Source organism: Micromonospora reichwaldensis (assembly GCF_031845925.1).
Classification (GTDB): Bacteria; Actinomycetota; Actinomycetes; order Mycobacteriales; family Micromonosporaceae; genus Micromonospora; species Micromonospora reichwaldensis.
Genome location: NZ_JAVRFL010000006.1, coordinates 115,344 through 172,737 on the forward strand (window position 1 = coordinate 115,344; position 57,394 = coordinate 172,737).

At 74.5% G+C, this 57,394-nt stretch carries 51 protein-coding genes and 2 pseudogenes (1 of these 53 running past the window's edge); 17 read left to right on the top strand and 36 right to left on the bottom strand.

Translation table 11 applies throughout. The annotated features are described in order from the left end of the window. Window positions 1-93 carry the 3' portion of a TetR family transcriptional regulator gene (locus tag RM555_RS07030; RefSeq protein WP_311410951.1) on the top strand. 510 nt of this gene lie to the left of the window's left edge, so 93 of the gene's 603 nt are visible here — the last part of the coding sequence; its start codon lies beyond the left edge, outside the window; the stop codon is at window positions 91-93. A gap of 77 nt (window positions 94-170) precedes the next feature. Here RM555_RS07030 and RM555_RS07035 read toward each other — a convergent pair whose 3' ends face one another. After that, window positions 171-1,250, bottom strand: a complete 1,080-nt coding sequence (locus RM555_RS07035) for an amidohydrolase family protein (protein WP_151455320.1) — start codon at window positions 1,248-1,250, stop codon at window positions 171-173. A 324-nt stretch (window positions 1,251-1,574) separates the two neighbouring features. Here RM555_RS07035 and RM555_RS07040 point away from each other — a divergent pair, with 324 nt between their 5' ends. After that, a complete protein-coding gene (locus RM555_RS07040) occupies window positions 1,575-5,123 on the top strand; it encodes a S8 family serine peptidase (protein WP_311410952.1) in 3,549 nt (1,182 codons plus the stop codon). Between the two features lie 66 nt (window positions 5,124-5,189). Here RM555_RS07040 and RM555_RS07045 read toward each other — a convergent pair whose 3' ends face one another. The 8 genes and pseudogenes from RM555_RS07045 to ftsY all read right to left on the bottom strand — a co-directional run bounded on the left by RM555_RS07045 (window position 5,190) and on the right by ftsY (window position 14,268). After that, complete coding sequence (locus tag RM555_RS07045; protein ID WP_311410953.1) at window positions 5,190-5,768, bottom strand: Uma2 family endonuclease; 579 nt, start codon at window positions 5,766-5,768, stop codon at window positions 5,190-5,192. A gap of 67 nt (window positions 5,769-5,835) precedes the next feature. After that, window positions 5,836-7,395 (bottom strand): signal recognition particle protein, encoded by a 1,560-nt coding sequence (gene ffh / locus RM555_RS07050; protein ID WP_311410954.1) that lies wholly within the window; start codon window positions 7,393-7,395, stop codon window positions 5,836-5,838. 323 nt (window positions 7,396-7,718) lie between these two features. Beyond that, window positions 7,719-9,221 (bottom strand): annotated as a pseudogene (locus RM555_RS30960) ([protein-PII] uridylyltransferase); the annotation flags it as partial. A gap of 186 nt (window positions 9,222-9,407) precedes the next feature. Then, window positions 9,408-10,184, bottom strand: a pseudogene (locus tag RM555_RS30965) ([protein-PII] uridylyltransferase); the annotation flags it as partial. Between the two features lie 16 nt (window positions 10,185-10,200). Then, window positions 10,201-10,539, bottom strand: a complete 339-nt coding sequence (locus RM555_RS07060; RefSeq protein WP_176733926.1) for a P-II family nitrogen regulator — start codon at window positions 10,537-10,539, stop codon at window positions 10,201-10,203. Between the two features lie 25 nt (window positions 10,540-10,564). After that, window positions 10,565-12,016, bottom strand: coding sequence for an ammonium transporter (locus tag RM555_RS07065; protein WP_311410955.1), 1,452 nt, complete (start codon window positions 12,014-12,016; stop codon window positions 10,565-10,567). Window positions 12,017-12,209: 193 nt separating this feature from the next. Next, a complete protein-coding gene (locus RM555_RS07070; protein WP_192581443.1) occupies window positions 12,210-13,073 on the bottom strand; it encodes an aminoglycoside phosphotransferase family protein in 864 nt (287 codons plus the stop codon). A 7-nt stretch (window positions 13,074-13,080) separates the two neighbouring features. Then, entirely contained in the window at window positions 13,081-14,268 is a 1,188-nt protein-coding gene (gene ftsY / locus RM555_RS07075) for a signal recognition particle-docking protein FtsY (protein WP_311410956.1), read from the bottom strand. A gap of 150 nt (window positions 14,269-14,418) precedes the next feature. On the opposite strand from ftsY, the gene RM555_RS07080 reads away from it, so the two are divergent. Next, window positions 14,419-16,131 (top strand): alkaline phosphatase D family protein, encoded by a 1,713-nt coding sequence (locus RM555_RS07080; RefSeq protein ID WP_311410957.1) that lies wholly within the window; start codon window positions 14,419-14,421, stop codon window positions 16,129-16,131. A 124-nt stretch (window positions 16,132-16,255) separates the two neighbouring features. Further along, window positions 16,256-16,777, top strand: a complete 522-nt coding sequence (locus RM555_RS07085) for a DinB family protein (RefSeq protein ID WP_311410958.1) — start codon at window positions 16,256-16,258, stop codon at window positions 16,775-16,777. A 27-nt stretch (window positions 16,778-16,804) separates the two neighbouring features. On the opposite strand, the gene RM555_RS07090 is transcribed toward RM555_RS07085, so the two are convergent. The 3 genes from RM555_RS07090 to RM555_RS07100 all read right to left on the bottom strand — a co-directional run bounded on the left by RM555_RS07090 (window position 16,805) and on the right by RM555_RS07100 (window position 21,550). Further along, the gene (locus RM555_RS07090) at window positions 16,805-17,425 is read right to left on the bottom strand and encodes an HAD-IA family hydrolase (RefSeq protein WP_311410959.1); all 621 of its coding nucleotides are present in this window, start codon (window positions 17,423-17,425) and stop codon (window positions 16,805-16,807) included. Next, on the bottom strand, window positions 17,425-21,036 hold the full coding sequence (gene smc / locus RM555_RS07095; RefSeq protein ID WP_311410960.1) for a chromosome segregation protein SMC: 3,612 nt from the start codon (window positions 21,034-21,036) through the stop codon (window positions 17,425-17,427). Before smc ends, RM555_RS07090 begins: the two co-directional genes overlap by 1 nt. A 319-nt stretch (window positions 21,037-21,355) precedes the next feature. Further along, entirely contained in the window at window positions 21,356-21,550 is a 195-nt protein-coding gene (locus RM555_RS07100; protein ID WP_091621030.1) for a hypothetical protein, read from the bottom strand. 375 nt (window positions 21,551-21,925) lie between these two features. On the opposite strand from RM555_RS07100, the gene RM555_RS07105 reads away from it, so the two are divergent. Together RM555_RS07105 and RM555_RS07110 are read left to right on the top strand one after the other, a co-directional pair. Then, on the top strand, window positions 21,926-23,137 hold the full coding sequence (locus RM555_RS07105; protein ID WP_311410961.1) for a CAP domain-containing protein: 1,212 nt from the start codon (window positions 21,926-21,928) through the stop codon (window positions 23,135-23,137). A 105-nt stretch (window positions 23,138-23,242) separates the two neighbouring features. Further along, window positions 23,243-24,085, top strand: a complete 843-nt coding sequence (locus RM555_RS07110; protein ID WP_311410962.1) for an endo alpha-1,4 polygalactosaminidase — start codon at window positions 23,243-23,245, stop codon at window positions 24,083-24,085. Window positions 24,086-24,147: 62 nt separating this feature from the next. Here RM555_RS07110 and mutM read toward each other — a convergent pair whose 3' ends face one another. From mutM to RM555_RS07165, 11 genes are all read right to left on the bottom strand, one after another. Then, on the bottom strand, window positions 24,148-25,005 hold the full coding sequence (gene mutM / locus RM555_RS07115) for a bifunctional DNA-formamidopyrimidine glycosylase/DNA-(apurinic or apyrimidinic site) lyase (RefSeq protein ID WP_311410963.1): 858 nt from the start codon (window positions 25,003-25,005) through the stop codon (window positions 24,148-24,150). Continuing rightward, window positions 24,998-25,792 (bottom strand): ribonuclease III, encoded by a 795-nt coding sequence (gene rnc / locus RM555_RS07120; RefSeq protein ID WP_311410964.1) that lies wholly within the window; start codon window positions 25,790-25,792, stop codon window positions 24,998-25,000. Before rnc ends, mutM begins: the two co-directional genes overlap by 8 nt. Further along, window positions 25,789-26,784 carry a phosphate acyltransferase PlsX gene (locus RM555_RS07125; RefSeq protein WP_311410965.1) on the bottom strand — a complete coding sequence of 332 codons (996 nt, stop codon included), beginning with the start codon at window positions 26,782-26,784 and terminating at the stop codon, window positions 25,789-25,791. Before RM555_RS07125 ends, rnc begins: the two co-directional genes overlap by 4 nt. 114 nt (window positions 26,785-26,898) lie before the next feature. Next, window positions 26,899-27,072, bottom strand: a complete 174-nt coding sequence (rpmF, locus tag RM555_RS07130; protein ID WP_018786309.1) for a 50S ribosomal protein L32 — start codon at window positions 27,070-27,072, stop codon at window positions 26,899-26,901. Between the two features lie 5 nt (window positions 27,073-27,077). Further along, on the bottom strand, window positions 27,078-27,641 hold the full coding sequence (locus RM555_RS07135; RefSeq protein WP_311410966.1) for a YceD family protein: 564 nt from the start codon (window positions 27,639-27,641) through the stop codon (window positions 27,078-27,080). A gap of 109 nt (window positions 27,642-27,750) precedes the next feature. Beyond that, entirely contained in the window at window positions 27,751-28,248 is a 498-nt protein-coding gene (locus RM555_RS07140) for an SPFH domain-containing protein (protein WP_132232640.1), read from the bottom strand. Between the two features lie 185 nt (window positions 28,249-28,433). After that, a complete protein-coding gene (coaD, locus tag RM555_RS07145; RefSeq protein WP_132232638.1) occupies window positions 28,434-28,922 on the bottom strand; it encodes a pantetheine-phosphate adenylyltransferase in 489 nt (162 codons plus the stop codon). Next, a complete protein-coding gene (gene rsmD / locus RM555_RS07150) occupies window positions 28,919-29,482 on the bottom strand; it encodes a 16S rRNA (guanine(966)-N(2))-methyltransferase RsmD (protein ID WP_311410967.1) in 564 nt (187 codons plus the stop codon). The genes coaD and rsmD overlap by 4 nt, the downstream gene beginning before the upstream one ends. A 148-nt stretch (window positions 29,483-29,630) precedes the next feature. Then, a complete protein-coding gene (locus RM555_RS07155) occupies window positions 29,631-30,572 on the bottom strand; it encodes a serine hydrolase domain-containing protein (protein ID WP_311410968.1) in 942 nt (313 codons plus the stop codon). Window positions 30,573-30,587: 15 nt separating this feature from the next. Next, window positions 30,588-32,789: an ATP-dependent DNA helicase RecG gene (gene recG, locus RM555_RS07160; RefSeq protein WP_311410969.1), complete on the bottom strand. Its 2,202-nt coding sequence runs from the start codon at window positions 32,787-32,789 to the stop codon at window positions 30,588-30,590. Continuing rightward, window positions 32,786-34,402 carry a DAK2 domain-containing protein gene (locus RM555_RS07165; protein WP_311410970.1) on the bottom strand — a complete coding sequence of 539 codons (1,617 nt, stop codon included), beginning with the start codon at window positions 34,400-34,402 and terminating at the stop codon, window positions 32,786-32,788. Before RM555_RS07165 ends, recG begins: the two co-directional genes overlap by 4 nt. A gap of 293 nt (window positions 34,403-34,695) precedes the next feature. On the opposite strand from RM555_RS07165, the gene rpmB reads away from it, so the two are divergent. Further along, window positions 34,696-34,887: a 50S ribosomal protein L28 gene (gene rpmB, locus RM555_RS07170; protein ID WP_011905179.1), complete on the top strand. Its 192-nt coding sequence runs from the start codon at window positions 34,696-34,698 to the stop codon at window positions 34,885-34,887. Window positions 34,888-35,083: 196 nt separating this feature from the next. On the opposite strand, the gene RM555_RS07175 is transcribed toward rpmB, so the two are convergent. Continuing rightward, window positions 35,084-35,551 carry a GNAT family N-acetyltransferase gene (locus RM555_RS07175; RefSeq protein WP_311410971.1) on the bottom strand — a complete coding sequence of 156 codons (468 nt, stop codon included), beginning with the start codon at window positions 35,549-35,551 and terminating at the stop codon, window positions 35,084-35,086. A gap of 29 nt (window positions 35,552-35,580) precedes the next feature. After that, on the bottom strand, window positions 35,581-36,519 hold the full coding sequence (locus tag RM555_RS07180; protein ID WP_311410972.1) for a thiamine-phosphate kinase: 939 nt from the start codon (window positions 36,517-36,519) through the stop codon (window positions 35,581-35,583). Window positions 36,520-36,644: 125 nt separating this feature from the next. Between RM555_RS07180 and RM555_RS07185 the strand changes: the two genes are divergently transcribed. Next, entirely contained in the window at window positions 36,645-36,878 is a 234-nt protein-coding gene (locus RM555_RS07185) for an Lrp/AsnC ligand binding domain-containing protein (protein ID WP_089001579.1), read from the top strand. Next, window positions 36,879-37,523, top strand: coding sequence for a DUF3515 family protein (locus RM555_RS07190; RefSeq protein ID WP_311410973.1), 645 nt, complete (start codon window positions 36,879-36,881; stop codon window positions 37,521-37,523). A 140-nt stretch (window positions 37,524-37,663) separates the two neighbouring features. Here RM555_RS07190 and RM555_RS07195 read toward each other — a convergent pair whose 3' ends face one another. Beyond that, entirely contained in the window at window positions 37,664-38,770 is a 1,107-nt protein-coding gene (locus RM555_RS07195) for a D-alanine--D-alanine ligase family protein (protein WP_311410974.1), read from the bottom strand. Window positions 38,771-38,965: 195 nt separating this feature from the next. Between RM555_RS07195 and RM555_RS07200 the strand changes: the two genes are divergently transcribed. After that, a complete protein-coding gene (locus RM555_RS07200; protein ID WP_311410975.1) occupies window positions 38,966-40,249 on the top strand; it encodes an ATP-binding protein in 1,284 nt (427 codons plus the stop codon). Window positions 40,250-40,363: 114 nt separating this feature from the next. Here RM555_RS07200 and RM555_RS07205 read toward each other — a convergent pair whose 3' ends face one another. Next, a complete protein-coding gene (locus RM555_RS07205; protein ID WP_311410976.1) occupies window positions 40,364-40,582 on the bottom strand; it encodes a hypothetical protein in 219 nt (72 codons plus the stop codon). 279 nt (window positions 40,583-40,861) lie between these two features. Here RM555_RS07205 and RM555_RS07210 point away from each other — a divergent pair, with 279 nt between their 5' ends. Beyond that, window positions 40,862-41,707 carry a helix-turn-helix domain-containing protein gene (locus RM555_RS07210; protein ID WP_151455423.1) on the top strand — a complete coding sequence of 282 codons (846 nt, stop codon included), beginning with the start codon at window positions 40,862-40,864 and terminating at the stop codon, window positions 41,705-41,707. A gap of 4 nt (window positions 41,708-41,711) precedes the next feature. After that, entirely contained in the window at window positions 41,712-41,912 is a 201-nt protein-coding gene (locus RM555_RS07215; protein ID WP_121396135.1) for a DUF397 domain-containing protein, read from the top strand. A 186-nt stretch (window positions 41,913-42,098) separates the two neighbouring features. Here RM555_RS07215 and RM555_RS07220 read toward each other — a convergent pair whose 3' ends face one another. The 5 genes from RM555_RS07220 to RM555_RS07240 all read right to left on the bottom strand — a co-directional run bounded on the left by RM555_RS07220 (window position 42,099) and on the right by RM555_RS07240 (window position 47,069). Further along, on the bottom strand, window positions 42,099-43,151 hold the full coding sequence (locus tag RM555_RS07220) for an ROK family protein (RefSeq protein WP_311410977.1): 1,053 nt from the start codon (window positions 43,149-43,151) through the stop codon (window positions 42,099-42,101). 247 nt (window positions 43,152-43,398) lie between these two features. After that, window positions 43,399-44,190 (bottom strand): putative protein N(5)-glutamine methyltransferase, encoded by a 792-nt coding sequence (locus tag RM555_RS07225; protein WP_311410978.1) that lies wholly within the window; start codon window positions 44,188-44,190, stop codon window positions 43,399-43,401. A gap of 28 nt (window positions 44,191-44,218) precedes the next feature. Then, window positions 44,219-45,340, bottom strand: a complete 1,122-nt coding sequence (locus RM555_RS07230) for a cystathionine gamma-lyase (protein WP_311410979.1) — start codon at window positions 45,338-45,340, stop codon at window positions 44,219-44,221. Continuing rightward, window positions 45,337-46,335 carry an NAD(P)H-dependent glycerol-3-phosphate dehydrogenase gene (locus tag RM555_RS07235; RefSeq protein ID WP_151456690.1) on the bottom strand — a complete coding sequence of 333 codons (999 nt, stop codon included), beginning with the start codon at window positions 46,333-46,335 and terminating at the stop codon, window positions 45,337-45,339. Before RM555_RS07235 ends, RM555_RS07230 begins: the two co-directional genes overlap by 4 nt. After that, window positions 46,332-47,069 carry a lysophospholipid acyltransferase family protein gene (locus RM555_RS07240; protein ID WP_132232610.1) on the bottom strand — a complete coding sequence of 246 codons (738 nt, stop codon included), beginning with the start codon at window positions 47,067-47,069 and terminating at the stop codon, window positions 46,332-46,334. The genes RM555_RS07235 and RM555_RS07240 overlap by 4 nt, the downstream gene beginning before the upstream one ends. A gap of 127 nt (window positions 47,070-47,196) precedes the next feature. On the opposite strand from RM555_RS07240, the gene cofC reads away from it, so the two are divergent. The 4 genes from cofC to RM555_RS07260 are packed head-to-tail and all read left to right on the top strand — an operon-like array spanning window position 47,197 to window position 51,485. After that, the gene (cofC, locus tag RM555_RS07245) at window positions 47,197-47,832 is read left to right on the top strand and encodes a 2-phospho-L-lactate guanylyltransferase (RefSeq protein ID WP_311410980.1); all 636 of its coding nucleotides are present in this window, start codon (window positions 47,197-47,199) and stop codon (window positions 47,830-47,832) included. A 21-nt stretch (window positions 47,833-47,853) separates the two neighbouring features. Then, on the top strand, window positions 47,854-48,051 hold the full coding sequence (locus tag RM555_RS07250) for a cold-shock protein (protein ID WP_192581542.1): 198 nt from the start codon (window positions 47,854-47,856) through the stop codon (window positions 48,049-48,051). 53 nt (window positions 48,052-48,104) lie between these two features. Beyond that, entirely contained in the window at window positions 48,105-50,477 is a 2,373-nt protein-coding gene (locus RM555_RS07255) for an RNA degradosome polyphosphate kinase (RefSeq protein WP_311410981.1), read from the top strand. 24 nt (window positions 50,478-50,501) lie between these two features. Continuing rightward, window positions 50,502-51,485: an NUDIX hydrolase gene (locus RM555_RS07260; RefSeq protein ID WP_396888711.1), complete on the top strand. Its 984-nt coding sequence runs from the start codon at window positions 50,502-50,504 to the stop codon at window positions 51,483-51,485. 76 nt (window positions 51,486-51,561) lie between these two features. On the opposite strand, the gene RM555_RS07265 is transcribed toward RM555_RS07260, so the two are convergent. The 4 genes from RM555_RS07265 to leuC form a co-directional block, all read right to left on the bottom strand. After that, window positions 51,562-53,565 carry an endonuclease/exonuclease/phosphatase family protein gene (locus RM555_RS07265; protein ID WP_311410982.1) on the bottom strand — a complete coding sequence of 668 codons (2,004 nt, stop codon included), beginning with the start codon at window positions 53,563-53,565 and terminating at the stop codon, window positions 51,562-51,564. A gap of 130 nt (window positions 53,566-53,695) precedes the next feature. After that, window positions 53,696-54,397: an HU family DNA-binding protein gene (locus RM555_RS07270; RefSeq protein WP_311410983.1), complete on the bottom strand. Its 702-nt coding sequence runs from the start codon at window positions 54,395-54,397 to the stop codon at window positions 53,696-53,698. Between the two features lie 172 nt (window positions 54,398-54,569). After that, complete coding sequence (gene leuD, locus RM555_RS07275) at window positions 54,570-55,157, bottom strand: 3-isopropylmalate dehydratase small subunit (protein WP_311410984.1); 588 nt, start codon at window positions 55,155-55,157, stop codon at window positions 54,570-54,572. A gap of 12 nt (window positions 55,158-55,169) precedes the next feature. Next, entirely contained in the window at window positions 55,170-56,618 is a 1,449-nt protein-coding gene (gene leuC / locus RM555_RS07280) for a 3-isopropylmalate dehydratase large subunit (RefSeq protein WP_311410985.1), read from the bottom strand. A 49-nt stretch (window positions 56,619-56,667) separates the two neighbouring features. On the opposite strand from leuC, the gene RM555_RS07285 reads away from it, so the two are divergent. Then, entirely contained in the window at window positions 56,668-57,354 is a 687-nt protein-coding gene (locus tag RM555_RS07285) for an IclR family transcriptional regulator (RefSeq protein WP_013284529.1), read from the top strand. The last annotated feature ends 40 nt before the right edge of the window (window positions 57,355-57,394 follow it).

Sequence of the window (57,394 nt, forward strand, 5' to 3'; positions counted from 1 at the left end):
CCCGGCGCCCCCGTCGCGCAGACCGCCGCCGCCCTCGCCGACCTCGCGGTGTACCTGCTCCTGCACGCGGTCACCCAGGCCCACACGGGCTGACCGGGCGCGCACCGCCGGCCGGGAGCGCCACCGGTCCGACCGGGCGCCTCCCCCGCCGACCGCCCGGGCGCGGCGGGTCAGCGGACGACGCGACCGCGCAGCACGATGCGGGCCGGGGTGCGTACGGCGCGCAGGTCGGCGCGCGGGTCCTCGGCGTAGACGACGAGGTCGGCCAGGCCGCCCTCGACCAGTCCCGGGAAGCCGAGCCACTCGCGGGCCCGCCAGGACGCGGCGGCGAGCACGTCGGTGGTGGACATGCCGGCCTGCTCGTGCAGCAGCAGCATCTCCTCCGCGGCGAGGCCATGGTCGATGCCGCCGCCCGCGTCCGTACCCACGTAGATCGGGACCCCGGCCTCGTGCGCCGAGCGGACGACCTCGGGGAAGCGGTCGCGCAGCGCGAGCATGTGCTCGGCGTAGCCGGGGAACTTCTCCCGGGCCTGCTCGGCGATCCCGCCGAAGGTCCGAATGTTGATCATCGTGGGAATGAGCGCGGTGCCCCGGCGGGCCATCTCGTCGATCAGGTCCAGGCTCAGGCCCGTGCCGTGCTCCACCGAGTCCACCCCGGCGCGCACCATGATCTCGACGGCCGACTCGGAGAAGGTGTGCACGGCGGCGCGTACCCCGGCGGCGTGCGCGGCCCGGACGGCGGCCGCCATGGTGTCGGCGTCCCAGGCCGGGGCCAGGTCGCCGACGCCCCGGTCGATCCAGTCGCCGACGAGCTTCACCCAGCCGTTGCCGGCGCGCGCCTGCGCGGCCACCGTCGCCGCCACCTCCGCCGCGCCGACCTCGACGCCGATGTCGCGCAGGTAGCGCTTCGGCGGCGCGACGTGCCGGCCGGCGCGGGCCAGCCGCGGCAGGTCGGGCTCGTCGTCGAGTTCGGGGTACGGGTACGGCGACCCGGCGTCGCGGATGGCGAGGACCCCGGCGTCCCGGTCGACGCGAGCCAGCTCGCGGGCCTGGTCGAGCGAGGTGATCGGGGCGCCGCCGCGGGCGATGCCGATGTGGCAGTGCGCGTCGATCAGACCGGGCAGCACGAACCCGCCGTCGGCGATCGTCTCCGCGCCGGCAACCGGGGTGAAGGTGACCCGGTCGCCGACCAGCCACAGGTCACGGACCTCGTCGTCGGGCAGCACCACGCCGCGTACGTGCCAGGCCATGCGTCCTCCGTCTGCGCGCGATGGGGGCGGTCCGGCCGCCATTCTTCCCGGTCGACCCGGGCCGGGGACGCCCGGGTGCAGCGGATGCGCCGGTCCGCCGGTCGCGCCCGGCCCCGCTCGGCGCGGTGTCCGCAGGCTCCGCTGCGTAGCCCTCCCACCACCGAGCGGCACGAACAGTTGATTGACAGATTTCTTTATTTACGCATGTCTTGATGAAGAGATCCTTCGTCACCAGGATGCTCCCAGGCGCCCGGACACCGGGCGTCCACCGTGTCGCCTCACCCCATAAGGAGCGTCGGGACAGTGTCACCACGACGATGGCGAATGGCCGCGGTCGGCCTGGCGGTCGGCCTCACCCTGCCGATCGGCGCCGCGGCGCCGGCCGCCGCCGCACCGGATTCCGCCGACGCGAAGGTCAGGGCGGTGGCCGCGAAGGTCGACAGGAAGGTCACCACCCGGCTCGCCCGCGAGAGCAGGGCCAGCTACTGGGTCTTCCTGGACAGCAAGGCCGACCTGTCCGGCGCGGCCAGCCTGCGCGGCAAGACGGAGAAGGCCGCCCACGTGCACCGCGCCAAGACCGCCCACGCCGAGCGCAGCCAGGCCGGGCTACGCGCCATGCTGACCCGCGAGGGCGCGGAGTTCACCCCGTTCTGGCTGGTCAACGCGATCAGGGTGACCGGCGACGCCGAGCTGCTCGGTGACCTCGCCGTGCGCACCGACGTCGCCGAGATCCTCGCCGACGACCCGGTCGAGATCCCGAAGCCGCTGCCCGGCGAGACCGTCCCCACCACCGACGCCACCGAGTGGAACATCGACCGGATCAACGCGCCGCGGGTCTGGAACGAGCTGAACGTACGCGGCGAGGGCATCGTGGTCGCCAACATCGACAGCGGCGTCGACGTCACCCACCCCGCCGTGGCGGCCAGCTACCGGGGGCGCAACGGTGACGGCACCCTCGACCACAACTACAACTGGTTCGACCCGGCCGACGTCTGCCCCACCGACGCCCCGTGCGACAACAACAACCACGGCACGCACACCATGGGCACGATGGTCGGCTCGGACGGCGCCAACGTGATCGGCGTGGCCCCGGGCGCCCGGTGGATCGCCGCCAAGGGCTGCGAGACCAGCGGCTGCTCGCGGGCGTCGCTGCTCGCCTCCGGCCAGTGGGTCGTCGCCCCCACCGACCTCGACGGCGCCAACCCGCGCCCCGACCTCGCCCCGGACGTCGTGAACAACTCCTGGGGCTCCAGCGCGTACGACCCGTGGTACACCGAGATCGTCTCGTCGTGGGTGGCCGCCGGCATCTTCCCGGCCTTCTCAAACGGCAACAGCGGCCCGAGCTGCAACACCTCGGGCAGCCCCGGGTCGTACACGATCAGCTACAGCTCCGGCGCGTTCGACGTGAACAACGCGATCGCCAGCTTCTCCAGCCGGGGCACCGGCGAGAACGGCGACATCAAGCCGAACATCGCCGCGCCGGGCGCCAACGTCCGCTCCTCGGTGCCGGGCGGCTACTCGGCACTCAGCGGCACGTCGATGGCCTCCCCGCACACCGCGGCGACCGTGGCCCTGATGTGGTCGGCCTCGCCGGCCCTGCAGGGTGACGTCGCCGAGACCAAACGTATCCTCGACGACACCGCGATCGACGTCGACGCGCTCACCTGCGGCGGCACCGTCGACGACAACAACGTCTTCGGCGAGGGCCGGCTCGACGCGTACGCGGCGGTCGACGCCACCCCCCGGGGCGCCCTCGGCGCACTGGGCGGCCGGGTCAGCTCCGGCGGCAGCCCGCTGGCCGGGGCGGACGTGACGGTCACCGGCCCGATGACCCGCGTCACCAGCACCGGCGCCGACGGCTCCTACGCGCTCGACCGGCTGATGGTGGGCAGCTACACGGTCTCGGTGAGCAAGTTCGGCTACACCACGGCAACGACCTCGGTGACGATCACCGAGAACCAGACGGCGGACGCGGACGTCGCCCTCGAGGCGGCCCCCTCGGCCACGCTCAGCGGCACGGTGCGCACCTCGAACGGCACGGCCGGCGGCGCCACCGTCGCCGTTCTCGGCACCCCGCTGACCGCCACCGCCGACGCCGACGGGCGCTACTCCGTGACCGTGCCGCACGGCACGTACGACGTCCGCTTCGCGCACACGTACCGCTGCTCGGACGAGGTGACCAGCCCGGCGCAGGTCGGCGCGGACACCGTCCTGGACGTCACCCTGCCCGACCGGGTCGACTCCTTCGGGTACGCCTGCGGCCCGGCCGGCGGCTCGTTCGTCGCCGGCACCCAGCTGCTGGAGACGTTGACCGGTGACAACAAGTCCGTCCCCGTCACGCTGCCCTTCCGGGTCCCGCTCTACGGCAACTCCTACCGGCAGGCGTGGGTGAGCACCAACGGCGTGCTCGGCTTCGGCACCTCGTCTACCAGCCGTCTCAACACCGCCCTGCCGAACACCACCAACCCCGACCTGGCGCTCTTCCCGTTCTGGGACGACCTCTACGTGGAGGAGGATTCGGGGGTCTACACCGCCGTCACGGGTGCCGCGCCGCGCCGCACGTTCCTGGTGGAGTGGCGCAACGTGTCGATCTTCGCCGACCGCTCGATGCGGCTGACCTTCAGCGCCGCCATCGGTGAGGACGGCTCGATCACCTACCGGTACGCCGACATCGACGGCGACGGCGCGGAGACCGGCACCGGCGCGACGATCGGCCTGGAGAACGTCGACGGCACCGTCGGCTTCGAGTACTCGTACAACGCCCCGGCGGTCGCCGACGGCACGGCGATCACGTTCCGCACCACCCGCAGCGGGGTGCTCTCCGGCGTGGTCACCGACGCCAACGACGGGCGCCCGGTCGCCGGGGCCACCGTGACCGCCCGGGTGGGCGACGCGACGGCCACCCAGACCACGGAGGCCGACGGCACGTACCTGATCCAGTCCCCCGCCGGCACGGTCGGGTTCACCATCGACAAGCAGCACTACGAGGCGGCGTCGGGCTCGGTGGCCGTGCAGGCCGGCGCGGCCGAGGTCCGTTCGGCGGCGCTGCGTACCGCACGCGTCGGCACCCCGACGAGCGAACTGACGGTCGTCTCGGGGGCCGAGCAGACCCGGAGCCGACAGGTCACCCTGAGCAACACGGGGGTGCTCGGCACCGACGTCACGGTCACCGAGCTGAACTCCGACGGCACGCCGCAGGACGTCAGCTGGCTCGACCTGTCGGGTGCCACTGTCACCCTGGGCAGCGGCGGCCGGCACACCGTCGGCGTGGCGACCAGCACCGCCGGCCTGGCCCCCGGCAGCTTCCACCAGGCCAGGCTGCGGATCTCCTCGGCCAGCGGGCGCCAGCCCGTCCTGGACGTCCCGGTCACCCTGGTGGTGCCGCGTACCACCCTGGCGGTCGACGCCGGCGCGACGTCGGCCCGGGCCGACGTCGAGGGCCAGACCTGGTCGCCGGACCGGGCCTGGAGCGCCGGCGGCGCCGGCTACCTCGGCACGTCCAGCCGCCGGACGACCAGCACCCCGATCACCGGCACCAACGATCCGGCCCGCTTCACCAGCCAGCGGGAAGGGATGTACGAGTACCGCGTCGACGGTCTCGCGGACGGCCACTACACGGTGGAGCTGGACTTCGCCGAGGTGAAGCGGCAGTCCCCGGACCGGCGGGTCTTCGACGTGCTGATCGAGGGCCAGGAGGTGCTGCCGTCGCTGGACGTGGCCGGTGAGGTGGGCAGCTACGCCGCGCTGAGCCGGACGTACACGGTGCGGGTGGTCGACGGCCAGCTCAACGTGCGGTTCGTGACGCACAAGGGCTACAGCGTGCCGATCGTGAACGCGCTGCGCGTCACCGACCGGCCGGACCTGCTGTCCTGACGGTCGTACGAGAAACGGGGCCCGGCCGGTGACGGCCGGGCCCCGCCCGTGTGGACCGCGGGGCGCTCAGCCCTCGTCGCGCGCCAGCAGCCCGGCCCGCCGCGTCGTCAGCGCGGGCAGGTCGACGGAGACCTTCCAGGGCCGCTCGGTGACGAAGAGGTCCTCGGTGTGGGTCAGCACCTCGTACTCGCCGGTGGGGCCGAGCGTGTACTCCGTCAGGGTCATCCGCTCGTGCAGCGGGTCGACCACCCAGTACGTCCGCACCCCGGCGTGCGCGTAGACCTTCGCCTTGTCGTAGAGGTCACGGAACGTCGAGGTCGGCGAGAGTACCTCGACGGCCAGCAGCGCGTCCTCGACGGGGACGGGCGAGCGGTCGGCGTGCTCGCGGCGGATGGCGACCACGTCGGGGCGCGGCTCGTTGCGGCGATCGATGCGCATCGACAGGTCGATACTCACCAGGTATTCGGTGGGGCAGTTGACCCGGAGCGCGAGCAGCAGCTCGACGCAGAGGTCCTGGTGCACGGCGGTGGGGGACGGCACGATCAACCTTCCGTTGACCAACTCGTACGGAAGGTCCTTCGGCAGGTCACCGAGGTCGTCGACCGTCCACTCCGACCGCTCGGGCAGGATGGGTGCCACGGTCATGACTCCTCCTTCCAGGGGCGACATCACCCTAGGCAAGGATCATGTCACCCGCGGTCAGCGACACACCTCAGCGGGGCCGGCCGTCGCCGCCCTTGCCGAGCTTGTTGAAGTCGATCTTCGGCAGCTTGAAGCCCGGCGGGAGGCCCTGGCCGCCGGCCAGGTCGTTCGGGTCCATGCCCGGCGGGAGCTGCGGCATCCCGCCCGGGAAGCCGCCCGGCATCCCGGCGCCCGCCCCGGCGCGCGGCCGGTTGCCGCCCTTGGTGCCCTTGCGCTTGTTCTTCGGCGACTTGGTCGCCTTGCGCCGGCCGCCGCCCGGCAGGCCCATCATGCCGCCCATCTGCTTCATCATCTTCTGCGCGTCGGCGAAGCGGTTGAGCAGCTGGTTGACGTCCATCACCGTGACGCCGGAGCCGTTGGCGATGCGGGCCCGGCGCGAGCCGTTGATGATCTTCGGGTTGGTGCGCTCGGCGGGGGTCATCGACCGGATGATCGCGGTGACCCGGTCGAAGTGCTTGTCGTCGACCTCGGCGAGCTGGTCCTTCATCTGCCCCATGCCCGGCATCATGGCCAGCACGTTGGCGATGGGGCCCATCCGCCGGACCGCGATGAGCTGGTCGAGGAAGTCCTCCAGGGTGAACTGCTCGCCGCCCATCAGCTTGGCGGTCATCTTCTCCTTCTGATCGGTGTCGAAGGCCTGCTCGGCCTGCTCGATCAGAGTGAGGACGTCGCCCATGCCGAGGATCCGGCTGGCCATCCGGTCGGGGTGGAAGACGTCGAAGTCCTCCAGCTTCTCGCCGGTGGAGGCGAAGAGGATCGGCTGCCCGGTGACCTCCCGGACCGACAGCGCGGCGCCACCGCGGGCGTCGCCGTCGAGCTTGGAGAGGACCACGCCGGTGATGCCCACGCCGTCGCGGAACGCCTCGGCGGTGCGCACCGCGTCCTGGCCGACCATGGCGTCGATGACGAAGATGACCTCGTCCGGCTCGACCGCGTCGCGGATGTCGGCGGCCTGCTGCATCATCTCGGCGTCGATGCCGAGCCGGCCGGCGGTGTCGACGATGACGATGTCCCGGGCGGCCCGCTTCGCGTGCTCGATCGAGGCGCGCGCCACCTGCACCGGGTCGCCGGTGCCGTTGCCGGGCTCGGGGGCGTACACCTCGACGCCGGCACGGCCACCGAGCACCTGGAGCTGCCCGACGGCGTTGGGGCGCTGGAGGTCGGCGGCGACCAGCAGCGGCTGGTGGCCCTGGGCCTTGAGCCAGCGGGCCAGCTTGCCGGCGAGGGTGGTCTTACCGGAGCCCTGGAGGCCGGCGAGCATGATCACCGTCGGCGGCTGCTTGGCGAACTGGAGCCGCCGCCCCTCGCCACCGAGGACGTTGATCAGCTCCTCGTTGACGATCTTGATGATCTGCTGCGCCGGGTTGAGCGCCTGGGAGACCTCGGAGCCGCGCGCCCGCTCCTTGACGTTGGCGATGAAGCCCTTGACCACCGGCAGCGCGACGTCCGCCTCCAGCAGCGCGAGGCGGATCTCGCGCGCGGTGGCGTCGATGTCGGCGTCGGTGAGCCGACCCTTGCCGCGGAGCTTGGTGAAGATCCCGGACAGGCGGTCACTCAAGGTGTCAAACACGCGAACATCCCGTTTGTCAGTGTTCCGGCGGGCACATCGGCGACCGGGCGAGGTGTCCGGCCACCGCTAGGGTAGCCGGCCGGGCCGCACGGCCGCTCCGGGCCGGGCGCAGCTAACCCGGCCGTACGACGTAGCAGGCCACCCACTCCCGCCACCACACCCACTCCCGCCACCGCCCGGGCCGCCCCGGCCACCCGGCACTTCCACCCGGGCCGTCCGGGCGGGACGATCAAGATCGCGGGGCCGGGAGGAGAAAGGAGTCGGGCGCCCGACGTTAACAGGGGGCCCTTCCTCTACCTCAGGCGTTAACAGGGGGCCCTTCCTTACACGGCGGCCAGCACCGCGGCCTCCAGACGGGCCCGGGTGGCGTCGTCCGGCCAGCCGCCGACGAGGTAGAAGGCGTCCACCACGTCGCCGCCGAGGGTGGAGATGCGGGCCGCGCGCACCTGGGCACCGGCGTCGTCGAGGGCGCAGGTGACCCGGTAGAGCAGGCCCGCCGCGTCGGCGGCGCGCAGCTCCAGCAGCACGGCGTCGGTGGCCGCCTCGCGGTGCCAGACCACCCGGGGCGCGGCCGGACCGGACCGCGCCGCCAGGGCCCGGCCGCGCAGCCGCTGGGTGACCGAGACGTCGCCGTTCACCGCGCGGCGCAGGTCGGCGCCGAGGGCGATCGGGTCGGGCGCGAGGCCGTACCGGGGCTGCACGCGGCACTCGACCAGGGCCCGGCCGTCGACGGTGGAGGCGTCGGCGGAGAGCACCTCCAGCCGGTGCAGCGCCAGGCAGCCGGCCACCGTCGCGAGCAGGCCGCGCCGGTCCGCCGCGGCCACCGCCACCCGGTCGGCCGTCAGGTGTACGACCGGCAGGGGCCCCGCCAGCAGGGCCGGGTCGGGGGCGGGCGGGGCGGGCAGCGCGCCCGTGTCCAGCGCGGTCCGTACCCGGGTGACCAACTCGGCGACCAGTCGCCCCTTCCAGTCCGACCAGGCGGCCGGGCCGGTGGCGGCGGCGTCGGCCCGCACCAGGGCGTGCAGCAGGTCCAGCGTGGTCGGGTCGCCGACCCGCTCGGCCACCCCGGCGATGGTGACCGGGTCGGCCAGGTCCCGCCGGGTGGCCACGTCGGGCAGGAGCAGGTGCAGCCGGACCAGCGTGCCGATCAGCGCCACCTCCGGCGCGGGCAGGCCGATCCGGGCGGCCACCGCCTCCGCCAGCGGCACCCCGACCGTGCTGTGGTCGCCGGGAAGCCCCTTGCCGACGTCGTGCAGGAGGGCGCCGAGCAGCAGCAGGTCGGGGCGGTCCACCTCGCGGGTGTGCCGGCTGGCCTCGTACGCGGTCTGCACGAGGTGCCGGTCGAGGGTGAACCGGTGCACCGGGTTGTGCTGCGGGAGGCTGCGCAGCCGGGTCCACTCGGGCAGCCAGCCCTCGATCAGCCCGTACCGGTCGCAGGTCTCCCAGGCCGGCACCAGGCCGGCACCGGCGCCGAGCAGGGTGATCAGCGCGGCCCGGGCCTCGGCCGGCCACGGCGCCGGCAGCGGCGGGCAGTACACGGCCAGCCACTCGCAGGTGGCCCGGGCGATCGGCAGCCGGGTGACGGCCGCGGCGGCGGCGACCCGCAGCGACAGGCTCGGGTCGGGGCGTGCCCCGATCGCGGTGCGGGCCAGCACCAGCTCCCCGTCGTGCTCGACGACGTCCCGGGCGACCGGTCGGCGCAGCGGGCGCCCGTCGGCGCCCCGACGGCGGCCGGAGCGGAGCCGGTCGGCGGCGCGGAAGGCGTCGTCGAGGGCGTGGCTGACGGTCCGGGCGTCCCCGGCGACCCGGCGCAGCAGCGCGTCGCCGTCGCCGATCCACTCGGCGGCGCCGGCCCGCGGCGCGCCGCCGGACGCGCCGGGTGGGAGCAGGCGCGGGGCGCCGGGTGGAAGCGGGCCCGGGGTGTGCGGCGAAGGCGGGCCCGGGGCGTGCGGCGAAGGCGGGCCCGGGGCGTGCGGCGAAGGCGGGCCCGGGGTGTCGGACCCGCCAGCCGGTGGCTGCCGGAGCCCGAGCAGCGCGGCGACGCCGTCGCGTTCCTGGGCGACCAGCCGGTCGACCCGGCGGCCGGCCTGCCGGTGCAGCGCGTCGCGGGTGTCGAGCAGCCGCAGGTGCGCGGCGCGGACGGCGGGGCGCAGCGCGTCGGTGATCCCGGCGGCGGCGATCGCCCGCAGGATGCCCACGTCGCGCAGCCCGCCGGCCGCCTCCTTCAGGTCGCCCTCCAGCAGGAACGCCAGCTCGCCGTGGGCGGCCCAGCGGGCGGCGGTGATCTCGCGGAGCGCCGGGAGCTGGCGTACGGCGGTGCGCCGCCAGTGGTCGGCGGCGGTGCGGACGAGGGTGTCCGCGAGCGCGGTGTCCCCGGCGAGCAGCCGCGCGTCGAGCAGCCCGAGGGCCACCTTCACGTCGTCCTGGGCGACGGAGAGCGCCTCGGGGACGGTCCGGACGGAGTGGTCCAGCCGCAGCCCGGCGTCCCACACGGGATACCAGAGCGAGGCGGCCAGTTCTTCCACGCCGGGCACCCCGGCGTGCAGCAGGACGAGGTCGAGGTCCCCGTGCGGCGCGCACTGCCGGCGGCCCAGCCCGCCGACGGCGACCAGCGCCACCCCGGGCCGCTGCGGCAGCAGTCCGCGCAGCCACCGGTCGTACGCGTCGGCCCGCGTGGCCCGCGCCGTCGCCCCGATGCCGCCGTCGACGCCGACGACCTCGTCGACCAGGAGTGCGGCGGCACCGTCGCCGGTGTGTCCCGACGCGTTCTTCCTGGTCGACGAGGTCATGTCGGTGGGTGGCCGGTCAGAGCGCGTCGAGGCCGCGCTCGCCGGTGCGGACCCGGACGACCTCCTCGACGGCGGTCACCCAGACCTTCCCGTCGCCGATCTTGCCGGTCCGGGCGGCGCCGACGACGGCGTCCACGATCTTGTCGACGTCGATCTCGTCGGTGAGCACCTCCACCCGGATCTTGGGCAGGAACTCGACCGTGTACTCGGCACCCCGGTAGACCTCGGTGTGCCCCTTCTGCCGCCCGTAGCCCTGGACCTCACTGACGGTCAGGCCGGCCACGCCGAGGGCGTGCAGGGCCTCCTTCACCGCGTCCAGCTGGTACGGCTTGATGACCGCGGTCACCAGCTTCATGTCCAACCCCTCCATCCCAGGAACGTTAACGGGCGACCTTCTCGGCGGCGGACCCGGCGGCCGGCTCGACCGGCTCGGCAGCCGCAGCCGGCTCGGCAGGCGCGGTGGGCGCGGCCGCCGGCTCCGTCGCCGGCCTGGCGGCGGTCAGCCCGGCCATCGCGAACGCGCTGCCCCCGCCGCTGCCGGCGGCCGGCGACAGGTCGTAGCCGCTCTCGGCGTGCTCGGCGATGTCGATGCCGCCGACCTCGTCCTCGGCCCGCAGGCGGAAGCCGATCGTCTTCTCGATGCCGAAGGCGAGCACCCAGGCCACCGCGAAGGACCAGACGGTGACGATCAGGCCGGCCAGGGCCTGCCGGCCGAGCTGGGTCACCCCGCCGCCGTAGAAGAGCCCGTCGGAGGCACCGATCACGTCGCTGATCGCGCCGTTGACCGAGTTGGTGGCGAAGAGGCCGAGCCAGAGCGAGCCGATCCAGCCGCCGACGAAGTGCACGCCGACCACGTCGAGCGAGTCGTCGTAGCCGAGCTTGTACTTGAGGCTGATCGCCAGCGCGCAGACCGCCCCGGCGACGAGGCCGAGCAGCACCGCCGCCCAGGGGGCGATGAAGCCGCAGGCCGGGGTGATGGCGACCAGGCCGGCGATGGCGCCGGACGAGGCGCCGACCAGGGTCGGCTTCCTGTCCTTGATCCATTCGACGACGATCCAGCCGAGCACGGCGGCGGCCGTGGCGAGCTGGGTGTTGATGAAGGCCAGGCCGGCGACCGAGTCGACGGTGAGCTCGGAACCGGCGTTGAAGCCGAACCAGCCGAACCAGAGCAGCCCGGCGCCGAGCGCGACGAGCGGGATGTTGTGCGGCTTCATGCCCTCCCGGGGCCAGCCGAGCCGCTTGCCCAGCACCAGCACCAGGGCCAGGGCCGCCGCGCCGGCGTTGATGTGCACGGCGGTGCCGCCGGCGAAGTCGAGCGCGTGCAGGTCGCCGCCGATGATGCCGCCGCCCCACACCCAGTGCGCGACCGGGAAGTAGACGAGCGTCGCCCAGCCGAACGCGAAGAGCAGCCAGCCGGCGAACTTCGCCCGGTCGGAGATCGCGCCGCTGATCAGCGCGACGGTGATCACGGCGAACATCATCTGGAAGGCCATGAACACGTAGAGCGGGACGCCGATGCCGCTCGGGTTCTCCGCCGTCGCGCCCCAGAGGTCGGTCTCGGCGAGGAAGGTCTTGGTGCCGAGGTAGGCGCCCGGGTCGCCCCAGAGCCCGTTGACATCGCTGCCGAACGCGATGCTGAAACCGTAGAACCACCACAAGACAGAGATGAGCCCGATCGCGGAGAAGCTCATCATCATCATGTTCAGTACACCCTTGGACCGGTTGAGGCCGCCGTAGAACAGCGCCAGTCCGGGCGTCATGAGCAGCACGAGCGCCGTCGACACCAGCAACCACACGGTGTTGCCGGAATCGAGCGTGGGTGCCTCAGGCACGCTGGCCTCCTAAAGGTGAAGTTCCCTCCTTCCCGGCTTCCGGGGCAGCGTCGCCCGTACGCCGGATGGGCGGAAGCCTGCTCGCTCCCTGTTTCCCCCAGCGTCACCCGTCGGTTTCCGAACGGTGACGGGTTGTTTCGGACGTGTGAAGAGAAGCTCACCGCCGGCCGGCGCGGCCGACAGCACGGACCGCTCAGCGCAGCGCGTACTCCAGGGCGTTGCGCTCGTAGTCGAGCAGCCGCAGGTCCCGCATCGGCCGGCGCAGGTGCCCCTTGTGCACGATCCGGACGAAGGCCGGCTCACCGGCGGCGGCCATCCGGCGGATACCCTCCACGTGGTCCACGATCCGCTTGCGGATGGTCCGGATGAGCCGGTGCCGGTCCCGGGGGATGAGCCCGTACGCGTCGGCGAAGAGGCGCAGCCGGCGCGGCCGGTCGGGGTGCTTCCAGCCGAGCGTGATCGAGTCCCGGTCGGAGAAGATCGGCACCCAGGTCCAGGCCGCGTACGCCACGTCGTAGATCCGGGCGCCGGGCGAGGCGAGGTCGAAGTCGATCAGCCCCAGGGTGCCGTCGGGCCGCCAGATCACGTTGTGCGGGGCGGCGTCGTGGTGGCAGATCACCTCGGTGTCCGGCGGCGGCGGTCCGAACGAGCGCCACACCGCACCCGGCGGCGGGACGAAGCCGTACTGGGCGTCGTGGAACATCCGGAGCATGGTGGCGACGGTCACCAGCGCCTCGTCGGTGACCCAGTGCGGGGCCAGCGGGTACTCCCCGCACTCCCCCTCCAGGTACGACAGGACCTCCCGGTTGCGCTCGTCCATGCCGAGCGCGCGGGGGGCGCCGGTGAACCCGACGTACTCCAGGTGGCGCAGCAGGGCGTGCACCGAGGGCGTCCACGGCCCGGCGTTGCGCCGGACCGTGTCGCCGACCCGGACGACGGTGCTGACGTTCCCGCCGTGCAGCGGGATCTCCTGCGAAGTCACGTACGGTCTCCCGAGGCCCGTCGACGGGTGGCTGGGGTCGCGCCACCCGGCGTAGGCGCGATCGTCGGTCGTCACTGCGAGGTTACGCGTCCCGGGCGAGCGGCTCGGTACCGAGCAGCGCGTCGACGAACTGGGCGGGGTCGAACGGGGCCAGGTCGTCCTTGCCCTCGCCGAGCCCGACCAGCTTGACCGGGATGCCCAGCTTGCGCTGCACGGCGATCACGATGCCGCCCTTGGCGGTGCCGTCGAGCTTGCTGAGCACGACACCGGTCACGTTGACCACCTCGGTGAAGACCCGGGCCTGCTCCAGCCCGTTCTGCCCGGTGGTGGCGTCGAGGATCAGCAGTGTCTCGTCGATCGGGCCGTGCTTCTCCACCACCCGCTTGACCTTGCCCAGCTCGTCCATCAGGCCGATCTTGTTCTGGAGACGCCCAGCGGTGTCGATGAGCACGGTGTCCACGCCGGTGTCGATGCCCCGCTTGACGGCGTCGAAGGCCACGCTGGCCGGGTCGGCCGCCTCCGGGCCCCGCACGGTCTCCGCGCCGACCCGACCGCCCCAGGTCTCCAGCTGGTCCGCGGCGGCGGCCCGGAAGGTGTCGGCGGCGCCGAGCAGCACGCTGCGGCCGTCGGCGACGAGCACCCGGGCGATCTTGCCGCAGGTGGTGGTCTTGCCCGCGCCGTTGACGCCGACCACCAGCACGACCGCCGGCACACCCTCCTTGGGCGCGGTCCGCAGGGACCGGTCCAGGGTCGGGTCGAGCGCGTTGACCAGCTCGGCGGCGAGCAGGGCGCGCAGCTCGCTGCCGGAGCGGGTGCCGAGGACCCGGGTCCGCTCGCGCAGCCGGTCGACGATGTCGCGGGTGGCGTCGACGCCGACGTCGGCGGTGATCAGGCTGTCCTCGATCTCCTCCCACGTGTCCTCGTCGAGGTGGTCGCGGCTGAGCAGGCCGAGCAGGCTCTTGCCGAAGACGTTCTGCGAGCGGGACAGCCGGGAGCGCAGCCGGACCAGCCGGCCGGCGGTCGGCTCGGGGACCTCCAGCACCGGTGCCGGGGCCTCCACCACCGGCGGCTCCACCAGGATCCCGGTGGACAGCTCGGCCTCCGGTGCCTGGACCGGCGGGCCAGCCAGGTCCTCCTCGGCCCGGGTGTCGACCTCCGTCTTCGGCAGCGGCGGCTCCGGTCGCCGGCGCAGCCGCGGCACGACCAGCCCGATGCCGCCAAGGATCAGCACGCCGAGCAGGGCGAGCGCGATGAGGAGGTATTCGGTCATGCCGGAATCCTGTCAGATGCCGGCGGAGCTGTCCCAGCCACCGCTCCCGACCGCGTCCAGGGAGGCCGGCGGTAGGCTCGATCACAGCCAGCAGTGGTGCGACCGCCGGCCGGGTAGTAAAGATGAAGTCCGCTCATCTGGAGGTCGACCATGCCCGCGGCACACCTGCTCATCGGCCCGTTGCTCCGCAGGGTGGTCGGCACGTCGGCCACCGTCTGGGTGGAGACCAGCGCGCCCGCGGTGGTCACCGTCCGCACCGCCGACGGCGCCGGGGGCACCGCCCCCACCTTCTCGGCGTACGACCATCACTACGCCCTCGTCGTCGTGGAGGGGCTCACCCCCGACAGCGCCACCACCTACGAGGTGCTGATCGACGACGAGGTCGCCTGGCCGGTGCCGAAGAGCAACTTCCCGCCCAGCGTGATCCGCACCCGGGCGGCCGACGACCTCGAACAGCCGGTCCGGCTGGTCTTCGGTTCCTGCCGGGAGACCACCCAGCACGCCACCACCCGGCGGCTGCCCCCGGACGCCCTCGACGCGTACGCCCGGCGGCTGATGGCCGACCCGGCCGCGACCGACGTGCCCGACCTGCTGGTGCTCCTCGGCGACCAGGTCTACGCGGACGTGACCTCCCCCACGGTCCGGCGGCTGCTCAAGCGGCGCCGCCGCCGGCCCAAGGGCGCGCCGGGCGACCAGGTGGTCAGCTTCGACGAGTACACGAAGCTCTACCTGGAGTCCTGGCGGGACCCGGAGATCCGCTGGCTGTTCTCCACCGTGCCGAGCGTGATGATCTTCGACGACCACGAGGTCATCGACGACTGGAACACCTCGGCCTCCTGGCGCTCCGACATGCGCGAGCAGCCGTGGTGGGCGGAGCGGATCACCAGCGGCCTCGCCTCGTACTGGGTCTACCAGCACCTGGGCAACCTCTCCCCCGACGAGATCGCCGCCGACCCGGTCTACGCCAAGGTCGTCGCGGCGGAGGACGCCACCGGCGTGCTGCGCGAGTTCGGGCAGCGGGTCGACACCGAGGCCGACCTCGCCCACGACACCGAGCGGTGGCGCGCCGTGCAGTACCAGTGGAGCTACGCGCTGGACCTGGGCCGGACCCGGCTGGTCATGCTCGACAACCGGTGCAGCCGGGTGCTGGAGCCGGGCCAGCGGGCGATGCTGCCCCCGGGCGAGTGGTCGTGGTTCCTCGACCGCGCCCACGGCGTCTACGACCACCTCGTCGTCGGCGCCTCCCTGCCGTGGCTGCTGCCGCCCGGCATCCACCACGTGGAGGCGTGGAACGAGAAGCTGGCCGACTCGCGGCGGCCCTGGGTCGCCCGGCTGGCCGAGAAGCTGCGCCGGGGGCTGGACCTGGAGCACTGGGCCGCGTTCCGCCGTTCCTTCGACGCGCTCGGCGCGCTCTTCGCCCGCCTCGGCAGCGGCACCCCCGGCGATCCCGGCGAGCGCGTCGGGGCCGGCCCGGCGTACGCGCCACCGGCGTCGATCAGCGTGCTCTCCGGCGACGTGCACCACTCGTACGTGGCGCGGGCGCGGTTCGACGACCGCAGCGTGGTCACGCCGGTGCACCAGCTCACCTGCTCGCCCATCCACAACCAGGTCCCGGCCGGGATGCGCCCGCTGATGAAGCTGGGCTGGTCGTCCGGGCCGTCCGGGGCCACCCGGGCGCTGGCCCGCACCGCCGGCGTACGCCGCCCACCGTTCCGCTGGAAGCGGCTGGCCGGGCCGTACTTCGGCAACGCGGTCGCCACGCTGGTGCACGCCGGCCGGACGGCCGAGGTGACGATCGAGGGCACCACCAGCGACGGCCACCTGCGCGAGGTCATGCGGCAGCGCCTGACCCCCGGCGGGTGAGCCTCCCGCCGCGCCCCGGCCTGCCCGCCCGCGCCGGGCGGGCAGCCACCCACGCGCCGCCGGTGGCCACGCGCCCCGATAAACCGCTCGCCGGTTGTCGGAGGTGCCAGCCAGGATGACCGGCATGACCTGGCGAGCACCGGAGATCACCCGGACCCCCGAGCCCTACGTCGGCGACGAGCGCACCATGCTGGAGGGCTGGCTGGACTACCACCGGCAGACCCTGCTGCTCAAGTGCGCCGGGCTGACCGCCGAACAACTGAAGACGCCCAGCGTCGAGCCCTCCGGGCTCACCCTGCTCGGCCTGGTCCGGCACCTGGCCGAGGTCGAGGCCTGGTGGTTCCGGGAGAACCTCGCCGGCCAGCAGGTCGACTACCCCTACTTCACGCCCGACAACCCGGACGCCGACCACGACGTCAGCACCGCCGACGCCGAGGCCGACCTCGCCACCTTCCACCGGGAGGTGGCGCTGGCCCGAGCCGCCGCCGCCGGCCGGTCGCTCGACGAGACCTTCACCGAGGTCGGCCCGAAGCGCCGGACGTTCAACCTGCGCTGGATCTACGTGCACATGATCGAGGAGTACGCCCGGCACAACGGCCACGCCGACCTGATCCGCGAACGCATCGACGGCGTCACGGGCGAGTAGCCCTCGCCGGGGCGGGCCGGAAACCGGTCAGTACGCCAGGGCGGCCCGCGCGTACCGCAGGTCGGCCGGGCCGCTCCAGCGCAGCGCCGACAGGCCGGCGACCCGGGCGCCCCGGATCGCCCAGTCCTCGTCGTCGAGGAAGAGCACCCGGGCCGCCGGGGTCTCCAGGGCCTCGCAGGCCGCCTGGAAGTACTCCTTCGCCGGCTTGTTCACCCCGACCCTGGACGAGTTGACCACCACGTCGAACTCGTCCGTCAGGTCGAGCGCGGCGAGGTCGGCGTCGAGCAGGTCCGTGGCGTTCGTGCCGAGGCCGACGCGGATGCCGCCGGCCCGCGCCTCGCGGACGAAGCCGAGCACCTCGGGGTCCACCTCGCCCCGGTAACGCTGCCACTGCTCCACGGCGGCCCGGGCCCGCTCGGGGCCACCCACGGAGTCGGCCAGCGCGTCGGCCACGCTGCTCATCCAGTCGGCGTGGCTGACCCGCCCGGTCAGCACCGGCTGGAGCCGCCCCCACTGCATGGCGATCTCGGTGAGTACGCCGCCGGACAGGCCGTACTCCCGCTCCACCCCGGCGGCCACCGCCGGGTCCCACCGGCGCAGGACGCCGTCGAAGTCCACCAGGAGCGCCGTCGCCCGTTCCCGACCCACTACTCGTTCTCCTCGCCGCGGCCACGCCGCTCGTCCCCGTCGGCCCGGTTGAGCCGTTGGCTGATCACCTGGGTCACCCCGTTACGCATGGTCACGCCGTACAGGGCGTCGGCGACCTCCATCGTCCGCTTCTGGTGCGTGATGACGATGAGCTGGCTCTTCTCCCGCAACTGGGCCAGCAGCGTGATCAGCCGTCCCAGGTTGACGTCGTCGAGCGCCGCCTCCACCTCGTCCATGATGTAGAACGGGCTGGGCCGGGCCCGGAAGATGGCCACCAGCATCGCCACCGCCGTCAGCGAACGCTCGCCACCGGAGAGCAGCGACAGCCGCTTGATCTTCTTGCCCGGCGGGCGGGCCTCGACCTCGATGCCCGTGGTGAGCAGGTCGTCGGGGTCGGTGAGCACGAGCCGCCCCTCGCCGCCGGGGAAGAGCACGGTGAAGACCTGCTGGAACTCCCGGGCCGTGTCGGCGAACGCGCTGGCGAAGACCTCCAGGATCCGGTCGTCGACGTCCTTGACCACGGTGAGCAGGTCGCGGCGGGTGGCCTTGAGGTCCTCCAACTGCTCGGAGAGGAACTTGTAGCGCTCCTCCAGCGCGGCGAACTCCTCCAGCGCCAGCGGGTTCACCTTGCCGAGCAGGGCCAGCTCCCGCTCCGCCTTGGCGGCCCGCTTCTCCTGCACGGGCCGCTCGTAGCGGACCGGCTCGGGCACCGGCAGGCCGTCGCGTTCGGCCGCCGCCACGTCGGCCTGGGTGGGCGGGACGGGCTGGGTCGGGCCGTACTCGGCGACGAGGGTCTCCACGTCAAGGCCGAAGTCCTCGGCGGCCTTCGCCTCCAGCTGCTCGATGCGCAGCCGCTGCTCGGCACGGGCCACCTCGTCCCGGTGCACCTGGCTGGTCAGCCGCTCCAGCTCCGCGCCGAGCCGCTTGGCCGCGCCGCGTACCTCCTGGAGTTCGGCCTCGCGGGCGGCGCGTTCGCGCGCCACGGCGTCGCGGTGCTCCTCGGCCGCGGCGATCGAGGTGGCCAGCCGGGTGAGTGCCTCCCGGGCCCCGCCCGCCACGGCCCGGGCGATCCCCGCGCCCCGGGTGCGCGCCGCCCGCCGCGCCGCCGCGCGTTCCCGCGCGGCCCGCTCGGCGGTGGCCTGCCGGCGCAGGGAGTCCGCGCGGCCGGCGATCGAGGAGACCCGCTCCTCGGCGGTACGCACCGCGAGCCGGACCTCCATCTCGTTCTGCCGCGCCTGCGGCACCATCGCGGCGAGCTGGTCGCGGTCCTCCGTGGAGGGTTCCGCGTCGACGGGGGTCTCCTCGGCCAGCCGCAGCCGCTCCTCCAGCTCGGCCAGGGTGAGCAGGTCCCGCTCCCGGGCGGCCTCCGCGCGGGCCCGGGACTCGCCGAGCCGGTCGGTCTCCGCCTTCGCCGAGCGGGCCGCCGCGCCCAGCTCGGCCAGCCGGCGGGCGGCGGCGTTGCGGTGGCTCTCCGCCTCCCGCTTGGCGGCAGCGGCGTGTTGCACCGTCTCCTTGGCGGCGGCCACCTCGGCGCGGGCGTCGACGAGCTGTTCGCGCAGCTCCGCGCCGGTCTGCTCGGCGGCGAGCCGGTTCGAGCGGGCCTCCTCGACGGCGGCCTGCACCTCGATGAAGCTGGGCGCCTTGGCCGACCCGCCGGCCGCCGCGTACGCCCCGACCACGTCGCCGTCGGGGGTGACCGCGCGCAGCTCCGGGTTGCCGGCGACCACCTCGGCTGCGGCGGCGAGGTCGTCGACCAGCACCACGTCGCGCAGCGCCCGGTGCACCGCCGGGCGGAGCTGCGGGGAGCACTCCACCAGGTCGGGCGCCCAGCGGGCGCCGTCGGGCAGCTTCGGCCGCAGCGCGTCGGCGGGCCCGTCCATGCCCGGCCCGGCGGGGCTGCCGACCAGCAGGCCGGCGCGACCGGCGTCGGAGATCTTCAGCAGCCGCATGGCCTCGACCGCCTCGTCGACGCCGCTGACCGCGACCGCGTCGGCGAGCCCGCCGAGCGCGGCGGCGAGCGCGGCCTCCTGCCCGGGCGCGATCGTGAGCAGCCCGGCCAGGCTGCCCAGCAGGCCCGGGACCTCGTCGGCGCGGGCCAGCAGCGCGCCCGCGCCGTCCTTGCGGCGCAGGCCGAGGGCGAGCGCCTCCTCCCGGGCCTTCCAGGTGGCGGCGTCCTTCTCCGCCGCCCGCTCCGCGTCGGTCAGCGACCGCACGGTGGCCTGCGCCCGCTCCTGGGCGGCGACCGCCTCGGCGTGCCGGGCGTCGAGGTCCGCGTTGTCCCGGTCGGCCTCGGTGGACTGCTCGGCGACCGCGTCGAGTTCGGCCTGGGCCTGGTCGGCCCGGGCCAGCGCGTCGGCGTGCGCGGTGGCGAGCCGCTCGATCTCCTCGCCGGCGCTGGTGGTCCGGGCGCGGGCGGAGTTGACCTGACCGGTCAGCCGGGCCAGGCCCTCCCGCCGGTCGGCGATCGCCTTGGCCGCGGCGACCAGCTCGCGTTCGGCGGCGGCGAGCTGCCGCTCCAGCTCCTGGCGGTGCTCGACGGCCTCGGCCAGCCGGATCTGGTCGTCGGTGAGCGCGCCGCGCAGCTCCTCCTCCTGCTCGCGGATCCGCTCGGCCTCAGCCTCCAACTGCTCGGGGTCGCGACCGGGGCGCTCGTCGTCGGGGGTGGCGCTGAGGTGCCGCAGCCGTTCCCGGGCGAGCTGCTCGATGGAGCGGAACCGCTCGGAGAGGGCGGAGAGCTTGTACCAGGTGTCCTGGGCGGCGGCCAGCAGCGGCGCGTCCTCGGCGAGGGCCGCCTCCAGCTCGGCCAGCCGCGCCTGCACCTCGCTGTGTTCGGCTTCGACCTGCTCGCGCCGCTCGCGCACCGCGGTCTCGTCGGCGATCTCCCGGTCCAGGGTGGCACGCAGGGTGGCCAGGTCGTCGGCGAGCAGCCGCAGCCGGGCGTCACGCAGGTTGGCCTGGATCGCGGCGGCACGGCGGGCCACCTCCGCCTGCCGGCCCAGCGGCTTGAGCTGGCGGCGCAGCTCGGCGGTGAGGTCGGTGAGCCGGTTGAGGTTCGTCTGCATCGCGTCGAGCTTCCGCAGCGCCTTCTCCTTGCGCTTGCGGTGCTTGAGGACGCCGGCCGCCTCCTCGACGAACGACCGCCGGTCCTCCGGCTTGGCGTGCAGCATCCCGTCGAGTCGCCCCTGGCCGACGATGATGTGCATCTCCCGGCCGATGCCGGAGTCCGACAGCAGCTCCTGGATGTCGAGCAGCCGGCAGGTGTCGCCGTTGATCTCGTACTCGCTCTCACCGGAGCGGAACATCCGGCGGGTGATCGACACCTCGGTGTACTCGATCGGCAGCGCCCCGTCGGTGTTGTCGATCGTGAGGGTCACCTCGGCCCGGCCCAGCGGGGCCCGGCCGGCGGTGCCGGCGAAGATGACGTCCTCCATCTTGCCGCCGCGCAGCGCCTTGGCGCCCTGCTCGCCGAGCACCCAGGCGATGGCGTCGACGACGTTGGACTTGCCGGAGCCGTTGGGGCCGACCACGCAGGTGATCCCCGGCTCCAGCTTGAGCGTCGTCGCGGAGGCGAAGGACTTGAAGCCCTTCACCGTCAGGCTCTTGAGATGCACCTTCTCGATCCTCGTCCGGTGGCCGCCGTACCGTCGCCGGCTGCGCGGACCTGGGTGAACCCGCAGACTAACCCGGGAGCGGGAACCGCCGGGCACGCGACCCGCCTGGCGACCGCCGGGCGCCCGTCCCAGGGGGCCCGGGCCGGCCCGCCCGGGTGCGGCCCATCCGTCGGCCGGAGTCGTACGGGAATCGTCGCGGCGGGCCGCACAAGATCACGAATTGGTGCGGCGAAAAAGGATGCGGACAGAGCTGCGCGCCGGCACAGAAGTGTCGGCGCGCTCTTTTTGCGTGATGCGATTCAGTTTTGCGATCTGGAGATCAGGTCAGCGCGGGCTCGGCCAGACGGAGCAGATCGTCCGCCTCCGCCGCAGCCGCCGCGAGCCGATCGTTCTCGGCACGCAGCCGCGTGATCTCGAACTCCAGAGCCCGAACCGTGGTACGCAGTCGGGTGACCTCGTCGAGCAAACGCCGATCGGGCGCCGCACCTACGTGGCCGTACAGGGCCTTAGCCATGTTGACTCCTTGATATGCGCTGCCGGAAGGGCCGGCCAACGCGCGCCCAAATGTGTACGCGGCTGTCACCCCAGACGATTCTGGGCATGACCGGGCGCGACTGGCGACACCTACATATTGAGCCGACACCCCCTCTTTCGTCAAGTTCTCGCAGGCCGTAGATCATTTCCACGTCGACCTGTCCACTTGCCGGGGGGGCTGCCACAAGGCGCGGACACACTCTGTCCGGACACCTTGACTCTACGCCTCGGATCCCGGGAAGTCCCCACCCTGCCGACCGCCTTCCCCTTAACTCTTCCTTAGCCACGTTGCCGCTGTTCACGCCCGCCACGTAGCGTCACCCCGGCTCGCAACCGACCCCTTGGAGGCAGAGGCGTGTACGGCTGGACCGACCCGAACCACCCGGACGGCGCCGCACGGCACCGCGAGCAGCCGCTGGGCGAGGAGCCGCCGACCTGGCTCACCGACCGTCCGGAGCCGAGGTCCGCCTACCTCTTCGGGGACGACCCGGAGCAGCCCGCCGACGAGTGGCACCGCGACCAGCCGACCGCCCGCTGGCAGCCCGAGCCCGCCGCGCCGGCCGGGACCTGGCAGCCGCAGGCCACCGACGCGACCGCGACCTGGCGGCCCGAGCCCACCGACCGCTGGCAGGCCGAGCCGGACGCCCGCTGGGCCGCCGGGGCGGGCAGCCCGACGGACGGGGCGTACCCGGCGGAGCGCCCCTTCCCCGCGGACCGGACCGCCGGCGCCTGGCCGGCCGACGACCCGACCGCCCCCGTCGACCTCGCCGCGCTCCGGGCCGCCCCGGCCGCAACGGCGCCGGCCACCGCCGAGGGTCGCCACCGCCCCCGCCGCCGGTTCCCCCGCCCGCTGCTGATCGGCGGTGCCGCCGCGGCCGCCACGCTGGTGGTGAGCCTCGGCGTGGGCGCGGTCGCGCTGACCGGCGACGACCCGGCGACCGACCCCGCCGCCGTCGACGACACGATCGCCGCCGCTCCGGTACTGCCGGGCGGCGAGTCGACACCCGGCGACACGCTGGCCCCGCCCACCCCGAGCACCGCGCCGACCACCGCCAAGCCCACCCCGTCGGCCACGAAGAGCACCAGGCCGACGCCGGCGCGTACCACCGCGCCCTCGCGGCGCAGCGCCGAACGGAGCACGGCGCCGGCCGGCGGCGGCACGAAGGCCCCGGTCAGCAGCGGGGGCGGCAGCCAGGCCAGCCAGGTGGTCGCCCTGGTCAACGCCGAGCGCGCCAAGGCCGGCTGCGGCGCGGTGGGCGTCGACGACAAGCTGACGACCGCCGCCCAGCGGCACAGCCAGGACCAGGCCGACCACCGCGACATGTCGCACACGGGCAGCGACGGCAGCAACGTCGGGACCCGGCTGGACCGGGTCGGCTACTCCTGGCGCACCTACGGCGAGAACGTCGCCTGGAACCAGAAGACGCCGGCCGCCGTCATGGACGCCTGGATGAACAGCCCCGGCCACCGGGCCAACATCCTGAACTGCGCCTTCACCGAGATCGGCGTCGGCGTCGCCAACAGCAACGGGCCGTACTGGACGCAGGTCTTCGCCGCGCCGCGCTGAACGCGAGTCGTGGCCGGGGCCGTACTCGTTTGACCGGGTGAGGTACGCCGACCCGGCGTACCCGCTCCGGGCGGTGTGCCGCCGCCCGCGACCCGGGAGCTGCCGATGCGGATCCGGCCGCGTACGCGCGCCGTCGGGCGGGGCCCGCGCCGGGCCCTGCCGGCCTGCGTCGCGCTCGTCCTGCTGAGCGTGCTCGCCGCCTGCCGGCCGGACCTGGCCGCGCCCGGTGCCCCGACCGCCTGGCCAGCGGCGTCGGCGGGCCGGTGGCAGTGGCAGTGGCAGCTCAGCGGCGTGCTGGACCTCACCGTCGACGCCGACGTCTTCCTGCTCGACCCGGTCGCCACGACCGCCGCGCAGACCGCCGAGCTGCGCTCCCGGGACCGCCGGCTGGTCTGCCAGGTGCACGTCGGTTCCGTCCTGCCGACCGACCCGGACGCGGACCGCCTCCCGGCCGCCGTACGGGGTGCCGCGTCCCGGCGGCCGCAGGGCCGCTGGCTCGACGTACGGCAGTGGGACGCCCTGCGGCCGGTGCTGGCCGACCGGTTCCGGCTCTGCCGGGGCAAGGGCTTCGGGGCGGTCGCCCTGGCCGACGCCGACGGGTACGCGCACCGGTCCGGCTTCCCGCTCGACTTCGACGACCAACTGCGATTCAACCGCCGGCTGGCCGAGCTGGCCCGCTCGCTGAGCCTCTCCCCCGGCCTGATCAACGACCTGGGGCAGGTGGCCGCCCTGGCCCCGGACTTCGACTTCGCCGTCAACGAGGAGTGCGTGCGGCTGGACCAGTGCGCCCGGCTGCTGCCGTTCGTCGAGGCGGGCAAGCCGGTGTTCCACGTGGAGTACGCCGGCTCGACGACGGACTTCTGCGTCACCACGCTGGGCTACGGCCTCTCCTCGATCCGCAAGGAACGCCGGCTCGACGCGTGGCGGCTCCCCTGCGCGGCGCCCTGAACACGGACACCTTCCCGCGGGCCGGGCGGACGCGCCGCCCGTGCCCCGGAACCCGCGCGGGGTCAGCCCCGCAGGGCCGCCCGGGGGCGGGGCTGGCAGCGCGGGCAGCTGTACGACGAACGGTTCATGAACGCCTCGCGGCGCACCGGTGCGCCGCACCGGTGGCACGGCAGCCCCTCCAGGCCGTAGACGTTCAGGGCCCGGTCGAAGTAGCCGCTCTCCCCGTTCACGTTGACGTAGAGGGCGTCGAAGCTGGTGCCGCCGGACTTGATCGCCTCGCCGAGGACGTCCCGGACGTGGCCCAGCAGCCGCAGCGCGGCCGGACCGGTCAGCGCGTCGGTGGGGCGGGCGCCGTGCAGCCTCGCCCGCCACAGCGCCTCGTCGGCGTAGATGTTGCCCACGCCGGAGATCAGCGTCTGGTCCAGCAGCGCCCGCTTGACCTCCGTACGCCGCCGGCGCAACGCGGCGGCGAACGCCGCGTCGGAGAACTGCGGGTCCATCGGGTCCCGCGCGATGTGCGCGATCTCCGCCGGCAACTCGGCGCCCCCCGCGGAGACCGACAGGCCGCCGAACGTGCGCTGGTCGACGAAGCGCAGCTCGGGACCGTCGTCGGAGAACCGGAACCGGACCCGCAGGTGCGTCTCGTCGGGGGCGTCGGCCGGCTGCACCAGCAGCTGACCCGACATGCCCAGGTGCCCGATCACGGCGTCGCCGCTGTCCAGCGGCAGCCACAGGTACTTGCCGCGGCGGCGCACGTCCAGCACCGTCCGGTCGGCCAGCACGTCGGCGAAGTGCCCGCCGCCGGGGGTGTGCCGGCGTACCGCGCGGGGGTGGCGCACCTCGACGGAGGAGATCCGCCGGCCGGTGACCCACCGGGCCAGCCCCTGCCGGACGGTCTCGACCTCCGGCAGCTCAGGCACGGCCCAGGCCCGCCTCGGCGGTCTGCACCGTCCCGTCCCCGGGCGCCGGGCCCTCCGGCCCGACCGGCTCCCGCTCCGCCTGCTCGGTGAGCGTCCGCCAGGCCGCCTCGGCGGCCCGCTGCTCGGCCTCCTTCTTGCTGCGCCCGTCGGCCCCGCCGTAGCGGTTGCCGGCGACGACCACCCAGGCGGTGAAGGTCTTGAGGTGGTCCGGGCCGGTGCCCTCGATGCGGTACTCGGGGACGCCGAGCCCGAGCGCCGCCGTCAGCTCCTGGAGGCTGGTCTTCCAGTCCAGGGCCGCACCCCGGCCGGCCGACTCGGCCATCAGCGGGTCGAAGAGCCGGTGGATGACGATGGCAGCGGTGTCCAGCCCGTACTGGAGGTAGATCGCGCCGAGCAGCGCCTCCAGGGTGTCGGCGAGGATGCTCGCCTTGTCCCGGCCACCGGTGGTCTCCTCCCCCTTGCCGAGCAGCAGGTAGGCGCCGAGCCCGTCCGGGCCGAGGCCCCGCGCCACGTCGGCGAGGGCCCGCATGTTGACGACGCTGGCCCGCAACTTGGCCAGCTGCCCCTCGGGCAGGTCGGGATGGTTGTGGAACAGCGCGGTGGTGATCACCACGCCGAGCACCGAGTCGCCCAGGAACTCCAACCGCTCGTTCGTGGGCAGGCCGCCGTTCTCGTACGCGTACGAGCGGTGGGTCAGCGCGCGCTGGAGCAGCTCCGGATCCAGGCTGACGCCGAACGCGGCTTCCAGGTGACCGACGGACGCCCGCCGCCGCTTGTCGTTGCTCATGATGTGGGTACCTCGGTGTCGGTGGAGCGGTCGGTGCGTTCCGCGCGGTCGCCCGCCTCGGCGCCGTCGAGCAGCGCGCGGACGTGGTCGGTGGCGCGCCGTCGCCAGAGATGGGCGGCCAGCGCGATGCCCGCGGCGACGTCCTCGGCGCGGGCGGCGCCGTGGCAGACGACGACCGTCCCGGCGACCCCGAGCAGGGCCGCCGCGCGCGGGGCGCCGCCGCCGGACGGGGGCCCGCCGGCCATCGCGTACGCGCCCTCGATCGCCTTGAGCAGCACGTTACCGGTGAACCCGTCGGTGACCACCACATCGGCGCGCGTGCCGAGGGAGACGTCGTACCCCTCGACGAGGCCGACGTAGCGCCCGTCGCAGGGCAGCGACGCGGCGGCGAGGACGGGATCGGCGAGCCGGCGGGCGCGGTCGCCCTTGCCCGCCTCGGTGCCCACCGACAACAGCCCCACCCGGGGCGCGACGACGGCGTGCGCCACCGCCGCGTAGGCGGCGCCGAGCACGGCGTGGCGGGCCAGGGTGGCCGGGCGCGGCTCCAGCGAGCCGCCGACGTCCAGCAGGACCACCGGGCCGGCGACGGCCGGCAGGGTGGCGATCAGCGCCGGACGGCGCACGTCCGGCCAGCGGCCGAGGCCGAGCGCGACGGCGGTGACGGTGGCGCCGGTGGACCCGGCGGAGACGAGCGCGTCGGCGACGCCGTCGCGGACGGCGTGCACCGCCGCGCGGACGGTGCTGTCGGCACGGGCGGCCACGGGATGGTCGGCCATGCCGACGACGGCGCGGACCGGCCGCACGGTGACCCGGGCACGCTGCGCCGGGTCGAGGGCACGGATCACCTCGCCGGCGGCCTCGGCCGGGCCGACGAGCAACAGATGCAGGTCCGGGTCGGCGCGCACGGCCCGCAGAGCGCCGTCAACCACGACGGCGGGAGCGTCGTCCCCGCCGAGGAGGTCAACGGCGATCCGCGCGGTGCCCGGCTCCATCGGAACGCCGGCCGGAACAGGCCGGCCGGCGTCGGAGGGAGCCGGGGCACCGGACGATTGCCAGGGTGCGCGCGCCGCCCGACCAGGGGTCGGGGGCGTCACTCGGCGTCCAGGTCAGACCTCGAGGACCTGGCGGCCGTTGTAGGTGCCGCAGACGGAGCAGGCGGCGTGGGGCAGCTTCGCCGACTTGCACTGGGGGCAGGCCACGGTCGCGACCACGGTCGCCTTCCAGTTCGCCCGGCGGGCGCGGGTGTTGCTGCGCGACATCTTGCGCTTGGGGACGGCCACGGTTCCTACTCCTCTTTACGGTTCAGTTGCGACAGGCCCGCCCAACGCGGGTCGATCTGCTCGTGACTGTGGTCGGCCGGCAGATCGTCCAAGTGCACCCCGCATTCGGGGCACAGGCCTGGGCAGTCCTCCCGGCAGAGCGGGTTGGTCGGCAGCGTGAGCACCACCGCGTCCCGCAGCGCCGGCTCCAGGTCGATCAGATCGCCCTGCATCCGGCCCACCTCGTCCTCGTCGGTCGTGGTGTCCGTGGTGCTGTTCTCGTACGCGTACAGCTCCTGGATCCGCACAACCAGCGAGTCGTCGATCTCGCGAAGGCAGCGACCGCACTCGCCCCGGACGCGACCGCTGACGGTCCCGGAGACGAGCACGCCCTCGGACACCGACTCCAACCTCAGGTCGAGGTCGAGGTCCGCGCCCTCCGGCACGGCGATCATCTCGCCGCCGAGGTCCGCCGGTGCCGGCACCACCCGCTTTTCCGTACGCAACGCACCAGGCCGGCGCGGCAGCTCCCTCGTGTCGAGGACCAGCGGCGACCTGGGGTTGAGTGTCGAAGGCGTGTGTTTGGGCATAGTCAGACTCCGGCCGGTGAGAGGCCGACAAAAAAGGTTACCTGGGCGACCGCCGGACCGTCGAACCGGGGGCGGCGCCCGCCCCATCTGCCGGCTGGTGAGGTGCCGCTCAGAAGGGTAGCGGGCGGTCCGCCTCCTCCCCACCGAAGGTGCCGATCTCGCGCAGCGCGTGCATCTTGTCCCGCCCGCGCTCTATCGAGGCCAGCGCCCGGGTGAGGAACTGCTCGAAGTTGGCCAGCGCGGTGTCGACGTAGTCGTCGACCTCCTCGCGCAGGCGCTGCGCCTCGGCGCGGGCCTCCGCGATGATCCGCGCGCCCTCGTGCTCGGCGGAGACCGTGATCTCGTTCACCGAAACCAGCCGGGCGTGTTCCGCCTCACCCTCGCTGATGATCCGGTCGGCCTCGCGCTTGCCGGCCTCCATGATCTTGTCCCGCTCGTCCAGCAGCGCGGCGGCCCGACGCAGGTCGGCGGGGAGTTCGGCGCGCAGCTCATCGAGGATCGCGATGAACTCACCCCGGTCGACCATGCAGTTGTTGCGCGACATCGGGACGGAGCGCGCCTGCTCCACCATGGCGATCAGTTCGTCGATGCGATCGAGCGGGTCCACCGGTACCTCACTCCTGTCGTTCGTCGGGCCGACCTACATGATGCGGGCTACGGCCGGTTTCCCGCTGCACACATCATGTCGCGCCCCGACCACAGCGCACCGCTCACCCCGGCCCGGCGCGTCGCGGTGCGCCAAGCGCCGTCCCCGCCGGGGCACGGCGCCGGCGGGGACGGCGGCCCGGGCGGTCAGTCGCGCGACGGCGGGACGAGCCGGGCGCTCAACTCCTCGCGGACCCGGTCGGGCACGTGGGCGGAGATGTCGCCGCCCCACTTCGCCACGTCCTTGACCAGGCTGGAGGAGAGGAACGAGTAGAGCGGATTGGTCGGCATGAACAGCGTCTCGACGCCGGCCAGGCCGATGTTCATCTGCGCCATCTGCAACTCGTAGTCGAAGTCGCTGACCGCCCGCAGGCCCTTGATCAGGACGCTCGCCTGCTGCGCCCGACAGAAGTCGACAAGCAGGCCGCGGAACGACTCGACCCGGACGTTGTCGTAGGAGGCGGTCACCTCGCGGAGCATGTCGATCCGCTCCTCGACGGTGAACAGGCCGCTCTTCGACTGGTTGACCAGCACGCCCACGATCACCTCGTCGAACAGCCGGCTCGCCCGGCCGACGATGTCGAGGTGCCCGTTGGTGACCGGATCGAACGAGCCGGGACACACCGCACGTCTCATGATCGGCGACCGTACCAAAGGGTCGTCTCGCCGTAGCGCCGGCTGCGCTCGCCGGTGATGCCCTGCACCCACCCGACGGGGCCCGTGCGGCTGGACCGCTCCACCACCACCAGGGCGTCCGGGGCCAGCCAGCCGCCGTCGACCAGCGCGACGAGCATCGCCGTGATCTCCGCGTCCGGCACCGCGTAGGGCGGGTCGGCGAAGACCACGTCGTACGGGTCGCCGTCCGGGCCGGCCGCCAGCACGGTGGCGACCTTGCCGGTGACCAGCCGGGCGGCCGGCGCGGCGCGCAACGTGGCCACGTTCTCCCGGACCACCCGGGCCGCCCGGGGGTCGGACTCCACCAGCAGCACGTGCGCGGCCCCCCGGGAGAGTGCCTCCAGACCGACCGCCCCGGAGCCGGCGTAGAGGTCGGCGAAGCGGACGCCGGCCAGGTCGACCTCGGCCTGCACGGCGCTGAACAGCGCCTCGCGCACCCGGTCCGACGTCGGCCGGGTGCCCGCGCCGGGCGGCGCGGCGATCCGCCGCCCACCAAGGGTTCCGGCCACGATCCGGGTCACCGTCGCTCCCTGCCCATGCCCCGACGCTACGCGACCGCCCGGGCGGTGGACGAAGCACCCGAGGCGACGGGCGGACCCTCCACGACCTGTCGGCCCCGCCGACCCGCGCCGGGGGCGCGTCCGCCACCCGGTCGGCGTCCGCGCACGGTCAACGCGCCTCGGCGGGACCGAGCACCGACGTGACCGTGACCGGGTCGACCTCGGCCTGGTTGGACAGCAGCACGAGCCGCTGGTCCGAGTCGGGCAGCCAGGCCGCGAACGCCTTGTAGCCGCCGTTGTCCCCCGAGTGGTGCAGCGCCCGCCTGCCGGCCAGCGGGCCGACGAAGAACCCGTAGCCGTACGCCTCCCCGGGCCGGCCGGTCGGCGCGTGTGCAGCGGTCATCGCCGTCACCGAGGCCGGGGCGAGCAGCCGGCCCCGGCGCGGCACGTCGAGCCAGGTGAGCAGATCCGTCCCGGTGCACCAGACGTCACCCGCGCCCATGCTCACGGTCGCCAGGTCCCAGGACGGCACCGGACGGCCGCCCTCGTGTCCGACCGCCACGTCCGGCCGTCCGTCGCCCGCCCCGGCGAAGCTGCCCGTCATGCCCAGCGGCGCGAAGACCTCCTCGGCGAGGAACTCGGCGTACGGCCGGTCGGCCACGCGCTCGACGGCCCGGGCCACCAGCACGTAGCCGGGGCTGCTGTAGTGCCACCCGGCTCCGGGCCGGAACAGCGGCGGCACCGCGGCGAACGAGCCGAGCAGGTCGTCCGGTTCGGCCGGGTCGACGAGATCGACCGCCGGGTACTGCTCCCAGTGGCCCAGGCCCGAGGTGTGGGTGAGCAGGTGGTGCAGCGTGATGCCGGACCATTCCGGCGGCGGGCCGGGCAGCCAGCGCACCACCGGATCGGACAGGCTCAGCGCACCCCGCTCGGCGAGCAGCAACACCGCCGCGGCGGCCATCTGCTTGCTGATCGAGGCGATCTGGAACCGGGTCCCGGCAGCGCAGTGGACACCGGTGCTCCGATCGGCCACCCCGGCGACCTGTTCCGTCAGGATCTCGTCGCCCCGGGCCAGCAGGAGCACGCCACTGTCTAAAGAGGATGCGGACATCCTTCGGAGCCTAGATCAGCCCTTCTCCAGGTATTCGGCGCGTTCCTCGTCGACCAGGGCCGCCACCGACGCGGCCAGCGCCGGATGCCGGGCCAGCTCCGGATCCTCCTCGACCAGGGCGATCGCCTCGGCCCGCGCGTCGCGGATCAGGTCGGCGTCGCGCAGCAGCGAGAGCAGCCGCAGGTGCGAGCGGCGCCCCGACTGGGTGGCGCCCAGCACGTCGCCCTCCCGGCGCTGCTCCAGATCCAGCTCGGCGAGCTTGAACCCGTCGGTGGTGGAGGCCACCGCGTCGAGCCGCTCCCGCGCGGGCGTGCCCTCCAGCGCCTCGCTGACCAGCAGGCAGAGCCCCGCGGCGGAGCCCCGGCCGACCCGGCCGCGCAGCTGGTGCAGCTGGGAGACGCCGAACCGGTCGGCGTCGAGCACGATCATCACGGTCGCGTTCGGCACGTTGACGCCCACCTCGACCACGGTCGTGGCGACCAGCACGTCGAGGTCGCCGGCCGCGAAGGAGCGCATCACCGCGTCCTTCTCGTCGGCCGGCAGCCGGCCGTGCAGCACGCCGATGCGCAGGCCGTGCAGCGGCCCCTCGGCGAGCAGCGGCGCCACCTCGGTGACCGCCATCGGCGGCCGCCGCCCGTTGTCGTCCTCCGGCGGCGGCTCCTCCTCGCTCGCCGGCCCCTCCCCGATGCGCGGGCAGACGACGTACGCCTGGTGCCCGGCGGCCACCTCCTCGCGCACCCGGCGCCAGGCCCGGTCCAGGAAGGCCGGCTTCTCGGCGACCGGCACCACGTGCGAGGCGATCGGCGAGCGACCCTGCGGCAGCTGGGAGAGCGTGGAGGTCTCCAGGTCGCCGTAGACGGTCATCGCCACCGTGCGCGGGATCGGGGTGGCCGTCATCACCAGCACGTGCGGCGGCTGCTCGGCCTTGGCGCGCAGCGCGTCGCGCTGCTCGACGCCGAAGCGGTGCTGCTCGTCGACCACCACCAGGCCGAGGTCGGCGAAGTCGACGCCCTCGTAGAGCAGGGCGTGGGTGCCGAGCACGATGCCGGCGGCGCCGCTGGCGACCTCGGCCAGCGCCCGCCGTCGGGCCGCCGCGCCCAGCGAGCCGGTGACCAGCTCGACCCGGGTGGCGTCGTCGGCCGCGCCCAGCTCGCCGGCCCGTCCGAGCGGCCCCAGCAGGTCGAGGATGCCCCGGTGGTGCTGCGCGGCGAGCACCTCGGTCGGGGCCAGCAGCGCGGCCTGCCCGCCCGCGTCGACCACCTGGAGCATCGCGCGCAGCGCGACCACCGTCTTGCCGGAGCCGACCTCGCCCTGGAGCAGCCGGTGCATCGGGTGGGCCGTGGCCAGGTCCGCCGCGATCTCCACGCCCACGTCGTGCTGGCCGGGCGTCAGCTCGTAGGGCAGCCGGGCGTCGAAGGCGTCGAGCAGGCCGCCGGGCTTCGCCGGGCGGGGCCGGGCCGGTGAGGCGGCGGCGCGGTGCTTGCGCTGCACCAGGGTGAGCTGCACGGCGAAGGCCTCGTCCCACTTGAGCCGGTGCCGGGCCCGGTAGAGCGCCTCCTTGCTGGTCGGCCGGTGGATCTCGCGCAGCGCCGTGTCGATGCCGCCCAGGTTGCGGCTCGCCCGCAGGGTCGCCGGCAGCGGATCGTCCGGCGCGGTGAACGTGTCCAGCACCACCCGGACGCACCGGGCGATCACCCACGTGGGCACCGCCGCGGCGGCCGGGTAGACCGGGATCAGCGCGCCCGCGAACTCCTCGATCTCCTCGTTGGCCGCCGCCTCGCCGTCGCCGCCCTCCCCGAGCAGGACGTACTCCGGGCCGTTGAGCTGCCGCTTGCCCCGGAACTCGGTGACCTTGCCGGCGAAGAGCCCCCACCGGCCGGGGCGCAGCTCGCGCTCGCGCCAGGCCTGGTTGCCGAAGAAGGTCAGGGTCAGGGTGCCGCCCGAGCCGTCGCCGACCGTCACCTCCAGCAGGTTGCCCCGGCGCTGGCGCATCGGGCGTACGGCGGTGCGCTGCACCTGGGCCAGCACGGTGGCCTGCTCGCCGACGTCGAGCGACCGGATGTCGGTGTGCTCGCCGCGCTCGTCGTAGCGGCGCGGGAAGTGGTAGACCAGGTCACCGGCAGTGTGCAGGTCGAGGTGCCCGGCGAGAGCCTTCGCGGTCTTCTCGCCGACCAGCTTCTTCAGCGGCGTGTCCATCGTGGCCGGCTCGGACGTCATTCGACCCCCACCAGGAGCGGATAGTGCGGCTGCCCGCCCGGGTACGTCTGCACCTCGACGAACGGCCAGCGCCGCCCGACGTGCTCGCGGACCGCGTCGGCCAGCCCGTCGGGAGCGTCCGCCCCCGAGAGCAGGGTCACCAGCTCACCGCCGCCGCCGAGCATCCGGTCGACCACGGCGGCGCAGGTGTCGGTCAGGTCGGACCCGATCAGGTGCACCTCCCCCTCGACCAGCGCCAGCACGTCGCCGGGACGGCAGGGGCCGGCGACGGTCAGCGCCTCGCGGCGGGCGTAACAGACCTCGGCGTAGCGGCACGCGCCGGCCGCCTCGGCCATCGCGATCACGTCGTCGGCGAAGCGCCGCCCCGGGTCGCGTACGGCGAGGGCGGCCAGCGCCTGCACCGGTGAACGGGTCGGCACCACGCTGACCTTGACGCCGAGCCCGTGCGCCTCCCGGGCGGCGGCGTTCGCCACCGCCTGCGTGTCGGGGTCGTTGGGCAGCACCACCACGCGGGCCGCCCCGGTGGCGCGGATCGCGTCCAGCAGCTCGCCGATCGACGGGTTGCCGGGCACCACCGTCGCGCCCTCCCCGGCGAACAGCTCGGCGATGCCCGCGCCGGCGGCCACCACCACGGCGGCCCGCCCGTCCGCCGCCGCGGGAGGCGACACCGGTGCCCGCTGGTCGGCGAAGCGGGTCACCGAGATGCGGTGCGGCCGGCCGGCCACCACGCCCGCCTCGATCGCCGCGCCCACGTCGTTGACGTGCACGTGCACGTTCCAGGTGCCCGCACCGGCGTTCCCGTCGCCGACGACCACCAGCGAGTCGCCGAGGGCCGCCAGCTCGTCCCGCAGCCGGGCCACCGCCTCCGGCGCGGCGTCGAGCAGGTACTGCACCTCGTACGCGTAATCCTCGGAACCGGTCTCGCGCACGGCGGTGGCCGGCGGGCGGACCGGGCGCGGCGCGGGCGCGGGACGCTCGGGGCTCTCGCCGGTCACGACCTCGACCAGGGCGTCGAGCAGCAGGCACAGGCCCTGGCCGCCGGCGTCCACCACGCCGGCCCGGGCCAGCGCCGGAAGCTGCTCGGGGGTGCGCGCCAACGCGTGCGCCGCCCCGCCCGCCGCCGCCCGGACGACCGCCCGCAGGTCGTCGCTGTCGGCCCGCTCGGCGGCGTGCGCCGCCGCGGCGACGACGCTGAGCAGCGTGCCCTCGACCGGGCGGGCGACCGCGGCGTAGGCGGCGGCGGTGCCGTCGCGCAGGGCGGCGGCCAGCTCGCGCCCCCGCACGGCGGGCGCGGCGGCGACGGCGTCGGCGAAGCCGCGCAGGATCTGCGACAGGATCACCCCCGAGTTGCCCCGCGCGCCCAGCAGCGCGCCCCGGGCCATCAGCCGCAACGCGTGCCCGTGCGCGGTGGGCCCGTCCTCCGGGAGGGTGCCGAGGTCCATCGCGAGCGCCTGCTGGGCCGAGGTGAGGGTGAGCACCATGTTGGTGCCGGTGTCGCCGTCGGGCACCGGGTAGACGTTCAGGTCGTCGATCTCGCCCTGGTGGCGCTTGAGCGCGACCAGCCCGCCCGCGCACCAACGGCGGACCGCGGCGGCGTCGAGGGTGTCCAGCACGGCGAGAAGCCTACTGGCGCGCACCGACACGCGCCGGGGTCGACGCGACTCCCACGGCGTGTCCGGCAGCCGCGCGGCACCCACTATCCTCGTGGCGTGTCCCCCGGTGCGGCGGTGCCGCGGGGGCGGGTGCGGGCCGGGCGACCGGGACCGCGTCGCGCGGTCACGCCCCCCACCCTGGGCCGGCGTCCGGGGCCGGTTGGTCGGGCCCCGGGTCATCGGGTAACCTGGCCAGGTTGCCCGGGCTGCGCCTGGCGGCGACCTCATGAACGTTTCAATCCCAGGAGTATCCCGTGGCTAGCGTGTGCGACGTCTGTGGCAAGGGACCGGGCTTCGGCCACAACGTGTCCCACTCGCACCGGCGGACCAACCGCCGCTGGAACCCGAACATCCAGTCGGTGCGTACCCCGGCCGGTGGCGGCAACACCAAGAAGTTGAAGGTCTGCACCTCCTGCATCAAGGCGGGCAAGGTCACCCGCGCCTGACGCGGTAGGCCCCAGCTTCACACACTCGTCATTGCCGGCGGGCCCTTGCGGTCCGCCGGCTCTGTCGTGTCCGGCGACTCCCCACCTCCGATGCCCGTCCGCGCATGGGGCGCGCCGGCGCCGGGGGCCCGGACGACCCCCGGCGCGAGACGGCTCAGGGCACGCGTGAGAAGGCTCAGGGCACGCGCGAGACGGGTCAGAGCGTGCGGGCGAAGGAGATGCAGCCCGGGGCGTCGCGGTAGAAGCCGAAGTTCGGGATGCGCTCGTAGCCGGCCGCCGTGTACATGGCGATGGCCTCCGGCTGCTTGTCGCCGCACTCCAGGACGATCCGCTTGCGGCCGTGCTCCCGCGCGGAGCGCTCCACCGCCGCCAGCACCGCCCGGGCCACGCCCCGGCCCCGGGCCGTCGGCGCGGTGTACATCCGCTTCAGCTCGGCGGTGTCGCCCTCGTCACCGTGGCTACGCCAGCCGCCGCAGCCGACCGGCTCGCCGCCGAGATGGGCGACGAGGAAGGCGCCGGCGGGCGGCGCGAACTCGCCCGGGTCGACCGGGGTCTCGTCGCCGCTGCCGCCGTACCGGGCACCCAGGTCGGCCAGCGCGGCGCGGATCAGCCGCTGCGCCACCGGCGAGTCGAAGCGCTCGGCCCGAATCTCGATCTCACTCACGGAGTAAAGGGTACGACGCCGATTGGCCCTTACCGAAAGTGGTCCCAGCCAGCGGGTCCGTCGTACGGCCGCCCGTCGACCGTGACACCCGAGCCCTCCGTCACCCGCCCGATCGGCCGCCAGTCGACCGGCAGCGCCACCGCCGACGGAAAGGTCGCGGCCAGCGCGTGGTCCTCGCCCCCGGCGAGCAGCCAGGAGTACGGGTCGACGCCGAGCGCCTGGGCGGCGTCGCGCATCTGCCGGGGCACCTCGAAGGCGTCCCGGCGCACGTCCACGGCGACCCCGCTCGCCTTCGCCACGTGCCCGACGTCGGCCAGCAGCCCGTCCGACACGTCGATCATGGAGGTGGCGCCGAGCCGGGCGGCGTGCGGCCCGGCCGCGTAGGGCACCTCGGGCCGCCGGCAGGCCTCCACCAGCAGCCGGGGCGTACGGAATCCCCGGGAGAGCACGGTCAGCCCCGCCGCCGCGTACCCGATGCGGCCGGCCAGGGCCAGCACGTCACCGGGCCGCGCGCCGGAGCGCGTCACCGGCGGCCGGCCGCCCAGGTCGCCGAGGGCCGTGACCGCGATGGTCAACGTCGGGCTGCCCGACATGTCCCCGCCCACCACGCTCGCGCCGACCTTCGCCGCCTCGGCGGCCAGCCCGTCGGCGAGTTCCTCGGCCCACCCGGGATCCAGCTCGGGCGGCATGCAGAGCGCCACCAGCAGCGCGGTCGGCTGCGCTCCCATCGCGGCGATGTCGGCCAGGTTCGCCGCCGCCGCCCGGTGGCCGACGTCACGCGCACTGGACCAGTCCCGCCGGAAGTGCCGCCCCTCCACCAGCACGTCGGTCGAGGCCGCGACCCGGCCGTCCGGGGCGGCCACCACCGCCGCGTCGTCCCCCGGACCCAGCAGTACCGTCGATCCGTACGACAACCGGGCGGTCACCCGGTCGATCAGGCCGAACTCGCCGATCCCCGCGACGCTCATGCCGCTCCTCCGCCGTGCTGCTCGCTCACCGCTTCTCCTTGACCACCGATAGGGATCAGACCTGGTCCGTAAGGTACTTTCTCCCTTCGGGCCGCTCCAGGGCGGCGACGGACGGAGGTCGAGTCGTGGTACAGGCGTACATCCTCATCCAGACCGAGGTCGGCCGGGCGCGTGACGTGGCCGGTCTCATCTCGGACCTTGCCGGCGTGGTACGCGTCGACGCCGTCACCGGGCCGTACGACGTGGTCGTGCTCACCGAGGCGAACACCGTCGACGAGCTCGGCAAACTCATCGTCAGCAAGGTGCAGATGGTGCCCGGCATCACCCGCACCCTCACGTGTTCGGTGGTGCGCCTGTAAGTGGACAAGATCACTGACTCCCCCGTGACCGATTCCGCCCAGCCGGACGAGGTGGCCCCCGACCGGCCGACCCGCGACCGCACCACGCGCGGCGCGGCGCTGATCGCCACGCTGATCGCGCTGCCGGTCACCGTGCTGGTGGGCGCGTTCGCGTTCGCCCAACTCTCCCCCGACGAGCGGGCCGAGCCGGCCGCCACGCCGAGCGCGACCGCCACGAGCGCCGGACCGCGCTCCACCGCCCCGGTCGAGATGGCCGCGCCGGCGCTGGCCGAACGGCCCGCCACGGTCTGCCGCGCCCTGCTCTCCCAGTTGCCGCCCACGGTCAACGACCTCGCCCAGCGCCCGGTCACGGCCGGCCCGGAACAGAACGCCGCGTACGGCGACCCGGCGGTCACCGTCGCCTGCGGCGGGGCCAAGCCGGCCGTCGACGACACCGACCACGTCTGGACGGTCAACCGGGTCTGCTGGCATGCCAGCGAGGAACGCGACGCCACCGTGCTCACCACCATGGACCGGGAGACCGCCGTCACGGTCCGCGTGCCGCACTTCTACGGGCAGGGGTTGCAGTGGGTCGCCCCCGTCTCGGACACGATCGTGGCCTCGGTGCCCTCCGTCGCCGACACCCCCAGCGGCTGCCGGACCTGACACCGCTCCGCCCCCGCACGCCCCGCCCCGGCCCGCCTCACGCGGGCGGGCGGGCGGGCGGACGGGCGGACGGGCGGGCAACGGTTAGGAAGGGCACCTTCCTATGCACCAAGCGTTAGGAAGGTGCCCTTCCTTACACCTCAGTGCAGGCCGACGCCGCGGTGCAGGGCGGTGCGGATGAGGCGGTTGACCAGCTTCGGGTACTCCAGCCCGGACGCCGCCCACATGCGCGGGAACATCGACGTCGGGGTGAAGCCCGGCATGGTGTTGATCTCGTTGAGGTAGACGTCCAGCTCCGGGGTGACGAAGAAGTCGACCCGCGCCAGGCCCGCGCAGTCGAGCGCGGTGAAGGCGCGGGTGGCGTACTCCCGGACCTGGCGGGTCACCCGCTCCGGCAGGCCGGCGGGGATGTCGTACTCGCAGGCGGACTCGGAGTCGATGTACTTCGCCTCGAAGTCGTAGAAGTCGTAGTCCCCGACCACCCGGACCTCGGCCAGCACGGACGCCTCCGGCGCGCCGCCGGCCTCGCCCTCCAGCACGCCGCACTCGATCTCGCGCCCGACGACCGCACCCTCGACGAGCACCTTCGGGTCGATCTGCCGGGCGGTGGCGACCGCCGCGTCGAGGTCGGCCCAGTCGTCGACCTTGCTGATGCCGAACGACGAGCCGGCCCGGGACGGCTTCACGAAGACCGGCAGGCCGAGCCGCTCCTTGTCCGCCTCGCTCAGCGTCATCCCGTTGCGCAGCACCGCGTACGGGCCCACCGGGATGCCCTCGACGGCGCAGAGCTTCTTGGTGAACTCCTTGTCCATGGCGGCGGCGGAGGCGAAGACGTTCGCCCCGACGTACGGGATGCCGGCCATCTCCAGCATGCCCTGGATGGTGCCGTCCTCGCCGTACGCGCCGTGCAGCACCGGGAAGACCACGTCGACGTCGGCGAGCGCCCGGGGACCCTCGGTCGGGTCGAGCACCATCAGTCCGTTGCCGGTCGGGTCGGCGCGCAGCACGATGTCGGTGCCGGACTCGGCGGTGATCTCCGGCAGGCGGCGCGCGTTGATCGCCAACTGACCGGGGTCGCCGCTGGTCAGCACCCACTGGCCGGCCCGGGTGATGCCCACGGGCACCACCTCGAACTCGTCCGGGTCGAGGGCGCCGAGGACGCTGCCGGCGCTGACGCAGGAGATGCCGTGCTCCGGGCTGCGGCCGCCGAACACGATCGCCACGCGGGTCCTGCCTGGGGTGGTCACTGCGTCACCTCTTCGTACGCGACTGCTCCGGTCGTGGCGCTCACCCGGTTGACCTTACTGTGCGTGGCGGGCACCGGCTGCCGATACCCGGGGACAGCCGGACCGCCGCAGCAACCGGTCAGCAGAGGATATACGTTCCGTAACCGGCCGTACGGGACGGTGACGGCACCGGGCGCCCACTACGCTGCACGTCCTATGAGCGCTGATCCCCTCATCGAGTCCCTGACGGCGGCCCTGGACGCCCGCCCCGACGACCTGCCGCTGCGCCTGCACCTCGCCGCGCTGCTGCTGGACGCCGGCCGGGCCGGGGAGGCGATCGCGCAGGTCGGGCAGGCCCTCGCCCGGGATCCGGGCAACGGCCAGGCGCAGGCGCTGATGCAGCGGGCGCTGGGCGGCTCCGTACCCCCGCCGCCGACGCCGCCCCCGGCGGACCCGCGACCGCCGGCGCAGCGCCCGGCACCGGCCGGGCCCGGGGGTTCCGCCGCGACCGCAGACCAGGATCCCCTCGCCGCCTACGAGCAGGAACTGGCCGACGTGGTGCCGCCGCGGTTCGCCCGCGCCGGCGACGAGCCGGAGCCGGTCGCCGGCCACTCCGACCGGGTGTACGACGTGGAGGCCTCCGGCATCCGGCTGGCCGACGTGGGCGGCATGTCGGCGGTCAAGGAGCGGCTGGAGCTGGCCTTCCTCGGCCCGTTGCGCAACCCGGAGCTGCGCAGGATGTACGGCAAGAGCCTCCGCGGCGGCCTGATGCTCTACGGCCCGCCCGGCTGCGGCAAGACGTTCCTGGCCCGGGCGGTCGCCGGGGAGATGGGCGCGAAGTTCATCTCGTTGTCCATCGTGGACGTGCTGGACATGTGGATGGGCAACTCGGAGCGCAACCTGCACGAGCTGTTCCAGGCGGCCCGCCGCAACGCGCCCTGCGTGCTCTTTTTGGACGAGGTCGACGCGCTGGGGCACAAGCGCTCGCAGGTCGGCTCCAGCTCGATGCGGACGCTGGGCAACCAGCTGCTGGCGGAGTTGGACGGGATGGAGGGCAGCAACGAGGGGGTCTTCGTGCTGGCCGCCACCAACACCCCGTGGGACGTCGACCCGGCGCTGCGCCGTCCCGGGCGGCTCGACCGGGTGGTGCTGGTGCTGCCGCCGGACGCCGAGGCGCGCCGCGCCATCCTGGAGTACCACCTGCGGGAGCGGCCGATCGCGGGGATCGACCTGCGGAAGATCGTGGCGGCCACCGAGGACTACTCGGGCGCCGACCTGGCCCACCTCTGCGAGACGGCCGCCGAGTTCGCGATGGCCGACTCGGTACGCACCGGCGAGGTGCGGATGATCGAGCACCGGGACCTGGAGCGGGCGGTCAAGGAGGTCCGGCCGTCGACGAAGCCGTGGATGGCCACCGCCCGCAACGTGGCGATGTTCGCCAACGAGGGGGGCGTCTACGACGATCTGGTCGCCTACCTGAAGCGGCGCCGGATGCTGTGACGCGGACGGCCCGGCGGGGCGCCGGGCCGCGCCTCCCGCCGGGCCGGGCCTCCTGCCGGGCGGCCCTCCCACCCGGCGGGGCCGTCTCCCACGACCGCACCGCCCTCGGCGGCGTCAGCCGCGCGCGTGCCGCCGGCCGATGGCGATCACCTTGACCCGCTGCCGGCCGGCCCGCACCATGCCCAGCGCCATGAACGCGCCCGCGATCCGGTCCGCCGCCTCGCGGCTGCTCGCCCCGACCACCTGACGGCGGCGCTCGGGGCAGTTGCGTTCGTCGCGTCCGACGCCCTCGGCCGGCCGCACGTCGGTGAGCACCACCAGGAACCGCGTCATCGGTGCCCGCCGGGGCGGTCGGCGCGGGCCTGTCGGGCAGTACGCACGTCGATCCCCTTCCGGCTGACGGGCCACGGGGCGTGGCACGCGGCGATCGGGTACGGGGGAGAAACCCGATCGCCGCGCGCCCCTTCCCCTCCGGTCGCTCACCACCGCCGTCGCCACGACAACCGGCAGTGAGGACGCGATGACAGACTGACATGTCTACAGTCATGAATGCAACTCTCATCGACGTTCTCTCATCTACACGTTCCCGTGAAGATGTGCGACGATCGATGCATGGCTCCGAAGACCGCCCGTGCCCGGCGACTGGGCATCGCGCTGCGCACCCACCGGGAAGCCGCCGGCCTCACGCTGGAGGCGGCGGCGGACGAGATCAGCAGCACCCGTAGCACCCTGTCCCGCTACGAGAACGCGCAGACGCTGGTCAGTCCCGCCACCGTGCGCGCCCTGCTCACCCTCTACGGGGTCGGCGCGGACGAGGTGGCCGCCGCCGTGCAGCTCGCCAAGGACGCGCGCAAGCCCGGCTGGTGGGTGTCGTACTCGCACCTGCTCGACCGGCGCACCATCGACTTCATCGCGCTGGAGGCCGAGGCCACCGGCATCGCCAACTTCGAGCCCTCGGTGGTGCCGGGGCTGTTGCAGACCGCCGACTACATCCGGGGCGTGATGCGCGGCGGCCCGCACACCCTGCGCGACGACGAGGTGGAGCAGCGGGTCCAGTTCCGGCTCGACCGGCAGCAGCGGCTCATCAGTGACCAGCCGCCGATCCTGGACGCCATCATCGACGAGGGCGCGCTGCTGCGGCCCGTCGGCGACCGGTCGGTGATGGAGTCGCAGCTGCACCACCTGGTCAAGATGGGCGAGCTGCCCAACATCACGGTCCAGGTGATCCCGCTCGCCGCCGGCTACCACCGGGGCACCCGGGGCTCGCTGCACATCCTGGAGTTCGCAGACCCGGAGGATCCGATCATCGCCTCGGTCGAGACGGTGGCCGGGCAGATGGTCCTCGACCGGCCGGGCGACCTGCGTACCTGCACCAAGATCATGGAGCACCTGCGGACCGTCGCGCTCAGCCCGGCGGACAGCCGCGACCAGCTCCTCCAACTCCTGAAGGGACGGTAGGACCATGACACCGACGATCAGCGCGGCGCTGGCCGTGGCGCGGTGGCGCAAGAGCAGCCGCAGCGGCGACGAGGGGGCGTGCGTGGAGATGGCGGTGGTCCCGGGCACGGTCGCCGTCCGCGACTCCAAGGACCCGTCCGGCCCCGCGCTGCTCTTCCCGCCGGCCGCCTGGGCCGCCTTCGTCGGGGCGCCGCCCGGACACTGACCCCTCCCTCCGGGGGCGCCGGCGCGCCGCTGACCCGTCGCGCCGGTGCCCCGCCGGCGGCGGTCCCACCGATGGGAGCCGGTGGGGCCGTCGCCCGGCGGGGTCGGCTCCGACGGGCGACGACCGTCCGCACCGGCTCGCGCTGGAGGCGGCGGAGCGCCGTCGCTCGGCGGGGAGGCGGGCGGGTCAGCCCGCGACGACCGGGCGGGGCGCGGGGCCGGCGCGCAGCGCCTCCAGTGCCGCGATGGCCACGCCCCGGGCGCCGGCCATGTCCCGCTCGGGCACCAGGGCGAAGGTGGCCGACGCGGCCTGCTCCTCCCGCAGCACCGTGTGCTCCCGCACCGTCGCGAGGAACCAGTCCCGGAACTCCGGGGCCGCCTCCACCACCCCACCCCCGACGAAGTACGCGTGCGGATCGGTGAAGTTGGCCGCCACGGTGAAGAGGCGACCCAGCGCCATCGCCTGCTGGGTGAACACCTCCCGGGCCAACGCGTCGCCGCGCTCGCCGTAGCCCCGGACCAGCTTCGCCGCCCGCTCCGGCGGCTCGACGGCCAGCGGATGGTCCGGAAAGCGTCCCAGCCAGTACGGCAGCAGGTTGCGCCCGATGGCGGTCAGCGAGGCGACGCTCTCGGCGTCCCCGGCGAAGCCGCAGGCGCACGTGGGCACCGGCTGGTCCGGCGCGAGCAGACCGGTCAGCGGGATGTGCACGTGTCCCAGTTCGCCGGCCATCCCGGCCGCCCCGGCGACCACCCGGCCCGCCTCGACCACACCACCGCCCAGCCCCGTGCCGACGATGGCCGACACCGACGAGCGGCGCATCGCCTCGGCGCCGAAGTGCGCGTGGTGGGCGTAGAGCGCGGCGGCGTTGCCGTCGTTGTGGTAGAGCACCGGCAGGCCGAGCCGCCGCTCCAGGGCCGTCCGCACGTCGTAGCCCCGCCAGGCCGGCTGGGAGAAGTTGGTCGACCCGCGGGAGGAGATCACCCCGGTGGCGCTCGCCGGTCCCGGCGTGTCCAGCCCGACCGCGCGCACCGCCGTGCGGGGCACCCCGGTCAGCGCCAGCACCCCGTCGAACGCGCGGGCCAGCGCCTCGATCGCCGCCGCCGGGCCGGCGCGTACCTCGCTCGGGTTCTCCACCAGGCCGTCCACCAGGAACCGGCCGTCCACGGTGAGCACCGTGGCGTTGTTGCTGGTGCCCCCGTTGTCCAGCCCGACGACCACCGGCACGTCCGCACCACCCACGACAACCCGCCTTCCGCCGCCACGCCTGCCGTGAGGCTAGTTCCCCTTCCCCGCCCCCGCCAGGTCGCGCGGCTGACGCCGGGTGACGGGTGGTCTCACCGACGGGGCAGCTCGACAGCGCCGTCACGCGGACACCCCAGCCGGTCGAGGGCCGCCGGCGACCCGACGGGCCCGACCGCGCTGAGGACCGGCGCGTTCAGGAGCAGCGCGCTGAGGACCGGCGCGTTGCGGAGGACGGCGCCGCGGGTCAGCCCGGGCGGCGGGCCGAGACTGCGGTGGCGTCCCGGTCGTCGTCCCGGGTCACCGTGGGGCGCAGGCCCACGGCGGTCAGCGCCGCGCGGAGCGCCTCCACCTGCGCCTCCCCCGCCTCGACCACCAGGTGCCCGCCCGGAGCCAGCCAGCGCCCCGCGCCCTCGGCGACGCGGCGCAGCACCGCCAGGCCGTCCGGCCCGCCGTCGAGGGCCACCGGGGCCTCGTGCAGCCGGGCCTCGGGCGGCATCAGCGCCACCGCCGCCGTCGGCACGTAGGGGGCGTTGGCCAGCACCAGGTCCAGCCGGCCCCGCCAGCGCTCCGGCAGCGGGTCGTACAGGTCGCCCTCGAAGACCGGCACGGCCAGCGGGGCCAGGTTGCGCCGGGCGCAGGCGACGGCGGCGGGGTCCACGTCGGCGGCGGCCAGCCAGCGCGGCGCGAGCCGGCGGGCCAGCGCCACGGTAGTGGCGCCGGAGCCGCAGCACAGGTCCACCACGGCCGCCGCCGGGCCGGTCACCGCGACGGCGACGTCGACCAGCAGGGCGGTACGCGCACGCGGCACGAACACGCCGGGGTCGACGGCGATCCGTTCGCCGCAGAACTCGGCCCAGCCGAGCACGTACTCCAGCGGCAGCCCGGCGACCCGGCGGTCGACCAGGCCGGCCAGCGCCTCGGCCGAGTCGGCGGCGGCGATCAGCAGCTCCGCCTCGTCCTCGGCGTAGACGCAGCCGGCGGCGCGCAGCCGGTGCACGAGGGCGGGCCGGTCGGGGCGGAAGGAGAAGACGGTCACGGGGCACCTCCGGGCCGGCGTCCGGTGCTCAGCGGCTGGCGTCCAGTGCGGCGGTCACGTCGGCGACCAGGTCGACGGCGTCCTCGACCCCGCAGGAGAGCCGGACGAAGCCGGGCGGGGTGTCGTCGCCCCACTGGGCCCGCCGGTCGGCGGTGGTGTGCAGGCCACCGAAGGAGGTGGCCGCGGCCACCAGCCGGGCCGCGTCGAGGAACCGCGCCACCCGCCCGGCGTCGCCGAGGTCGAAGCAGAGCACCCCGGGGATCCGTCGCATCTGGACCGCCGCCACCGGGTGGGCCGGGTCGCCGGGCAGCCCCGGCCAGCGCAGCCCGGTCACGTCGTCGCGTCCCGCGAGCAGCCCGGCGAGGGCCTGCGCGTTCGCGGTCTGCCGGGCCAGCCGCAGGTCGAGGGTGGCCAGCGACCGGTGCGCGAGCCAGGCGTCGAACGCGCCCGGCACGGCCCCGGTGACGTTCCGCCAGGCGGTGACCGCGTCCCGCAGCTCGGGCGAGCGGGTCGCCACGTAGCCCAGCAGCAGGTCGGAGTGCCCGGTGAGGGCCTTCGTCCCGGAGGCCACCACGACGTCGGCGCCCAGGTCCAGCGGGCGCTGCCCGAGCGGCGTCGCCGTGGTGTTGTCGACCGCGACCAGGGCGCCGGCGGCGTGCGCCCGGGCGGCCAGCGCCGCCACGTCGGCGACGTCCAGGCCGGGGTTGGCCGGGGTCTCCAGCAGCACCAGGCGTACGCCGTCGAAGGCCGGGTGCGGGCCGGCGGTCGGGGCGAGGAGCACCCGGACGCCGATGCCCTCCAGCGTGTCGGCGGCGAAGGCCCGGACGGCGAAGTACCCGTCCGACGGGAGCACCACGGTGTCCCCCGGTCGCAGCAGCGTCAGCAGCAGCCCGGTGATCGCGGCCTGCCCGCTGGCGAAGACCCGGCAGTCGCCCCCCTCCAGCTCCCCGACCGCCGCCTCCAGCAGCCGCCGGGTGGGGTTGTCCGGCCGGCCGTAGCCGTCGGGCGCCGCCGCCGGCCCCGTCCACGGGTCCAGGTGGTACGGCGCGGCGAACACCGGACCGGGCAGGAACGGCTGGCCGGGAGCCGGCTCGGGCAGGCCGGCGCGGACGCAGCGGGTGCCGTCGTGGTGCTCGGTCACGTCGCTCACTCCGGCTTGGTGGTGCGGCTCATCAGCGCCTCGACGGCGAGCCGAGGGTCCATGCCCTCGTGGCAGACCAGCTCGACCTGCTCGGTGATCGGCATCTCCACCGCGTGCGCCCGGGCCAGGTCGCGCAGGGCCAGCGCGCTCTTGACGCCCTCGGCGGTCTGCCGGGTGGCGACGCGGGCCTCCTCCAGGGTCGCGCCCCGGCCCAGGTGCTCGCCGAAGGTGCGGTTGCGGGCCAGCGGCGACGAGCAGGAGGCGACGAGGTCGCCCATCCCCGCCAGGCCGGCGAAGGTGAGCGGGTCGGCGCCCAGGGCCACCCCGAGCCGGGCCGTCTCGGCCAGTCCCCGGGTGACGAGCATGGCCCGGGTGTTGTCGCCGAACCCCATCGCCACGGCGATGCCGTACGCCAGGGCGATCACGTTCTTGACCGCGCCGCCCAGCTCGCAGCCGATCACGTCGTCGTTGGTGTACGGGCGGAAGTAGGGCGTGGTGATGGAGCGCTGCACCTGCGTGGCCCGGTCGGCGTCGGTGCAGGCGACCACGGTGGCGGCGGGCTGCTCGGCGGCGATCTCCGGGGCAAGGTTGGGGCCGGAGACCACCACCACCCGGTCAGCCGCCACCCCGGCGGTCTCCACGATCACCTCGCTCATCCGCCTGGTGGTGCCGAGCTCGATGCCCTTCATCAGCGACACCAGGGTGGCGTCCGGATGCAGGTGCGCGGTCCACTCGGCCAGGTTGCCGCGCAGCGTCTGCGACGGTACGGCCAGCACCACCTGCTCGGCCCCGGTGATCGCCTCGGCGGCGTCGCCGGTCGCCGTGACCCGCGACGGCAGCAGCACGTCCGGCAGGTACTCCGGGTTGCGCCGCTCGGCCCGGATCGTGTCGGCGACCGCCTGGCGGCGGGCCCAGACGGTGACGTCCCGCCCGGCGTCGGCGAGGATCTTGGCGAACGCGGTGCCCCACGAGCCGGCACCCAGGACCGCGACGTGCCCGCTCACGCCGCCGCCCCCGGCCGGCGCCGATCGACGGCGGGGCGGGCCGTCCGTTCCCACAGTGGTGGCGGGGTGCCGCCCCGGATCTCGGTGAGCATGTCACGAAGGCGCAGCATGATGGTGTCGGTCATCTCCTCGAGGACGGCCTTCGTCGGGGTCGACCCGGCCCACCGGCCCAGGTCGACGGGCGGTCCGGCGACCACGGTCACCGGGATCCGGGGGCGCGGGTCCAGTCGGGACCGGCGCGGGTCGAAGATCCGCTCCGGTCCCCACATGACGAGCGGGACCACGGGCGCGCCGGTGGCGAGCGCGAGGCGGGCGGCGCCGGTCTTGCCCTTCATCGGCCACAGCTCCGGTTCGCGGGTGATGGTGCCCTCCGGGTAGATCACCACCGCGCCGCCCTGGTCGAGCGCGGCGACGAGGTGGTCCAGCGACCGCACCGCGTCCACGGTGTTGCGCTCGACCGGGATCTGCCGGCACCGGTGCAGGATCCAGCCGATCACCGGAACCCGGAACACGCTGGCCTTGCCGAGGAACTGCGGCCAACGGCCGGAGTCGTAGACGAAGTGGGCCGCGACGAGCGGGTCGGCGTGCGAGATGTGGTTCGGCACGATGATCACGCCGCCGTCGCCGCGCAGGTGCTCCATGCCGCGCCAGGTGCGCCGGGTCCAGACGGTCATCACCGGCTTGACCAGCACCACGGCGAACCATTGCCAGAACCCCAGCCTCCGCCGTGTCACCGCGCCTCCTCGTGCCGCCCCGCCCCGCACCGGATCCGCACCCGGTGACGCCCGCAGCGGAAATCATGCCTGCTCGACCCGGGTCCGGCCAGAGAGGGTACCGCCGTGCGGCTGGCAGGATGGCGGTGTGAGTCAGCCGAGGTGGACCGTGGTGGTGCCCGTGAAGCGCCTGGCCGCCGCGAAGAGCCGGCTGCGGGGGGCGCTGCCGGCCGTACCGCACGAGGAACTGGCGCTGGCCCTGGCCGCCGACACGGTCGCCGCGGTGCGGGCCTGCCCGGCGGTGGCGGGGGTGCTGGTCGTCACCGACGACGCCCGGGTGGCCGAGGCCGCCCGCCGCGCGGGTGCCCGGGCGCTGCCCGACGCCCCCGGCGCCGGGCTGAACGCCGCCTTCCGGCACGGCGCGTCGGTCGCGGGCGGCGGCTGGGTGGCCGGGCTCACCGCCGACCTGCCCGCGTTGCGCCCGGCCGAGCTGGCGGCGGCGCTGTGGGCGGCCCAGGCCGCGCCCCCGGGCGTACGCGGGTACGTGGCCGACACCCCCGGCCAGGGCACCGTGCTGCTGGCCGCGCCGCCGGGCGTGGCCCTGGATCCCCGCTTCGGGGTCGGCTCGGCCGCCGCGCACGCCGCGAGCGGGGCCCTCGCCCTCACCGGGGACTGGCCGAGCCTGCGCCGGGACGTCGACACCGCCGCCGACCTGGCCGCGGCGGCCCGGCTCGGGCTGGGGCCCCGCACGGCCGCGTTGGCCGCCGCCGGCTGCCCGGCCTGAGGGGCGTGTAGCGTGCGGGTCATGCAGGGCACGGTGGCCACCTACGACGCGGCGACCCGCAGCGGGACGCTGCTCCTCGACGACGGCACCGAGCTGGCCTTCCCGGCCCGGGCGTTCGACGCCTCCGGCCTGCGCCTGCTCCGCCTCGGCCAGCGGTTGCGCGTCGAGACCGACGACACCGGCGCGGTGGTCCGGGTGACATTGCCGACGATGGCCTGAGCGGCTGGTCGAAGTTCATTTTGCGTTAACCGCATCCGGGTGATTATGGGCAGGTGAGCACCCCTCGCAAGCCCTCCGCCAACCGACCGTCCACCGACCCGGCCGCCCCCCGCAACGGCGCCCGGTCCCGGGGCGCCGACGGCCGCTTCCATGCCGACCCGCCGGCCACGACCCCGGAGGCGGCGCCGGCCGCGGCCCCCGGCGGAGCACCGGCCGCGACCCCGGCCGGAGCGTCCGCAGCGACCGGCACGGCCGACGCCGGCGGTGCGGCCGCCTCCGCCGGGCTGGAGGAGGTGCTGGATGCGGCGCCGACCGCCGAGGTGCCGGCGCCCGACCTCATCGACGGGCCCCCCGCTGCGGAGCCGCTGCCGGAGGACCGCTTCCTCAACCGGGAACTCTCCTGGCTCGACTTCAACGCCCGGGTGCTCGCGCTCGCCGAGGACCCGCGCACGCCGCTGCTGGAACGGGCCAAGTTCCTGGCCATCTTCGCCAGCAACCTCGACGAGTTCTACATGGTGCGGGTCGCCGGGCTGAAGCGCCGGCTCCAGGCCGGCCTGCCGGTCCGCGGCGGGGACCGGATGCCGCTGCGCACCCAGCTGGAACTGGTCGCCGGGAAGGCCGCCACGCTGGTGGCCCGGCACTCGGCCTGCTTCACCGACGAGGTGCTGCCGAAGCTGGCCGCCGAGGACATCCGGATCCTGCGCTGGGCAGACCTGGACGACCCCGAGCGGGAACGGCTGCGCGCGTACTTCCGGGAGCAGATCTTCCCGGTGCTGACCCCGCTGGCGGTGGACCCGGCGCACCCCTTCCCGTACATCTCCGGGCGGTCGCTCAACCTCGCGGTGGCGGTCCGCGACCCGGACGGCGGCTCGGAGTTCTTCGCCCGGGTGAAGGTGCCGAACAACGTGCCCCGCTTCGTCCGGGTGCACCGCGACCGGCCGGGCGTGCGGATGCTGCCGGTGGAGGACCTGATCTCGGTGCACCTGGGGCAGCTCTTCTCCGGCATGCAGGTGGTCGAGTGCCACCTGTTCCGGGTCACCCGCAACGCCGAGGTGGAGGTCGACGAGGACCGCGACGAGGACCTGCTCCAGGCCCTGGAACGGGAGCTGGCCCGGCGCCGGTTCGGCCCGCCCGTGCGGCTGGAGGTGGCCGCCTCGGTCTCCGACCACGTGCTGGAGCTGCTCGTCCGCGAGCTGGACATGCACGACCAGGAGGTGCTGCGGGTGCCCGGCCTGCTCGACCTCTCCGCGCTCTGGCAGCTCTACGACGAGGCCGACCGGCCGGACCTGAAGGATCCACCGTTCGTGCCGGCCACCCACCCCCGCCTCACCGAGGGCGAGGTGCCGCGCAGCGTCTTCGCGACCCTGCGCGACGGCGACATCCTGGTCCACCACCCGTACCACTCGTTCGCCACCAGCGTGCAGCGCTTCATCGAGCAGGCCGCCGCGGACCCGGACGTGCTGGCCATCAAGCAGACCCTCTACCGCACCAGCGGCGACTCCCCCATCGTGGACGCGCTCGTCGACGCGGCGGCCGCCGGCAAGCAGGTGGTGGTGCTGGTCGAGCTGAAGGCGCGCTTCGACGAGGTGGCCAACATCGGCTGGGCGCGCAAGCTGGAGCGCGCCGGCTGCCACGTCGTCTACGGCCTGGTCGGGCTCAAGACGCACTGCAAGACCGCCCTGGTGGTACGCCAGGAGGGCAACCAGATCCGCCGCTACTGCCACATCGGCACCGGCAACTACCACCCGAAGACCGCCCGGCTCTACGAGGACTTCGGCATGCTCACCGCCGACCCGGAGATCGGGGCCGACCTGACCGACCTGTTCAACGTCCTCACCGGCTACAGCCGGCAGACCGCGTACCGGCGGCTGCTGGTGGCGCCGCAGGGCATCCGCAGCGGCCTCATCGAACGCATCGAGCGGGAGATCGCGCACGTCCGGCTGGGCATGCCCGGGCTCGTGCAGATCAAGGTGAACTCGCTGGTCGACGAGAAGATCACGGACGCGCTCTACCGGGCCTCCCGGGCCGGCGTCCACGTGGACCTGGTGATCCGGGGCATGTGCACGCTGCGCCCGGGCGTGCCCGGCCTGTCGGAGAACATCCGGGTCCGCTCGATCCTGGGCCGGTTCCTGGAGCACTCCCGGATCTTCCGGTTCGGCAACGACGGCGACGCCGAGTTCTGGATGGGCTCGGCCGACCTGATGCACCGCAACCTGGACCGCCGGGTCGAGGCGCTGGTGCGGGTGAGCGACCCCGTCGCCCGGGCCGAGCTGGACCACGTGCTGACCGCCGCGATGAGCCCCGACGTGGACGCGTTCGAGCTGGCGGCGGACGGCACCTGGAGCCGGCGTACCGGCACGGCCGAGGAACCGCGGGTCCACCTCCAGGAGTTGCTGCTGCGTCGCGTCGGTGGCACGGCGGGCTGACCGGTACCCGCATAGGCTGACCTGATGCTGGATGAGCGGGACGCGGCCGGCTCCGGCCGGGGCCGGTCGCCCGGGTTCCCCGACGCCGCGCCCCCGATCCGGGCGGCGGGTGGTGTCGTGTGGCGCCCCGCCGACGACCCCGGGCCGGTCGGGGGGCCGGCCGCCGGGAGCACGGGCGCCGCCCCGCGCGGTGGGATGCTGGTCTGCCTCGTGCACCGGCCCCGCTACGGCGACTGGTCGCTGCCCAAGGGCAAGCTGGAGCCGGGCGAGCATCCGCTGCGCGCCGCCGTACGGGAGGTGGCCGAGGAGACCGACGTCCGGGCGGTGCCGCAGGTGCGGCTGCCCACCGTGCGCTACCGCAGCGAGGGCCGCCCGAAGGTCGTCGACTACTGGTCGATGCGGGCCGTGGCCACCGGCGGCTTCCAGCCGGGCACCGAGGTCGACGACGTGCGCTGGCTCGGCGTGGACGAGGCGGTCCGACTGGTCAGCTACCCGCACGACGCCGAGGTGCTGGCCGCGTTCGCGGCCCTGCCGACGGTCACCGGGACGGTGGCGCTGGTCCGGCACGCCCACGCCGGCAAGCGGGCCACCTGGTCGGGCCCGGACACCGGCCGGCCGCTCGATGCCAAGGGCTGGGCGCAGGCCCACGCGCTCGCCCCGCTGGTGGCGCTGCTCCGCCCGGCGCGACTGCTGTCGGCCTCGGCCCGTCGCTGCGTACAGACCCTGGACCCGGCGGCGGCGCTGCTCGACCTGCCGATCGAGATCGACGGCGACCTGGACGAGCCGCTGCCGGGCCAGCAGCCCGACGAGTGCGCGCTGGCCGCCGCCGCCCGCCTGGCCGCGCTGGCGGCCACCGGCGAGCCGGTGGGGGTGTGCAGCCAGGGCAAGGTGATCCCGGGCGCCCTGGCCCGGCTCAGCGGGCGGCCGGGCGACTTCACCACCCCGAAGGGCGGCGGCTGGCTGCTCGCCTTCGCCGGCGACCGCCTGCTCGCCGTCGACCGCCTCTGACCGCGCGCCCACCGGGGCCGGCCGCTCCCGACCGGCCCGGCGGGCGGCGGGTCAGACCGGCCCGTCGGGCGGCGGGTCAGACCGGTGGCAGGGTCAGCGTCACCGCGACCGGCAGGTGGTCGCTGGCCGTCCCGGGCGGGGCCGCCGCGTCGGCGGCGGCCAGGCCGGGCGTGACGAAGACGTGGTCGATCTGCTGGCGCGGGGCGTCCGCCGGGCTGGTCGGCAGGGGGCGGGCGGCGGCAAGCGCGTCGACCAGACCGGCCCGGGTGAACTCGGCGAACGCCGGGTCGCCCGGCTCGGTGTTCAGGTCCCCCGCGACCACCAGGGGACGGCCGGCCGCGTACCGCACGGCGAAGTCGGCGACCGCGCGGGCCTGGACCACCGGGTCCTCGCCGGGCGGCGGTTGCAGGTGGGTGGCGACGACCGCCAGGCGGACGCCCTCGCTGAAGTCGACGGTGACGCCGAGGGCCTGCGCCCCGGTGGGCGCGCCGACCGCCGGCAGCGGCCGGGTCCGCGCCGCGTCCAGCGGCCACCGGCTCAGCACGGCGTCGCCCCAGAGCGGGTCGGCGGCCGGCGCGAAGACGTACGGCATGTCCAGCCGCTCCGCCAGCAGGTCGAGCGTGTCGTGGCCGCCGTTGAGCAGCCAGCCCCGGTCGACCTCGCTGAGCGCCACGACGTCGGCCCCGGCCACGGCCCGCGCCAGCGCGTCCGGGTCGAAGCGGCCGTCCATCCCGAACCCCATCCGGACGTTGTACGCCGCCACCCGCACCGTCTCCGGCGGCCCGTCCCGGTTGGTGGCGGAGAGCAGCTCGTCGCTGGCGACCGCGGCCAGCAGCGTCATCACGGCGGCGGTGGCGGCCGTCCACACCGGCGGCAGCGGCGACCGGGGCCCCGGGGCGGGACGCCTAGCCAGCGCGACGGCGGCGACCAGCGCCGCCACCGCCACCGGCACCCCGGCGTTGGGGTGGCCGAGGTCGTAGGCGGAGTAGTAGGCCACCGCCGCGACGGCGAAGACGAGCATCCCGGCGACGGCGGCGTACCCGCGCCGCCCGGCCGCCCGCGCCGGGTCCTGCCCACCGCCGGCCGCCCGCGCCGGGGCCGACGCGCCACCGGCCGCCCGCGCCGGGTCCTGCCCAGCGCCGCCGGGGACCGGGGTGCGGGCTTCGTCCGCGCCGTCGTCGCCCCGCCCGTCCGCCGCACCGGCCGACGCCAGGCACGCGCCGAGACCGACGGCGGTGAGCAGGACGGCCGGCAGCAGCAGCTCCCCGCGTCCGAGGGCGACGAGGACGGTCCCGCCGACCAGGGCCACCGGCCCGAGCCACCGCCAGGCGCCCCGGCGGGGCGGGGCCAGCGCGGCGAGCAGGAACCCCCCGACCGCCACGGCGAGCGGGGCGGGGCCGAACAGCGGCACGGTGGCCACCCCCACCTCGTCGGCGGGATCCGACCGCAGCAGACCGAACTGGTACGACGTCGCCGTCCGGGCGACCGCGGGGGAGAGCGCCACCATGCCGGCGAGCAGCAGCGCCGGTCCGGCCAGCAGCCAGCTCCGTACGCCGCCCGCCCCGGCCGGCGGCGCGGGCCGCGCCTGCCCCGCCAGGAAGAGCCCCGCGACCCCGACGGCCGCCAACCACGCCGGCCAGTCCCCGAAGAACGCCGAGCGGTACGTGTCCAGCACCGTGTGCAGGACGGCCCCGACCGCCAGCCCGAGCGCCAACCCTGGCACGGGGCGGTCGGTGCCGGCGGCGACACCGGCGAGCCAGACCAGCCCGGCGAGCAGCCCGGCCGTGGCGAGCCAGAGCTGGAGCCGCCCGCCCGGCTGGCCGTTGACGGCGAGCCGCGCCACGACCAGCAGCACCGCGGCGACGAGCGTCACGGGGCGGGCGCCGACGCGACGGATCAGCGCGGGCGCGGCCAGGGCGAGCAGGAACCAGCCGAACGCGAACGCCCCCAGCAGTTCGGCGGGGGTCGAGGCGGCCTGCCCGAAGATGGTGATGACCGCCGGCAGGAAGACGCGCAGCACGTCGACGAGGAGCACGACGCCCAGGGCGAGGGTGACGGTGGTGAGGAGGCGGTAGCGCACCGGGCTGCCTTTCGCCGACCGGAAGGGGTGCGGCGATTCTGCGGGCGGGGCACGGTCGGGGTCAACGGGTGGGGGTGGACACGGCGAAGGGCGCCCACCGTCGGTGGACGCCCTTGCCGTACCGCCAGGTTCAGCGCTTGGTGGCGGCCTTCTTCGCCGCCGCCTTCTTTGCCGGCGCCTTCTTCGCCGCCGCGCTCTTGCTCGCCGTCGCGGCGGTCTTCTTCGCCGCCGTGGCCTTGGTCGCCGCGGTGGTCTTCTTCGCCGGGGCGGCCTTGGTGGTCGCGGTCTTCTTCGCCGCGGTGGTCTTGGTCGCCTTCGCCGCGGGGGCCTTCTTGGCCGCCGCGGTCGCCTTGGTCCCGGTCGCCTTGGTCCCGGTCGCCTTCGCGCCCGCGGCCTTCGCGCCCGTGGCCTTGGCACCCGTGGCCTTCGCCCCGGTGGCCTTCGCCCCGGTGGCCTTGGCACCCGTCGTCTTGGCCGCCGCGGTGGTCTTGGCGGCGGACGTGGTCTTGGCGGCGGCAGCCGTGGTCTTCTTCGCCGCCGCCGTGGCCTTCGGCACCTTGCCGCTGGCCACCATCTCCTTGAAGCCGGCGCCGGGCCGGAAGGTCGGGACGGATGTCTTCTTGACCTTCACCGCCTCGCCGGTCCGTGGGTTGCGCGCTGTTCGGGCGCCCCGGACGCGCTTTTCGAACGCTCCGAATCCGGTGATCGCCACCTTCTCGCCCTTGGTGACCGCCGCCTGGACCTCAGCGAGGACCGCGTCGAGCGCGGCCGTCGCCGTCTTCCGGTCCCCCAGGCGAACGGCGAGCGCCTCGATGAGCTCGGCCTTGTTCACGACTTCCTCCCGATTGTGCAACTGACTCGACGCGAGCCATTCTGCGCGCACGGTATGCCCTGTGCTGCCGGGACACAAACATTCGGTCGAAAAAAGCCCTTGTGTCGTAACGGATTCGCCCCCACCGGTGAGACCGGCGGGGGCGGAAACCGCTGTGGGATCGGGCGTACGGCTATGCGACCGAGGGCAGGAACGGCGGCCGGGCGGCCTCGAAGGCGCTGATCTCCGGCTCGTGGCGGAGAGTGAGTCCAATGTCGTCCAAGCCCTCCAGCAGCCGCCAACGGCTGAAGTCGTCCATCGGGAACGACCAGGTGGCCTCGCCCACACGCACCTCGCGGGCGGTCAGGTCCACGGTGACGGGGGTGGTCGGGTCGGCCTCCACCAGGTCCCAGATCTCCTCGACCGCCTTCAATTCCAGCTCGACCGGGAGCAGCCCCTCCTTGAGGGCGTTGCCCCGGAAGATGTCGCCGAAACGGGGCGCGATCACGGCACGGAACCCCCAGTCGCGCAGCGCCCAGACGGCGTGCTCCCGGGAGGAGCCGGTGCCGAACTCCGGACCGGCCACAAGAATCGACGCACCCGAATGGGTGGCATCGTTGAGCACGAATTCCGGGTCCTCCCGCCAGGCGCTGAACAAGCCGTCCGCGAAACCGGTCCGGGTCACCCGCTTGAGGTACACGGCAGGGATGATCTGATCGGTGTCCACATTGGAACGCCGCAGCGGCACGGCGGTGCCCGTGTGGGTGGTGAACCTCTCCATCTGGGTGCCCTTCTACAGGTCGGCGGGAGCGGCCAGCCGGCCGGCCACGGCGGTGGCGGCGGCGACCGGCGGGGAGACCAGGTGGGTGCGTCCGCCCCGGCCCTGGCGGCCCTCGAAGTTGCGGTTGGAGGTGGAGGCGGAGCGCTGGCCCGGCGAGAGCGTGTCCGGGTTCATCCCCAGGCACATGGAGCAGCCGGCGAAGCGCCACTCGGCGCCGGCGTCGCTGAAGACCTTGTCCAGCCCCTCCGCCTCGGCCGCCTCGCGGACGGCGGCGGAACCGGGCACGACCAGCATCCGCACCCCGTCGGCGACCCGGTGCCCGCGCAGCACGTCGGCGGCGGCCCGGAGGTCCTCCAGCCGGCCGTTGGTGCAGGACCCGACGAAGACCACGTCGACGGCGAGGTCCCGCAGCGGGGTGCCGGGGCGCAGGTCCATGTACTCCAGCGCGCGTCGGGCGGCGGTCCGCTCGGCCTCGGTGACGAACTCCTCGGGCGTGGGCACCACCGCGCCCAGCGGCGCGCCCTGGCCCGGGTTGGTGCCCCAGGTCACGAACGGGGTGACCGCGCCGGCGTCCAGGGTCACCTCGGCGTCGAAGGTGGCGCCCTCGTCCGTGGGCAGGGTCCGCCACCAGGCCAGCGCCGCGTCCCAGTCGGCGCCCTTCGGGGCGTTCGGCCGCCCCTTCAGGTACGCGAAGGTGGTCTCGTCCGGCGCGATCATGCCGGCCTTGGCGCCCCACTCGATGGACATGTTGGCGATCGTCATCCGCCCCTCCATGGACAGCGACCGGATCGCCTCGCCGCGGTACTCGACGATGTGCCCGCGGCCGCCGCCCGTGCCCACCTGGGCGATCAGCGCGAGCACCAGGTCCTTTGCGGTGACCCCTGGGGCGAGCCGCCCGGTCACGTTCACCGCCATCGTCTTCGGCCGGCTCTGCGGCAGCGTCTGGGTGGCCAGCACGTGTTCGACCTCACTCGTGCCGATGCCGAACGCGAGCGCGCCGAACGCGCCGTGGGTGGCGGTGTGCGAGTCCCCGCAGACGATGGTCATGCCGGGCTGGGTGACGCCGAGCTGCGGGCCGATGACGTGCACGATGCCCTGGTTCTCGTCGCCCAGCGGGTGCAGCCGCACCCCGAACTCGGCGCAGTTGCGGCGCAGCGTCTCGATCTGCGTACGCGAGGTGGGGTCGGCGATGGTGAGCAGATCGCCGCGCCGCAGGCTAAACGACGGGTCGGCGTACCCCGTCGGGGTGTTGTGGTCCTCCGTCGCGAGCGTGAGGTCGGTGCGGCGCACCCGGCGCCCGGCGAGGCGCAGCCCGTCGAAGGCCTGCGGGCTCGTCACCTCGTGCAGCAGGTGCAGGTCGATGAAGAGCAGATCGGGCTCGCCCTCGGCGGACCGTACGACGTGCGCGTCCCAGACCTTCTCGGCCAGGGTCCTCGGCTCGGTAGTAGTGACTCCCACCATCTGGACATCCTAAATTCTGGGAGGTAAGTTTCGGCTTGTGGGACACAGTATGAGCGGTGTCGGCGTTCTCGACAAGGCGGTGGTCATCCTGGCCGCCTGCGTCGACGGCGCCAGCCTGGCCGAACTCGTTGAACGCACCAAGCTGCCCCGGGCCACCGCGCACCGGCTGGCGCAGGCGCTGGAGATCCACCGGATGCTCGTCCGGGACACCCAGGGTCGATGGCGTCCCGGCCCGCGCCTGGGTGAGCTCGCCAATGCCGCCCCGGACGTGCTCCTGACGGCGGCGGAGCCGCTGCTGGCGGCGCTGCGGGACGCGACGGGCGAAAGCGCCCAGCTCTACCTGCGCCGCGCCGACGAGCGCATCTGCGTGGCCGCCGCCGAGCGCGCCAGCGGCCTGCGGGACACCGTGCCGGTCGGCTCGGTGCTGCCGATGACGGCGGGCTCCGCGGCGCAGATCCTGCTCGCCTGGGAGCCGCCCGAGGCCGTGATGCCGCTGCTGCCCCGGTCGAAGTTCACGGGTCGCACCCTCGCCGAGGTACGCCGCCGGGGCTGGGCGCAGAGCGTCGCCGAACGCGAAGCCGGTGTGGCGAGCGTCTCGGCGCCGATCCGCGACCGCACCGGTCGGGTCATCGCCGCGATCAGCATCTCCGGGCCCATCGAGCGCCTGGGACGTCGCCCCGGCGAACGCCACGCGATGGCCGTGGTCCGGGCCGGCCAACGCCTCTCCGGCCTCTGACGCCCCCACCCCACCCACCCGACGGCTCGCCCCCACCGCC

Bases quoted from the DNA above. Each gene is read 5' to 3' on its own strand.
- RM555_RS07250 (WP_192581542.1), top strand. From the start codon at position 47,854: ATGCAGGGCACGGTGGCCACCTACGACGCGGCGACCCGCAGCGGGACG.
- RM555_RS07110 (WP_311410962.1), top strand. From the start codon at position 23,243: ATGCGGATCCGGCCGCGTACGCGCGCCGTCGGGCGGGGCCCGCGCCGG.
- coaD (WP_132232638.1), bottom strand. From the start codon at position 28,922: ATGAGACGTGCGGTGTGTCCCGGCTCGTTCGATCCGGTCACCAACGGG.
- RM555_RS07200 (WP_311410975.1), top strand. From the start codon at position 38,966: ATGAGCGCTGATCCCCTCATCGAGTCCCTGACGGCGGCCCTGGACGCC.
- leuD (WP_311410984.1), bottom strand. From the start codon at position 55,157: ATGGAGAGGTTCACCACCCACACGGGCACCGCCGTGCCGCTGCGGCGT.
- RM555_RS07135 (WP_311410966.1), bottom strand. From the start codon at position 27,641: ATGCCCAAACACACGCCTTCGACACTCAACCCCAGGTCGCCGCTGGTC.
- RM555_RS07125 (WP_311410965.1), bottom strand. From the start codon at position 26,784: ATGGAGCCGGGCACCGCGCGGATCGCCGTTGACCTCCTCGGCGGGGAC.
- recG (WP_311410969.1), bottom strand. From the start codon at position 32,789: ATGACGTCCGAGCCGGCCACGATGGACACGCCGCTGAAGAAGCTGGTC.
- RM555_RS07035 (WP_151455320.1), bottom strand. From the start codon at position 1,250: ATGGCCTGGCACGTACGCGGCGTGGTGCTGCCCGACGACGAGGTCCGT.
- RM555_RS07045 (WP_311410953.1), bottom strand. From the start codon at position 5,768: ATGACCGTGGCACCCATCCTGCCCGAGCGGTCGGAGTGGACGGTCGAC.
- RM555_RS07060 (WP_176733926.1), bottom strand. From the start codon at position 10,539: ATGAAGCTGGTGACCGCGGTCATCAAGCCGTACCAGCTGGACGCGGTG.
- RM555_RS07260 (WP_396888711.1), top strand. From the start codon at position 50,502: ATGCTGGATGAGCGGGACGCGGCCGGCTCCGGCCGGGGCCGGTCGCCC.
- rnc (WP_311410964.1), bottom strand. From the start codon at position 25,792: ATGAGCAACGACAAGCGGCGGCGGGCGTCCGTCGGTCACCTGGAAGCC.
- RM555_RS07210 (WP_151455423.1), top strand. From the start codon at position 40,862: ATGGCTCCGAAGACCGCCCGTGCCCGGCGACTGGGCATCGCGCTGCGC.
- RM555_RS07205 (WP_311410976.1), bottom strand. From the start codon at position 40,582: ATGACGCGGTTCCTGGTGGTGCTCACCGACGTGCGGCCGGCCGAGGGC.
- RM555_RS07155 (WP_311410968.1), bottom strand. From the start codon at position 30,572: ATGTCCGCATCCTCTTTAGACAGTGGCGTGCTCCTGCTGGCCCGGGGC.
- RM555_RS07100 (WP_091621030.1), bottom strand. From the start codon at position 21,550: ATGGCTAAGGCCCTGTACGGCCACGTAGGTGCGGCGCCCGATCGGCGT.
- RM555_RS07180 (WP_311410972.1), bottom strand. From the start codon at position 36,519: ATGAGCGTCGCGGGGATCGGCGAGTTCGGCCTGATCGACCGGGTGACC.
- RM555_RS07040 (WP_311410952.1), top strand. From the start codon at position 1,575: ATGGCCGCGGTCGGCCTGGCGGTCGGCCTCACCCTGCCGATCGGCGCC.
- RM555_RS07215 (WP_121396135.1), top strand. From the start codon at position 41,712: ATGACACCGACGATCAGCGCGGCGCTGGCCGTGGCGCGGTGGCGCAAG.
- RM555_RS07080 (WP_311410957.1), top strand. From the start codon at position 14,419: ATGCCCGCGGCACACCTGCTCATCGGCCCGTTGCTCCGCAGGGTGGTC.
- ftsY (WP_311410956.1), bottom strand. From the start codon at position 14,268: ATGACCGAATACCTCCTCATCGCGCTCGCCCTGCTCGGCGTGCTGATC.
- leuC (WP_311410985.1), bottom strand. From the start codon at position 56,618: ATGGTGGGAGTCACTACTACCGAGCCGAGGACCCTGGCCGAGAAGGTC.
- RM555_RS07285 (WP_013284529.1), top strand. From the start codon at position 56,668: ATGAGCGGTGTCGGCGTTCTCGACAAGGCGGTGGTCATCCTGGCCGCC.
- RM555_RS07085 (WP_311410958.1), top strand. From the start codon at position 16,256: ATGACCTGGCGAGCACCGGAGATCACCCGGACCCCCGAGCCCTACGTC.